Here is a 57,671-nt window from a genome sequence, read left to right as displayed (position 1 = left end):
TTAAATTGGCAGTCTTTTCTTGTTCAAACTTCCCTGCTGGTCACTTCAATGCCTACAACAGCGCGGCAAAAATTCAAGATCTTGACGCCGTTGTACACTTAGGTGACTACATTTACGAATACGGCAACGGTGAGTTCGGAACAGAAAATGCTGAGGCCATTGGCAGAACACTGCCTGCAGATAACAATACTGAGTGTTTAACGTTAACTGATTATCGTCGTCGTTACGCGTTATATCGCGGTGATGAAGATTTACAAAACTTACACCAAAACGTACCTTTTATTGTTGTATGGGATGATCACGAAGTTGCCAACGACGCTTGGCGCGAAGGCGCCGAAAACCACAACGAAGGCGAAGGTGATTTTGATACCCGCAAAGCAGCAGCCCTGCAAGCATACTTTGAATGGCTTCCTATCCGTCCGTTAACGGTAAGTGACAACGAGCGCATTTATCGCAGCTTTAGTTTCGGTAACTTAGTTAACCTACACATGCTTGACACCCGCCTTATCGCCCGTGACGAGCAACTCGATTACGCTGACTTTATTGACGCAACCACAGGACAATTTGACGCGCCCGGTTTTACTGCGGCAGTCACTGATCGCAACCGAACCTTGTTAGGCTCAGAGCAATTGAGCTGGTTACAGTCTAGCCTCAACGGTTCATCAGCAACTTGGCAAGTGTTAGGACAGCAAATACTCATGGGCAGAATGAATATTCCTGCTGAATTATTAAGCGGTTTATCTAACCCTTCTCCGGCTATTTTAGGCAGCTTTGCTGAACTTGCTCAAATCAAAGGCCGAATTAACGCCGGCGACCCAACCGTCACTGACGCTGAGCGTGCGCGGGTAGCAGTTGGTGTACCATATAATTTAGATGCATGGGACGGCTACGCGGTTGAGCGCGAAATTGTTATGGGCTCTTCGAGAATTTTAAATCACAACTTGGTTGTCTTAGCTGGTGATACTCACAATGCATGGGCTAATAACTTAAAAGACATCAACGGCAACAATGTTGGTGTTGAGTTCGCAACCGCTGGTGTTAGTTCACCCGGCCTTGAAAGCTTTTTAAGTATTCCTGCAGACTTTGTCCCACAAGCAGAGCAAGCGCTACAGGTTTTGGTTGATGACTTGCAGTACATGAATATCGCTGATCGCGGCTATATGGTAGTAACATTTACCCCGGAACAAGCAACATCTGAGTGGGTACATTTAAGTACTGTTGCTAGCAGCGAATACCAAGAAGTGGCTGAACGCGGTAATACCCTAACCGTGCGTGCAGGTGAAAACGTGATTGCCAGTTAAATAATCACCTTTCTCTGAAACATAAAAAACGCCAGCTATTTGCTGGCGTTTTTATTTTCAATTGTTTGTTGTTCGTATGATTTGACGTTTGACAACTACATGATAACTCTGAAAGCTTGAAAAACGTGAATTTATCTCTTTAGATAATTAAAACGTTGCCATCTTGCATGGTTATTTGCACGCCCCCATCGACTGTTTCATGGTCTAAATACATATCAGAGAAATCATATTTCTTCTCAATTACCATATGTTCAATCGAATATATAGTGCATGACAACTGTGAAATAAATATAAGATTTTCATTCAACACGAAAGCTTCTAAAAAAAAACTATGTTGTTTCTCGAGCAAATGAATTTCAAACACTTTTGTATTAACTACCGCTGCATAAAGGTCTATGCCTAAAAATAGCGTGTCATGATTAAGCTCAAGTAATTTAGGTTCAATTAAATCACTTTGCCAATTAAATTTATATTGGCAATCAGGAAACTTTAGTTTAGCAAATCGATGAGAGTATCGATCGTGACTAAAAAGTTCTTCACAATCATCAGTATAATAATTTGTTCTTGTTATTTCTTTTAATTGATAGTTCATTTCTATATTTTCAGAACAATACAACAGAATAATATTTATAAGTAACTTAACATTGATCAGGCTTTTTATTACCTACTTTCACTAGTTTCGGCGGAGCTATTTGTTAATTTTCTATAAATAATTAACAAAACCTGCCGATTCGCGGTTTGGTCTTATCGGCAGCTCTTTGGCGACGGAGCCGAGATAAAGAAAGCCAATAATTTCATCTTTTTCTGCAACCCCTAATGCTTGTTTAACATCAGCATTGTGGGCTAAATCGCCAGTTCGCCACATCGCGCCGTAACCTTGGGCAAATGCCGCCATTTGCATTGCATGTGCCGCGCAGCCAGCGGTAATAATTTGCTCAACTCTTGGTACTTTTGGATGTTCTTGAACATTTGAGCTGATGACAATGATCATCGGAGCGCGATAAGCCATTTTTTGCGCTTTGGTTACTTTGGCTTCATCAGCGCCACTTTTCTTGGTTGCTTCAACGAAAACGTCAGTTAATTTATCAAGGCCTTGCCCTTGGCAAATAGTAAAGCGGTAGGGACTTAGACAGGCGTGATCGGGGACCCTAGTTGCCGCTTTGAGAATCACCTCTAGAGCATCTTCATCGGGCGCTGGCGCTTGTAAAAATGGGTTTGACTGTCTTTCGGTAAGTATTTGAGTGGGGTAGGTATTTGGCATAAATAGCACAACTAAAAAAGGCAAATAAGCGCCAGTCTACCGCTTATTTGCCTTATTCTCAAACCACAATATTTATATGGTTTTTGTAATGTTACCAGCGAGTTATCTAGCTCAATTGACTACGCTTGCTTTTTTTCGATAAAACGATAAGCGTAGTGATCAATACTAGTATAACGACCCGCGCCGATGAAGAATAACGCCAGTAGCATAATAAAGTAGGTAGCACCAAATTCAATACCGTTGTTTAAGACAACAATGCCGCCATTCTCATACAACCACTCGGTATTACCGTTTTCATCTAAAATGCCGCGCATGCGTTCTAATTTTGTGCCAGTAGCGCTACTATTAGCCAAGCTTTCATCGGCTGCACTTGAACCTAACCAAGAAAATACTTTCGCAGGGCTAGTATCAGGGTTAGTTGGGGTAATCGCGAACCAACCGTTATCTGCGTGAACAGTTGTTACCGCAACAATCATAGTGAACATCAATGGAATAGAAACTAAACGGGTCAATAAACCAATTAATAACAACCAACCACCAGCAAATTCTGTCCAAGCAGCTAAGTTAGCCATTAATGTTGGTGCCGGTAACCCCAAGCCCCAATCAGCATTGCCAAACCAAGCAACGATATTAGGGTCGGCAGCAAGGCTCGCCAAGCCAGTGACGTCTGGATTACCCAATTGTAACTTGCTGTAACCCGCCATAATAAAAACAGGCGCGAGGTACAAGCGAATTAAAAATGACGGAATGCCATCAAACTTAGGTAACATCGACTTAAAGCATTGGTAATATTGTAATAATTTCATAAAGTTCACTTAATTGTTGCGTTCACATGGAGCTGGAGTAATAGAACATACTATGAAATAAAATCTTTCAAAAAACGAGATCTAATTATCAATTTTGTCGTTAAAATAGTTAACCAGTAAAAGAAAACATTGCATAATTGTATATAAATACAAAATCGCTCGCAGATATGAAAGGCAGCGCCTTAAGTCACTGTCTACTATCAAGTAAATTCTCATGTTAAGGATGTATATATGTTAAAACGCTTTGCCAGCATACTCTGGCGTGTTATTAACACCAGCCGTAAGGTTATCGTCAATCTGGTCTTTTTCACCGTTTTGATTATTTTTATCGTGGCATTGAACCAAGATGACGGCAAAGTGGTTGTTCCGCAAAAATCTGCATTGGTATTAAACCTCAGAGGCGACATCGTCGAGCAAAAATTTGAGATTGACCCGGTTGATGGCTTTATTAACGAAATGAGTGATCAGCAGCAATCTAATCCAGAAATTTTGCTTGCCAACTTAGTCAAGGTTATTAATAAAGCTGAGCGCGATGATCGCATTGAGATGATCGTATTAAAGCTAGATGCATTAGGGCGCGGTGGTTTAACTAAACTCAAAGACGTTGCTAAAGCACTTGAGCAATTCAAAAGCAGTGGTAAAAAAGTTATCGCGGTCGCTGACACCTACAGCCAAGACCAATATTATCTTGCCAGCACTGCAGACAAAATTTGGCTCAACCCGAAAGGCTGGTTTTTACTTGAAGGCTATGGCCGTTATCAACTTTACTTTAAAAGTGCATTAGAAAAGTTATCGATTAACCAACATATTTTCCGCGTTGGTACCTATAAGTCGGCAGTTGAACCTTATCTTCGCGATGATATGTCAGACGCCGCCAAAGAAGCGAATAAACTATGGCTTGATGACTTATGGCAACAATATAAGCAAGATGTTGCCAAGCAACGCGGTATCGATGTTGGCCAGTTTGATGAGAACATCGAGGCACTTCTCGCCAAATTAAGTGAATCTGACGGCAATGTCGCAGAATATGCGCTCAACAACAACTGGGTAGACGAGCTTAAAACTCGCGAGCAAATCCGCGACGAGCTTATTGCCATGGTTGGAAAAAACAAACGCGGCAACAGCTTTAACCAGATTAGCTACAAAGATTATCTACAAGCGATCACGCCACCGATTGAACAAGTTAACCCGCTAACCGACAAAGTTGCAGTGGTAGTCGCCAAGGGTACTATTCTCAACGGTACGCAAAAACCGGGCAACATTGGTGGTGATAGCACAGCCAAGTTACTGCGCAAAGCGCGCTTTAACCCAGACGTAAAAGCTGTGGTGCTTCGCGTTGACAGCCCAGGTGGCAGTGCCTATGCGTCTGAAATCATTCGTCAAGAAGTTGAATTGCTCAAACAAGCGGGCAAACCTGTGGTTGCTTCTATGGGCTCATTAGCAGCGTCTGGCGGCTACTGGATTTCAGCGTCAGCCAACAAAATCATCGCTAGTCCCTCTACTATTACTGGCTCTATTGGTATTTTTGGCTTGTTTATGACCTTTGAAGATTCACTTGGCAAACTGGGCGTATACAGTGATGGCGTTGGCACAACGGACTTATCTGGTTTTAGCCTTGCTAGACCGCTGAATGAAGGTGTTGGTCGTTTAATTCAAATGAATATCGACCGCGGTTATCAAGACTTCATTAGTTTAGTTGCACAAAGTCGCAATATGAGCTTAGAAGATGTCGATGCCGTTGCTCAAGGCCGTGTTTGGTCAGGTGCTAAAGCGCTTGAGTTAGGTTTGGTCGACGAGTTGGGTGACTTTGACAGTGCAGTAACTGCCGCAGCAGAATTAGCTGGATTAGAGCAATACGATACCCTGCTCGTTGAAAAAGAACTTTCTGCTCGTGATAAGTTCTTGCGCAACTTATTTGGTCAAGCAACCACTTATTTGGCGCCAGCACTCAACAGCGGAGGCCCTGTTACGACAGGCCCAGTTGATCAAGTCATCAAAACTATGCGTGCTGAAATTAACAAACTCAATAGCTTCAACGATCCTCAAGGTGTTTACTCATTTTGTTTGGCTTGTGAGCTTTAATCCAAAAACTACATAGGTGCAGTGAACGCTGCACCTACTCTCCCTTCTCTCCTTTGTAAAAATACCGCGACATACCCGCAATAACTTATTGAACAAAGCGTGATTTTAAATCACTGCCATCTTGCGTATACTTGCGCGATTACACGTTTGAATAACGCTTTGCGATGAAGAAAAAAATATACATAGCCTACACTGGCGGCACAATCGGTATGAAAGCGAGTGCCAATGGTTATATTCCGGTAAAAGGTCACTTAACTGAAGCGATTAATAACATGCCTGACTTTCACCGTCAGGAAATGCCGGATTTTACCATTCACGAGTATCAACCGCTGATTGACTCGTCAAACATGACACCCGCAGATTGGCAGCGCATTGCTGACGATATTACTAAACACTACGATAGTTATGATGGTTTTATCGTATTGCACGGCACAGATACCATGGCTTATACCAGCTCTGCTTTGTCGTTTATGTTTGACCGATTGAGCAAGCCCATTATTGTGACCGGGTCTCAAATTCCCTTCAGTCAATTGCGCTCAGACGGCCAAGTAAATTTGCTTAATGCGTTATATATTGCCGCAAACTATCCGATTAACGAAGTTGGTTTGTTTTTCAACAATAAACTATTTCGCGGCAACCGTTCGATTAAAGCGTATGCAGATGGCTTTGACGCGTTTGACTCACCAAACTTACAGCCTTTGCTTGAAGCTGGTATTAATATCAAAGTGTTAGCGGGACAATTGCAACCGAACAATGTCGAACACAGTATGGTAAAAGTGAGCAAAATCATTCAACAACCGATTGGCGTTGTTCATTTATATCCAGGTATTAGCAGCCAATTGATCGAAAACGTGATTCAACAGCCAGTAAAAGCACTGATTCTGCGAAGTTATGGTGTTGGTAATGCGCCGCAAGATCCAGCATTACTAGCGTGTTTAGCGCAAGCAAATGAACGCGGTATCATTATCGTCAATTGCAGTCAGTGCATTAAAGGCAAAGTTAATATGCAAGGTTACGCAACCGGTAATGCGCTAAGCCAAGTTGGTGTCATTAGCGGTCACGACATAACCTTAGAAGCAGCCCTAACTAAACTGCACTACCTATTTAGCCAAGATTACGACAACGCGCAAATAAAGCAGCTATTAAGCACGAGTTTACGCGGTGAACTTAGTGCTTAAACTTCGCTTGAGCTTGAGTTAACTAGTTGAACAAGAAAAAAGCTTAGGTACTAACTTAGTATCTAAGCTTGTTCAAACAGCGCTTCACCACTTTATTTAATAAAGATGGTTTTAACACGACTCAACAACGGCAAGTCTTGCTCTTTTAGCACACCAATCGCTAACCAATCTCGCAAAGCCTGTTCAATATCTGGCGAATTTGCCGATTGCATTTGAGTTTGCATTAGTTCAACTTGAATTTCCATTCGCTGTTGTTTGTACTCGTCTGGCGACGCTTGTCCGGCGAGAATCTCCAACACTAAGGTCTGTTTTTCTCGACTGTCGTTATTACTCGTAGCCGCGGGTATACTCTGGTGTTGCACGAGGCGTTTTTGCCAGCTAGACGGCAAACTATTAAACGCTGGTAAATCTGCTAACTTAAAGTTTTCTTCACCACTGTGTTGAGCAAGATGCTCTAAGGTTTCAAACAATTGTTGCCAAACTTGCTGTTGTCGCTGATGTTTGGCACTAACAACATTCTGTTCAATCGTTTTAATATAGTTTTCAAGCTTATTCGCTAGTGATTTAATCACTGGCTTGTGCACAAGTACCTGCTGATGCAAACCTTTAGCTTCTGTCAGTAATTTTTCCAATTCAGGAATGCTTGTATCGGCGACGTTGCGCGCTGCTAATTGTTCAACGCTTTGTTCAAATTCACTGCGCTGTGCTTGTTGCGCTTGTTTCACACTTGCTTGGTGCTCAGTACGCTTGGCAAAAATGATGTCGTTGGCTTGTCTAAATTGCTGCCAAAGCTTATTTTCAAAACGCTGGCCGGCATAACCAATCGCTTTCCAATCCTGTTGCAGTTGTTTAACTTGTTTGATCGCAGCAAAAACGTCATCATTATTAGCCAGCGCTTGTGCTTTACCAATTAGCGACTCTTTAAGCGCTTGATTAGCCTGATGGTAATTAGCAATGTTTTGCTTTACTGGCGCCAGTACTTGATTAAACTCAGCCTGCAATGTTTTGTATTCTTGGCGATCGACCTCACCTGCACTGCGCCATTGCTGATTGAGCTTATTCACGGCACCTTCTAGTACTTTAAAGTCTTGATCAGTGTCTAATTGCAACACAAGTTGTTTCGCTTGCTCAATAATCTGTTGTCGCGCTTTTTGGTTTTCTATTCGCTCGGCTTCACGCTCTGCGTAATACTCCCGACACGGCGCAAAAGCAAGCTCGCAGGCTTGGTTAAACGCTTGATTAAGCTCTTTTTCAAGTTCGTCGTCAGCATGGCCTAACGTCATCCATTGGCTACGATATGCCTTCACTTTGGATGCCTGTGCTTGTATGTCTTCAAGCGGTTTTTCGACAATTTGATTAATACTTGCCAGTAGTTCTTGCTTTTTAGGGGTTGCGACATAGTGTTCCCAATCAGCGAGTTCAGCAACCTGATTGGCAATAAAGTCATAATCTTTTTGCAGGCGTTGCTGTTGTTGACCAGATAACTCAACAAAGCCTTGCTCAACGCCCTTGAAGATGCCAAAAATACTATTAAATTTACCCTGATTAATCAGACGTTTAATATCAGCACACTTTCGTTGAACTTGGTTGAACAATTGTTTTTGCTCAGACCGCAATGGTACTAGTTGTTGCTGCCATTGCTGATTAATTTCATCTTGAGCACTAAGTAAAGACTGCGGGATAATACCATCGGCTTTACTAACAACATCGCGCCACTCTTGTTGCCATTGCTGAAATTGCGGTAGTAAATGATTTAATTCTGTTAAGTTCGTTGGCAAAGCCAATTGCGCCAAACGAGAGATCAAACTTGTTGCTCGCTGTGCCGATTCTATGATCAATGGCAGCTGTGCAAGCTTGGCTCGCACCTTGTCGATTTGTCTAAGCAATGATTGCTGTTCAGTATCAGATAATATCGACTGACCAAGTTGAGTGGCTAGACTATCTAATTGATTTAAATACTTATCTGCATCTAGTTCTTCACTGTTTAATACTGCGTTAGCTATCGTTTCATTAAGCTGCGCGAGTGCTTGACTGCAGTTTTCAATGAACAGCTGCTTTTGTTGCTCCGCCTGTTCAGCAATTTGGGCTTGCTCATAAGCCTCGCGCTTAGCAGCAAAAAGTTTACTCAACTGTTGGTCTATGTGGTGATATTTTTCAACGAACTGATCTTTTTCGGTCTGGGGCAAATACCCTAAATCAGGTTCAACAAGCTGCCACTCTCTATTTAGTGCTTCGCGTTTGGTAAACATCACTGGATAATCACGTGCTTCTTTTAGTGCAAGTAATTTTGCCAACAATAATTGAATTTGCTTTCGCAATTGCTCAGGCTTTTCCTTTGCTCGTTTAAGCCCAGTGATTTTGTCGTTAATTTGCTCGATGATGTCGGCTTGTTCGGACTTTTTAGCCAGCTTTTCCAAGCGATTAATATCATCGGTTTGGCTCACTAAAAAAGCTTGTATTTTGCTGTTTTGTTTAGCAGCGAAAACTGACGTCAACAATTGTGGCTTGGCTAGATACTGATAAAGCGCAATAACAGTGTCAGCATCTTGTTCGCTCTCAAGCCAAGATTCTACAATCGCCTTTGATAATTTAGCGTCAAGCAGTTGTTTTTTTTGTGCGCTTGATAGCGTCTGTTGATGCTGACTTTGCAATATCACTTGAATTTGCTTTTCTGCAAAGCTCTTAACCGTTTTACTGCTATTAGTCGCCATCTGAGCGAGATAAAGCTCTAAGTCATCAAACTTGAGTAACGCTGACTTTCTTACGTTATCACTTACGTCTTCGGCAAGTAATAACGACAACATTTTGCGATCTTCACTATTGCTAGGGTCCGCTTCTTCTATGGCTTGAATTCTGATATTGGCATCTTTGTGATGCCATTTGCTTCTAAATAACGTGGTAAATTTATCAAAAATCATATATTTGAAAACCTAGCTATATCCTTATCGTCGGCAGGTTTATCTGCTGGAGTAGCAAACTGCGACTTTAATTCACGCTTTGTTTTCGTGATAATTTCACCATCTGCGCCTATCGTCATATTTTCACTGTTGTTCATGTGCTTGGCTTGATAGGCCATAGTTATTTGTAGTGCCGAATCTCGTTGAGCTTGCTCTACAGGAGTGCCTTCTGGCCATTTGCCAGTTTCAGCGGCGCATTTTAATCTCAAATACATCTGCTCAGACATATTTTCTACAAGGGCGAGTATATCCATTATGATTTACGACTTTTCTTTAATAAAACGATGCGAAAACGGGTCACTATATACAAGATAAAGCCTGCTACGGTGGTACCAGCAGCGGCGTAATATTGCCAAGAGTTTTGTGTACCATCTTGCCACAACCAAAAAACACCACCACAAAATAGCAGCATGGCGATCATTGAATGAGTCATCAAACGTTCAGACGCCTTAATTAGGCTGACTTGCCTCATGGTGTGCAACTTTTCTTCGTCCATATTGCCAATGTCAAGCTGACAATGACTACAAGACTTGGCTTTATCAGATATTTTCTTTTTACAATTTGGGCAATTAATCAGTGCCATCAAGTTTCTCTATATACGGTTCAAGTTGAAGTTTGGTCTCACAAGACCTGTATTATTTATCGCATAGGTATTTTGATATTCTACAAAAAAAAACGCCCTAATGGGCGTTTTTCTCAAGATTTTTATCTCATTCAGAGACTATTGCTGGTCGTGCTTTTCCTGCCAAATATCTGCGTTTTTAATGCCGAGCTTTTCAGGATTAAAGGTGTAGTTTTCAACACCTTCTTTTTGCTGTTGCTCGTAGTCTTTTAACGCTTTAATCGCCGGCTTCGCCATGAAGAAGATGATAATAATACCAATGATGTTTAACCACGCCATCATACCAACACCTACGTCGCCTAGGCCCCATGCAATATCAGCCGCTTTTACTGTGCCGTAGAAAGTTGCAAACATAATAACCACTTTTAGCAGGAAATTAAGGATAGGCAGCTTAATGGTGCGGCGAATGTAGTAAACATTGTTTTCTGCAATGAAGTAATAAGCCAAGATAGTTGTGAAAGCAAAGAAGAATAACGCCAAGGCAATAAATGGTTTGCCTATTCCTGGCAACATGCTATCAACGGCAATTTGCGTAAATGCTGGGCTATTCGCAGCAATATCACCGGCGACGTTTTGAATAATAAATGCATCGCCTGCGCCGTGTACGTTGTAGGCACCGGTAATGATGATCATAAACGCCGTTGCCGAACAAACAAACAAGGTATCGATGTACACTGAAAACGCTTGTACCAAGCCCTGTTGCGCCGGATGTTGAACTTCAGCTGCCGCTGCCGCGTGTGGACCTGTGCCTTGTCCTGCTTCATTAGAGTAAACACCGCGCTTAACGCCCCAACCAATTGCCGCACCAACGCCTGCCATAGGTGTAAATGCATCACCAACGATCAATGCGAATACACCTGGGATTTTATCAGCGTTCAATACCAAAATAACACAGGCAATAATAATGTAGGCCAATGCCATAAATGGCACGACTACTTGCGTGAAGTTGGCGATACGCTTAACACCACCAAAAATGATAAAACCAAGTAGTAAAACAATAGCGACAGCAGTGTACAATTTCGCAGTACTGATTGGTCCTAATGCGCTATCAATAGTTGAGCCGGCACCAAATGCCATTTCTACGGCATTGCCAATACTGTTTGATTGCACCGTTGGCAACAACATTCCACAAGCGATAATTGTCGCAATGGCAAATAACCAAGCGTACCACTTTTGCCCCATCGCTTTTTCAATGTAGTAAGCTGGACCACCGCGATAAAGGCCGTCTTCTTTTTCTTTAAAAATTTGCGCATTAGTCGATTCGATATATGCGGTTGCTGCACCAAAAAATGCTACCACCCACATCCAGAAAATAGCACCTGGCCCGCCAAAGCCAATGGCTGCAGCAACACCTGCAATATTACCCGTACCCACTCGGCCCGAGAGTGACACTGCTAATGCTTGGAAAGACGAAATACCCTGACTTGAGCTTTTGCCGGACAAAAGTAAACGAACCATTTCGCGAAAATGACGCACTTGAGCAAAGCGGGTTAATACTGAGAAAAATAAACCTGCACCCAAGCACAAGTAGATGAGCGCGGGGCTCCAAATCACGCTATTAAGCGTATTGACTAACTCTTGCACTGACATACTCCTAAATTATTATTGTTTTTCATTTTTATACGTTAATTCTAAATCACTGCCAAACTGTAGCAATATCACCCCAGACATTACAATAATTTGCACAGCTAATAACACATTGCTTGAAAGCAACTGCTGTCGCCTCTGGATAAGTACATCCATGTATAAAAAAGCGTACGGTCAACGTACGCTTTTGTTTTATCTCAAATCGTCTACCACGTGATAAACGCTTGTTAGGACATCGCGACCGAATAAACTGCTGCGCGCGTCATTCCAACCAACGCTGTAATCAGGTAATAAGCAGTTGTCTTTGAATGGCATTTCAATGGTATACGCCAAACACTTAAATTGCTCGCCAACCCAACACGAAGCAACGGTTAAGTTAGCTTGACCCGGTTCGTCTTTCGGGTAACCTTTTTCATCTTGAAACTCAGGTGTTACTGCTAGCAAAATGTCTTTGAACTTTTGCTCCAAACCTGCAAGCCTTTGATCGTATGATGGAATACCTTCACTGCCAGCAACAAAGTTGTATGGCAAGGCTTCGTCGCCGTGAATGTCTAAGAATAGATCAACGCCGGTCTCAAGCATTTTTTCGCGTACTAGAAATACTTCAGGGCTTTTTTCCATTGACGGTGTTTGCCATTCTCGATTCAAGTTAACGCCAACCGCGTTAGTTCTCAAATGGCCACGAACACTACCGTCTGGATTCATATTCGGCACTAAATAAAATACCGCTTTATTGAGTAAACTGCGGGCGACGCCATCGTCATCATCGAGTAGTCGGTCAATAAAGCCCTCCATAAACCACTCCGCCATCGTTTCACCTGGATGCTGACGCGCAGTTAACCAAATAACTTTTTTACCTTCGCCCTCTTCACCCACTTTTAATACACTGATATCGCGACCATCTAGCGTTTGCCCTAACACTTGTAATTGACAATCAATGTGCAATTGAGCGTTGTGAAGTAAATCTTGATGACGCTCGTAGCTATACGGCGCAAAATAGGCAAAGTAAATAGAGTCGTGCTCTAAGGCGTGTTCAATAGTCAATTGTTGACCGTCAAAGCTAGTCTCAACTCTAAACCAATGCTCTCGATCATACGAAGCAACAGCTTGATAATCCTGCCAGCCTTCAACATAAGCTGAGCTGCCGGCATTGGTAATGTGTATAGTATGAGCGCCTTGTGCAGGGTTGTGCAGTTTAAAGTGGAACCACTGATAAAACTCAGATTGGTTATCATGGCATATTTCTAATTGAATGTTAGCGCTGTCGCTAGCATCAATTACGCGAATATTACCGCTGTCAAAAGCAGAGCTGATTTGCATGTTGTTAACCTAATGTGATCGTAAGATCATTTATTGACAAGTATTATCAGTTTACACAAAGCAAATGCTAAGCAGAAGAGAGCAAGCGCAGTTAATTTGGTGAAAAGAAGGATAAATTGGATATTTAAATTCACACAGTGTTGATAAAAACAACACTGTGTTTACAAAGCGTACAGAGACCTAATAATTTTAACGCGCGCTTTTATCGATTAATTTTTGATGCTGTTTATAACGTTCTTAGGTATAAACCTATTTCAGATGAGTAACCCATAGAGCGAGACTCAACCTCATTGTCTTCACCCAGTACGTAGTAGCTTGGGTAGCCTTTAATTTGAAACTCTTTTTTCAACGCTTCAGAGCCGAGTACTACTGGAAACGTTAGCATGTGCTTGGAGGTAAACTCTTCCACTTCGCGCTTACTAGCGTAGTCTAAAGCAACTGCGATAACTTCCATATCCATACTTTTTTGATAGATAGATTGCAGGTTACCAATACTGGCGTGGCAGATCTTACACCAAGGGGCAAAGAAATAAACAACGGTTTTCTTGCCCTGGGCTTCAATAGTCATGGTTTCACCCGCCAATGTGCTGTATTGCACAGGCGCTGTTGTTAATTGCTCGTTAGTCGGCAACATAGACATTTCTCTAAACCACGACAGCAGTTGAAATATCACAATAAAAACAATTAATTGAACAAAAATATTACGAAGCAAAGCCATTTACTTAAATTACTACCTATAAATGTGAAACAGTCGTCAACGAGAAAGTTAACAGGAATTGCTAATTAAGACCTGAAAAGCGAAATATTCATTCAAAATTAGCTAAAATAGTAAAAATACTGATATTTGAGCGTAAATATCAAACAACTTGCTCTAAAGCTTATTGGTAATTCGTTGTTACGACTAAAGCAAAAAAGCCAAATACCCCAAGGTATTTGGCTTTAGAAGTTCGCATTAGGTTAACAATTAACCGATGTGAGTTAAGCCTTTCATATAAGGTTGTAATGCCGCAGGAATTTCAATGCGACCGTCGGCTTGTTGGTAGTTTTCTAAAATCGCCACTAGGGTACGGCCAACTGCTAAACCTGAACCGTTAAGTGTATGTAACAACTCTGGTTTGTTGGTTTCACTGTTGCGATAGCGAGCTTGCATTCTGCGCGCTTGGAAATCACCCATGTTTGAACAAGAAGAAATCTCACGGTAAGTGTTTTGCGCTGGTAACCACACTTCAATATCAAAAGTCTTAGTAGCACTAAAACCTATATCACCAGTACAAAGCACTACGGTACGGTATGGTAAGCCCAATTTTTCCAAGATTTTTTCTGCGTGGCCAGTCAGTTCGTCTAAGGCGTTAAATGACTCTTCAGGCTTAACCAGTTGCACCATTTCAACCTTGTCAAACTGATGCTGACGAATTAATCCGCGAATATCTCGGCCCGATGAACCTGCCTCACTGCGAAAACACGGCGTGTGAGCAGTCATCTTAATCGGAAGCTCGGCTTCATCGACAATTTCGTCACGCACTAAGTTAGTCACAGGCACTTCGGCAGTTGGAATCAATGAAAATTGTTTGTGGCCCAAATCCGTGTGGAATAAATCTTCGCCGAATTTTGGCAATTGGCCAGTACCGTATAGAGATGCTTCGTTTACCAAGTATGGTACGTACATTTCTTGATAGCCGTGCTCTTCGGTGTGCACGTCTAACATGAACTGTGCTAACGCACGATGTAACTTTGCGATTTGACCACGCATGACAACAAATCGAGTACCCGCCAGTTTTGCACCGCTTTCAAAGTCTAAACCTTTGCCAATCGCAGTGCCTAAATCAACGTGATCTTTTACTTCAAAGTCGAACTCACGCGGTGTACCCCAACGCTTAATTTCAATGTTGTCGTCTTCACTGTCACCTGCTGGTACTGATTCGTGAACTAGGTTAGGAACCGTTAAGGCGATTTGTTCAATTTCTTTTAAAACTGCGTCTTGCTGGGCTTTAGCCGCTTCTAATTCGTCACCGAGTTGGCTCACTTCAGCAAGTAATGGCGCGATATCTTCACCACGTGCTTTGGCTTGACCGATCGACTTAGATCGCGTGTTGCGCTGACTCTGTAATTCTTGCGTTTTAACCTGAAAACTTTTGCGCTGCTCTTCAAGTTCAGCCAGTTTTTCAGTGTTTAAAGTGAAACCGCGCTTTGCAAGTGTAGCAGCAGTTTCTGTTAAGTCCGTTCTAAGCAATTTTGGATCAAGCATAAAATATCACTAATAAAGTTATTTACTAATTAGGTTTACCAAATACATGCCGGCCGCTGCAGCAAGTAAACAAAGACCGACATTTAATAAAACATTGGTAAACGCTTTTAACAATTCACCCTGCTGAAGCAACAGCAAGGTATCTAATGAAAACGTTGAAAAGGTGGTAAATGCGCCTAAAAAGCCAATACCAATTAAGGTTCTGCTAAGGTGAACCTCAATAATCCCCTGTTCAATTAAACTGTATAATAATCCCATAATTAGGGAGCCGGAAATATTAACCGTCAACGTCGCAAAAGGGAATCCTTTTCCGAGCCAATTTAGCATTAATTGTGAAATATAAAAGCGCAAGCTAGCACCAGAGGCGCCACCTAAGGCAACTAGACCATAAATTAACCACGGATTTAGCGTATTAATAGCGTTGGTCATCACTTTCCTTATTTTGCTTAGTGAGATACTCGGCTTTTGCCTTGAGTTGTTTTTCTAAACCGCGTTCAGTGGGATAGTAAAACTGACTTTGGGCTATAGCTTCTGGAAAATAGTTTTCACCGGCGGCAAATGCCCCTGCTTCGTCATGGGCATAGCGATAGCCATCTCCATGCCCCAATGACTTAGTTAGCTCACTCGTGGCATTTTTTAAATGGAACGGCACATCTAGATCACTGGTTTGCTGTGCTAACGCGCGTGCTGCTTTAAAGGCGACATAAACCGCATTACTCTTGGGCGCTAATGCCATGTAAACCGCCGCTTGAGCAATAGCGCGTTCGCCTTCAGCCGGCCCCACCCTAACAAAAGTATCCCAAGCATTTAGGCCAAGTTGTAAGGCTCTTGGATCAGCATTACCAATATCTTCAGAGGCTATCGCCAACAAACGACGGGCAACATAAAGCGGATCGCCACCGGCGGTTAGAATGCGAGCATACCAATAAAGCGCGGCATCTGGATCTGAGCCTCGTACCGACTTGTGAAAAGCGCTAATTAAATCGTAAAAAGCATCGCCGTTTTTATCATATAAGGCAATTTTATCCCCAGCCACTTGCGTAATTTGGCTAAGAGTTAACTTTTTGACAATATGTTTTTGGTCACTCGTGCTGGGTTCTTGCAAAGTAATATCGAGACTGGTTTCAAGCAAATTTAACAAGCGTCTAGCATCGCCATCAGCAAGTGATAACAATTGCTCTAATGCTTTATCTTCGATTTGAACTTCAAGTAAGTCTTGCTCACGCAAAAACTGACAGGCGCGCGTAAAAACGAGTTGCAGAGCATCGATATCGAGTTTTTGCAGAGTATAAACGCGAGCGCGAGAAAGAATCGCTTTATTTAATTCAAAAGCTGGATTTTCTGTGGTTGCGCCAATAAAGGTAATGGTGCCATCTTCTATGTGTGGCAAAAAGGCGTCTTGCTGGCTTTTGTTAAAGCGGTGTACTTCATCGACAAACATCACGGTTTTTTGCTGATGCAGTAATTGACGCTCTTTTGCTTGATCGATAGCTTGACGAATTTCCTTAATACCTGACGTAACCGCTGAAATTCGCTCAATTGCGGCGTCGGCGTGGCTGGCAATAATCTCTGCTAATGTGGTTTTGCCCGTTCCCGGTGGCCCCCAAAAAATTAACGAATGACATTTACCAGCGTTAATTGCCCGTGCTAATGGCATTTCTGGCGCTAATATATGTTGCTGACCAATGTACTGGTTTAGAGATTGCGGCCGTAAACGCGCAGCCAATGGTTGAAATTGACTGCTTTGCTCTTGTTCTAATTGACTAAATAAATCGCCTGAGCCACTACCTTTGATCATCGATATTTACCCCTTCAGGGACGATAAACTCAAAGGTGTTAACACTTGGTATTTTATCCAGAACAATCTCAGATAAAACAATCTCACTGGTTTGGCCGGTGGCGTCGGTAATGACAATATTTTCGAGGGCTATTTTACTTGCTGTACTTGATGCATTTTCACTATTGGAAAAACGCAACCGCAAACTTTTCACCTGCGCTTCACTACTTTTGCTGCTAACCAAATAAGTCTTTCCCGAGTTAAGATCTGGAAGCTGTTCGACGTTATAGTCTTGCCAAAGGCTGTCATCAGCGCTAGTAATCAATAAAATAGGCGTATTGGCAACCGCTTGCGCCAAACTAAATACGCTCACCTGCTCAATAAATGGCTCGTAAAACCACAACGCTTGACCATCAGAGACAATTTGTGACTCCTCAGGGCTCAGGGTTGTCCAGTTGATCAAATTTGGCTTACTCACCGCCAAGGTACCACTGCCTTGTTGCAGTAGTTGACCGTCGATGTCTTTAATCTCTTGGCTGAATTTAGCGCTAAAAAAATCGAGCTGAGCGAGCATCTTTTTTAACGACTGAGCAGCCTCGCTGTTATCCGCACTAGCCGAGCTGTCATTAATTGCTTGAGGATCGGGTTTAAAGCCACCTTTTTTAGGTGTTTCATTTACTAACGGTAGTGTTTGCTCTTGTGCTAACGTCTTATCAGCAAGCTCTGCTGTCAGGCTGTTTTCAGTGCTTTGGGCTGAAAAGGTCAATATCGAAGCGGCCAGCGCAGCGCTAACGGTAACATTTGCTTTGGTTTTGGGTTGCATTAACGCTTTCACAGCCTTGGTGATTAACCTTGGTAGCGCCTTAGCTGTATTTTTCGGCGATGTTGTCGCGATTGTTTTTGTAATTTGATTTAAGTTTGTTTTTTGCATCATAGTTTTACTGCGCTAGCCGTTTTAATCCAACTGGCTAGCTGTCACCTATTAGTTGATATCAGCCACTTTGGCTAAAACTCATTATTCTTTTACGGGCGGTGGCGCCAATACTTCGCGGGCACCATTGTGGCCCGGTGTGCTGACAACGCCTTGCATTTCCATTTGCTCAACAATGCGAGCGGCACGGTTATAGCCAATTCTAAATTTGCGCTGAACACTGGAAATAGACACTCGACGCGTTTCGGTAACAAATGCCAAAGCTTCGTCGTAAAGCGTATCAAGCTCTTCATCACCACCTTCTGGTTGTTCGCCCGGCAGCAAGATTTCTTGCTCCATCTCACCAGATAAGATTTCGTCAAGGTAATTTGGTTCCCCACGCGATTTCCAATCACTAACCACCGCATGTACTTCGTGATCGTCGACAAACGCGCCATGGACGCGAATTGGCACCGCTTCACCCGGTGGTAAATAGAACATATCACCCATGCCAAGTAACTGCTCTGCCCCCTGTTGGTCAAGAATGATACGAGATTCAATCCGCGACTGTACGCGCAACGCCATCCGAGTTGGAATATTCGCTTTAATCAAGCCAGTAATGACATCGGCTGAAGGACGTTGAGTTGCGAGAATTAAGTGAATACCAGCAGCACGTGCTTTTTGAGCAATACGGGCAATCAATTCTTCAACTTTTTTACCGACAATCATCATCATATCGGCAAATTCGTCGACAACAATGACAATAGACGGCAGTTTTTCTAATTTGGGCGGTGTTTGGCTAAATGCGTCGTTGGGCTGCCACAGCGGGTCAATTAACGGCTCCCCGTTATCAATCGCTTCTTTAACCTTGGCGTTAAACCCCTTTAAGTTGCGCACGCCAAGTTTAGACATGAGCTGATAACGACGTTCCATTTCGCCAACACACCAGCGCAGTGCGTTAGCCGCTTCTTTCATATCGGTAACCACTTCCGACAATAAATGTGGAATACCGTCATAAACCGATAATTCAACCTGCTTGGGATCAATCATAATCATGCGCACGTCTTCTGGCGAAGACTTGTACAAGATACTGACAATCATAGTATTAACGGCAACTGATTTACCTGAACCAGTCGTACCTGCAACCAACAAATGCGGCATTTTAGCTAAGTCGGCAATCACAGGGTTGCCAGAAATATCGCTACCAATTGCCATTGCCAAGTTAGATGGCGATGTGTCAAATTTTGCACATGAAATTACATCAGAAAACATCACGGTTTCGCGGTGCTTATTTGGCAATTCAATGCCAATGACTGACTTACCTTCGATTACTTCAACCACCCGCACGCTTTTTGCCGATAGTGAACGAGCTAAATCCTTAGACAAGCCAGTAATTTTACTGACCTTAACACCAGGAGCTAAGTCAAGTTCAAAGCGCGTGATAACCGGCCCTGGAAATACGGCAACAACACTGGCTTTAACGCCAAATTCAATCAACTTGGCTTCAACTAGGCGGCTGACTTGGTCAAGCTCCTCTTGGTCAATTGGATTAGTAGCCTTGTCTGGACGATCTAGTAAGTCAAGTGATGGCAAACCTTGATACTTGTCATCATTTTCTCCACTCTCGACAGCACCGCTATCATTATTGTGCTGACTTGATTCAGTGGCGGCTGGTAATTCAGGCTCTAGTTCAACAACCTTAGGTTTAGCGACCGTTTCAAAGGCAGCTGTAATTTCTTCTTCTCGCACTTCTGCTTGCACATTGGCGTGAATCGGGCCCTCGATTAAGTCGTCAATGGCGACAAATGGCTCTTTGCGTTCATTACTCATGCTTGATTCTTGTGTGTTGTGGCCAGTTTCATTAATTTCATTGACCTGTGCCAAAGCATGTTCAACTTCCGCTTCATCACTTGTTTTGTGCAGGTCACTGTCTGTCGAGTTAATTGAATCGATATCTTCATCTTTCGATTTTTTACCAAACGAGAAAAAACCTTTTTTGCTTTTTGAGTTGACTTTTTCAGACTCTTTTTCAACGCTGTCGGCCGATTCAAACATATTATCCGCTAAATCGTCTGCAGAGGCCAACGCTGGCGTCGCATCAACTTGTGTCGACGGTTCAATAGGTGAAGCAGCAAACTTCTCTTGTAACAGCTTTGGCAACCCAACTAAGGCAAGAGCACCTGCTATGGTGTAACGACCAAGATTATCAATACAGTCGAGCCAAGAAATACCAGTTAAAAACACTAAGCCTGAACAAACAAATAGCAAAAACAACAAGCTACTGCCGACAAATGACAAATACGGTAATAAGCTAGTACTTAAATAGTCGCCAACAATCCCGCCTGCTGAAAAATAATAAATGTCGTCAATATTCATGCTGGCAATGGCAGTCGCACCAATGTAAAACAAAATAAAGCCGAGAATTTTTAAGCCTAAGGTTAGATAATCAATCTGCATTAACTGATAAAAGCGTCGGAAGCTCAGCCAACCAATTAAGGCAATCACAAAGGGAATACTGTAGGCGAGCCAGCCAAAAATACTCAGTAGTAAATCAGACAAATAAGCACCAATAGCACCGCCTAAATTGCGAACAGGTACTTGATAACCGGTTTGAGACCAACCTGGGTCGGCAATATTAAAACTGTAGAGCGACAACATTAAATACATCGCCACTACGCACGTAACTAGCAAGCCGGCCTCTAGCAAGCGTTGCACACCCGATAACTTAGAAGAATCTTGAGACAAAATACAAACCTGAAACTCAATATGGGAAAATTTATACTTGAACTGTATAAAATAACAGACAATGGCGTGAGAGCAAACGATTATCTATGGATTGGCAACTGACTGGTTGCTTTTACTTCTTCCATGACGACGTAGGTTCTGCTTTCACTCACCGCCGGCAAGCGTAATAAGGTATCTCCTAGTAAGTCGCGATACGCTGCCATGTCAGCCACCCGTGTTTTTAACAAGAAATCAAAGTTGCCAGAAACAAGGTGACATTCCTGAATGACATCGAGTTCGTGCACTGCTTTTGAGAACTCATCAAACACGTCTGGACTCGTTTTGGTCAAAGTTATTTCAACTAACACTAATAAAGCAGCATCTAACTTTGCGGGGTTAAGCTTTGCTTGGTAGCCCAAAATATAATGTTCTTGCTCTAAGCGTTTAACCCGTTCAAGACAAGGGGTTGGGCTTAGCCCTACCCTACGCGCTAATTCGACATTCGATAATCGGCCATCTAGCTGTAACTGAGCTAAAATATTTCTATCGATGCGATCAAGAGGTTTATCTGACTTATTTTGCGATTGTTTTTGTTGCATTGCTTTGGCTCTTGCTTTTGTATTTCTAGTGTCACTCTCGCCTTAACGTGTTGAAGTAACAAAGCGCTTAACCAATCACGTCGTAGCAAATTTATTCACTATAAAAATAACCTTTTTAAGAATAATACACTAATAACAACTTAATTAAAGTCAGATAATCTAATAAAACCGCATTAGAATAGTCACATATTTTATCGAGCTGATTGCTCATTATTTACTACAGGATAACTGTTATGCTTATTGGCGTTCCAAAAGAAATAAAAAACCACGAATACCGCATTGGCTTAACACCAGCAGGCGTTAAAGAGCTCGTTGTAAACGGTCACAGCGTTGTTGTTGAAAATAATGGTGGTGCTGCCATTGGTTTTGACAATGAACAATACCTTGATGCCGGTGCAACAATTGCCGATACAGCTGCTGAAATTTTCGCTGCGGCAGATATGATAATCAAAGTAAAAGAGCCACAACCTGTTGAATGTAAAATGTTACGTCCGGGCCAAATTCTTTTCACTTACCTTCACTTAGCCCCAGATCCACAACAGACTGAATTACTCATTGCCTCTGGTGCAACCTGTATTGCCTACGAAACTGTGACCGCAGACAACGGCAGCTTGCCATTACTTGCACCTATGTCTGAAGTTGCAGGTCGCATGTCAATTCAAGCTGGTGCTCACGCATTAGAAAAAGCACAAGGCGGTTTAGGCGCTTTACTTGGTGGTGTACCAGGCGTTGCACCAGCAAAAGTCTTGATTATTGGCGGCGGTGTTGTCGGTACACAAGCTGCCCGCATGGCTGTTGGTATGGGTGCAGACGTCACTATTTTAGATCGTTCATTGCCGCGTTTACGTCAATTAGACACAGAATTTAACGGCCGCTTGAAAACGGTTTACTCAACGGCTGATGCCATGAACAAATTGGTTGTTGAAGCGGACTTAGTGATTGGTGCGGTACTAATCCCTGGCGCAGCAGCACCTAAGCTAGTGACCAAAGAGCACATCAAAATGATGAAAAAAGGCGCTGTTGTTGTTGATGTTGCCATTGACCAAGGCGGCTGTTTTGAAACATCAAAAGCAACCACTCACCAAGAGCCAACTTACGTCGTTGACGATGTTGTTCACTACTGTGTTGCTAACATGCCAGGCGGAGTCGCTCGCACTTCAACTATGGCATTAACCAACGCCACTATGCCATTTGCTGTAACTATCGCCAACAAAGGTGCTAAACAAGCACTACTTGACGACAAACACTTAATGGAAGGCTTAAACGTGCTAGGTGGTAAAGTTACTAATAAGCCTGTAGCTGACGTTTTAGGTTACGATTTTGTTGTGCCAGAGCAAGCACTAGCAACGTTATAATTGAGCGATTTTAACGACGTTAAGTTAGCTAAAATAACAAATAAAAACGGGCTTAAACTTTAGGTTTAAGCCCGTTTTTTCTTATTGTAACATTGGATAAATCTTAGCTTTGTTGCCTTGACTCTTGCTCGCTTTGCCATGCTTCAATCACTTCTTTAGCCGCGCGAAACGCTTCAATACCAGAAGGCATGCCGCAATAAACGGTAGAATGCAGCAATACTTCCTGAATTTCTTCTACGTTACAGCCATTTCGCAATGCGCCTCGAACATGACCTTTTAGTTCATTTGACGCTTTTAACGCCGCTAAAGTCGCAATCGTAATTAAACTTCTCGTTTGTTTGCTAAGGCCATCCCTAACCCAAGTTTCGCCCCAAGCATTAGCAGTTACTAGCTGTTGTAATGGCTCGGTAAACTCAGTGGCTGAGCCAAGCGCTTGTTCAACAAACTGCTCACCCATCACTTCTTTGCGCATAGCGAGTCCGCGTTGGTACTTTTGTGACGTGTCATTCATGGCAGTATTCTCCTAACATTAGACTTTATCGATAGTGATCACTGCCAGCATATCTTCGTCGTCATCATCCATACCGACTTCAACAAAGCCAAAGCCCGAATAAAACGCTTTAGCGACAGGATTGTTAGGGTTATAACAAATTTCTATCTCCGTAAGTCCATTTAACTGCTTAATATCAGCTATAGTCAGTTCTAATGCACGTCGGCCAATGCCAGCTCGCTGGTGATGTTGATCAACCATGAATCGCCAAATAGACACTTTTTGAGGTGACTCTTTCACCCACATAATAAACCCGACAATTTCACCCGCGCTCGAAATTGCGCGAGTTTCATAGCCTTCATTAAAGGAAGCTTCCACCAATGACCACATATTGCTAGCAACATAGTCTTGTTGTTCTTGTGTCACATCAAGATCGCAAACAGTTTCGTAGTTTTCTTTAGTTACTGGTATTAGAGATATTGTCATGAATTTAAAACATAGAGAAAGTTATAAGGGAGTTATATCAAGTAAAATTTTCAATATACGGCTTACCAATATTCTTTCACTAACGTAATTTTACCTTGCTTAAACTCAAACAAGCGCATTAAAGGTTGCTTGTCAGTTTCTTTTTTACCGTCAATAACTGTGGTCGATACAAAGGCAACTGCAACTGCATTAGAACCAATAATTTTGCTGGTTATAGTTGAATTCATCGCATCAGCACGTCCCATATACCGCACTAAACCTTCGATAAACTGCTGTTTCGTCAAGTCCGCATTATAGTTTGGGTGTTGATAATGCATTTCATCCGACAATAAATGAGCTACTGCGTCGATGTCTTTTTGAGTTGCCCCTTTTACTTTTGTGATATCTGTCAATTCAATAAATTTTTCAGCCAACTCAATATTGGATGCTAACGAGATAAAGGGTAAAAATATTAATAATGTTAGAAGTTTGCGCATATATATCCTTAAATTTTAACGGTTTACTATATCAAGTTTAAAAAATCGAACAGTCTCTGAAAGCTGCTTTGGTTGCCAGTTAAGCCCATTTACCACAGTGTTTTAGATCCTTAAGAATACGGGATAAATCAATACCGTGTTGCTAGTTGAATACAACGCTATCACCATTCTAAGTCTCTGTATAGAGTGAATTTCTAATATTTTTCATCAAATAAAAGGCTAGTTGAAGTAGCCAAAATCTAGAGTGTTTAGATCACACCAATAGTCCTGATGATGACAATCAACACGATTAAATTGCCCATGAGGCTATATGAGTAAGCCGTAAAAATTCCCGTGCAGTTTTGGGGTTTCTGGAATTATTTATAATGAATTGCTTATTGCCCTCTTGAGATATTCCCTTAGAATCCCAACTATTGGATTATTCATTTATCGTTGCTGACTAAAGTTGTTTCAGTAACGTTTTATTTATTTGGAGTTTCTTATGAGCGAAGCAAGACATTGCCCGTTACTAATTTTAGGTTCAGGTCCTGCTGGCTACACAGCTGCCGTATATGCGGCGCGTGCTAACTTAAACCCAGTACTTATTACTGGTATGCAACAAGGTGGCCAATTAACTACAACCACTGAAGTTGAAAACTGGCCTGGTGATGCAGATGACCTAACAGGCCCTGCATTAATGGAAAGAATGCAAAAGCACGCTGAAAAGTTTGATACAGAAATTATTTTTGATCACATTAACGAAGTCACATTAACTGATCGTCCATTTAGATTAAAAGGCGACAGCGGTGAGTACACGTGTGACGCGTTAATCATTTGTACTGGTGCGTCTGCACAATACTTAGGCTTAGAGTCTGAGCAAGCGTTTATGGGTAAAGGTGTGTCTGCTTGTGCAACATGCGATGGTTTCTTCTACCGCAATCAAAAAGTAGCCGTAGTTGGTGGTGGTAACACTGCCGTTGAAGAAGCGCTTTACCTATCAAACATTGCTTCAGAAGTTCACTTAATTCACCGTCGTGATACTTTCCGTTCAGAAAAGATCTTAACTGATCGTTTAATGGACAAAGTGGCTAATGGCAACATCGTACTTCACTTAGATCGTACGCTTGACGAAGTATTAGGCGACAACATGGGCGTTACTGGTGTTCGTATCAAAGATACTAATTCTGACGCTACTGAAGAATTGGATTTAGCCGGTGTCTTCATAGCAATTGGCCACAAGCCAAATACTGATATGTTTGTTGGTCAGTTAGACATGAAAGACGGCTACTTAAAAATTCAAAGTGGTACTGAAGGCAACGCGACTCAAACTAGCGTTGAAGGCGTATTTGCTGCTGGTGATGTTGCTGATCACATTTACCGCCAAGCAATTACCTCTGCTGGAGCTGGTTGTATGGCCGCCCTTGACGCTGAGCGTTACTTAGACGCAAAAAAATAATATCAGTGTTATCTAACGCCCAAATCCAAACAACATCTCTTAGTAATTTAATTAGCTAGGTAATTAGTTGTAAAATTTGGGCGTAATTCTCTATCATTAAGTCCCTTTTCGCCATAAACGGCAACAGTTTCGGTTATGAGCCAAACCATCACATTACTCGACGACGACAATATCGCATTTCCTGCTGTCGAACGCGCTTTAGTAGAGCCAAACGGCTTACTTGCTATTGGTGGTGATCTGAGTGTAAAGCGACTCATTAATGCCTACAAATCAGGAATTTTCCCGTGGTACAGTGAAAACGAGCCACTGATGTGGTGGTCACCTAACCCGAGAGCAATTATTCCCGTCGAGCACATTCGCATTAATCGCACCTTGAGAAAGTTTCTCAACAAAAATCTCTATCAAGTCACGGTTAATAAGGCGTTTAACCAAGTGGTTGCACTTTGTGCTGACGCGCCTTTTCGTCGAGAAAGCACCTGGATTTTGCCAGAAATGCAATACGCGTATCAGCAATTGCATCAGCTAGGTGTTGCCCATTCGATTGAAGTTTGGTGTAAAGACGAGTTGGTCGGTGGACTATACGGTGTTGCCATTAATGGCTTTTTCTCTGGCGAGTCGATGTTTTATAGCCAGCCCAACGGCTCCAAAGTTGCCTTGGTTTATCTGGCACATTTAATGAAACAACACGGCATTGAGTTTATTGACTGTCAAATGCTAAACCCGTTTCTTGAAGACATGGGCGCGGTAGAAATATCGCGAGAAAAGTTTATAAAAATCAAAGAACAAGCTATAAATAAGATAATAGCAGAAGATTTTTGGCAACCGAGAACACTCTCGTTAGCTTAAAAGTCATTTGCGTATTGGTCATATATTGTTAGTCACTGAAGGTTACTGAGTTGTCTGATTTAACGTTTGGCATTACCGACCTATTTACTTGTAACTATCTGCCAGAGCAGCAAGAAAAGTTGCTCGTCGCAACCGATCAACGCCTGCACAACAGCCAAGGTTACAATTGGTTAATGCAACAAGGTTTTCGTCGCAGTGGCAACCAAGTTTATCGACCTCATTGTCCAAATTGCCAAGCCTGTCAATCAATTAGAGTATTGGTCGAAGAATTCAAACCAAGTAAAAGTCATAAGCGCCTATTGAAAAAAGGCGAGAATTTTACAGTTAAAACATCAAAAGCATTGCGTCAAAGCTACTATGCGTTGTACGAGCACTATATCAATACTATTCATCGCGATGGTTCAATGTACCCGGCAAGCCCTGAGCAATATCAAGGGTTTTTAAGTACCGAAATCAGTGAACAACGCTTTGTTGAACTATGGCACAATGACAAACTTATCAGCGTTGCAGTAACCGACGAATTACCTGACGCACTTTCTGCGGTATATACCTTTTATCACCCAGACTATCGACAATATGGCTTAGGTGTTTTATCGATTCTTAAGCAAATTGAAACAGCAAAGTCATTGAACAAGCCATACCTATATCTAGGCTATCAAATTGATGATTGTCAGAAGATGAATTACAAAAATCGCTTTTTTCCACACCAGCGCTATATCAATAACCATTGGCAGGAAGTTATTCGCTAAATAACGGACAAATTGATGGCGAATGACAAATAAATCTCCGCTTTAGCTTTACATTAGCTGCTTATTTCGGCATGATCTGCCGAGTTTTTTAAGTACCTGCCAAACGCGCTGGTATTACACTAAATTTACACAGAGGTTGAGCGCCCAATGGCGAAAGAAGAAAATATTGAAATGCAAGGTACGGTATTAGATACCCTGCCAAATACTATGTTTAGAGTTGAACTTGAAAACGGTCACGTTGTTACGGCCCACATTTCAGGTAAAATGCGTAAAAACTACATTCGTATTTTGACTGGTGATAAAGTAACGGTTGAATTAACACCGTACGATTTATCAAAAGGTCGCATTATTTTCCGCGCTCGCTAATTTAAATCGCTTAATCTAGCAGTCTTTTATTTAAAGTTGCTACAAGTAAAAAAAGCCATAACACGATTATCGTATTATGGCTTTTTTAATGGCGCTTTATCTATATCGATAAAGCGTGATTAACCTCTGAAAATTAGCGCAATGTGCTAATTTCTTACGATTCAACCAACTCAGCCTTTTTCTCGCAGCTTACAACAAGCTTGTCTTTCTTAACAACAATCTTGGCAATACCACCTTGGGTAAGATCGCCAAATAGTAACTCGTTCGCCAATGGCTTTTTCACTTGCTCTTGAATCAAACGGGCCATCGGACGAGCGCCCATGGCTTTGTCGTAACCGTGCTCGGCTAACCAAGCTTTCGCATCTTTGGTCAACTCAAGTGACACGCCTTTCTCGTCAAGCTGAGCTTGTAGTTCAACAATAAATTTATCAACCACTTGCTGAATCACCTCATTAGACAAATGGTTAAACCAAACAATGTTGTCTAAGCGATTGCGAAATTCCGGTGAAAATACTCGGTTAATTTCATTCATTGCGTCATAGCTGTGATCTTGTTGTTTAAAGCCAATCGACTGTCGCGTAGTTTCTTGAACACCCGCGTTAGTCGTTAATACCAAGATGATATTTCTAAAGTCAGCCTTACGGCCGTTGTTATCGGTTAAGGTACCGTGGTCCATTACCTGCAATAAAATATTGAAAACATCTGGATGAGCTTTTTCGATCTCATCAAGTAAAACCACGGCATGCGGGTGTTTGATTACTGCATCAGTCAACAAACCGCCCTGCTCGTAACCAACATAACCAGGAGGCGCACCAATTAAACGGCTTACTGCGTGCTTTTCCATGTACTCAGACATGTCATAACGAAGCAGTTCTACTCCTAAGGTTTTTGACAGCTGTTGAGTGACTTCCGTTTTACCGACACCCGTTGGGCCGGCAAACAAAAATGAACCTACAGGTTTTTGCTCTGCACCTAAACCAGCGCGCGACAAACGCATCACAGCTGTTAATTCATCAATCGCTTGGTCTTGACCGAAAACAACTAACTTAAGATTGCGATCTAGATTTTTCAGACTGTCTTTTTCACTAGACGAAACCGACTTTTCAGGAATCCGTGCCATCTTGGCAACAATGTTTTCAATATCGTGATTATTGATCACTTTTTTGCGCTTAGACGGCGCCATTAATTGTTGCTTAGCGCCTGCTTCGTCAATAATGTCAATTGCTTTATCAGGTAAAAAACGCTCATTAATGTACTTAGCAGCGAGCTCTGCAGCGGCGTGCAATGCTTTGTTGGTATAGCGAATCTTGTGATGCGACTCGTATTTTTCCTTTAAGCCTTGCAAAATTTTAGTGGTATCGGCAATGCTCGGCTCAGCAATATCAATTTTTTGGAAACGTCTCGCTAAGGCGCGATCTTTTTCGAAAATGCTTTGATACTCCTGATACGTGGTCGAACCTAAACAGCGCAGCTTACCAGCCGATAGCAAAGGTTTAATTAAATTGGAAGCATCCATCATACCGCCAGATGCGGCACCAGCACCAATAATGGTATGAATTTCATCAATAAATAAAATCGCATTCTTGTCTTGCTCAAGCTCTTTGAGTAATGACTTAAAGCGTTTTTCAAAATCGCCGCGATATTTGGTACCCGCGAGCAACGCGCCCATATCTAATGAATAGATAGTCGCATCAGATAAAAACTCAGGCGCTTTTTCATCGACAATAAGACTAGCTAAGCCTTCTGCAATCGCAGTTTTACCAACGCCCGCTTCACCGACAAACAAAGGATTGTTTTTGCGGCGTCTACTCAATACTTGTAAGGTGCGTTCAAGCTCTGTTTCACGGCCAATCAGTGGATCAATATTGCCGTTTTTAGCTTCTTGGTTTAAATCAACGGCAAAGTTTTCAATAGTTCTTGGCTCTTCATCGCCAGACACTTCTTTGTCTTCTTGGTGTGAAGGTGCTTCGTGACCATCTACTTTAGCAATACCATGAGAAATATAATTAACAATGTCTAAACGAGTAATATCAGATTTCTTTAAAAAATAGGCTGCTTGTGACTCTTGTTCACTAAAAATAGCCACTAAGACGTTTGAACCATTAACCTCGTTTTTACCAGAAGACTGAACGTGAAATACTGCCCGTTGCAGCACTCGCTGGAAACCAAGGGTTGGTTGAGTCTCTCGGTCTTCTTCGCCAACCGGAATTACAGGGGTTGTTTCGCCAATAAAGGCGTCGAGCTCTTTGCGCAGCTTACTCATATCTGCGCCACAGGCTTTTAGTGCCTCAATAGCGGACGGGTTATCTAGCAAGGCTAATAAAAGATGCTCCACCGTCATAAATTCATGACGAGACTCTTTGGCTTGACGAAAAGCTAGATTCAACGAAATTTCAAGATCTTTATTCAGCATAGGCTACTCCGTTTTCAAACCACTTGGATTATGCTTTTTCCATCGCACATTTGAGAGGGTGCTGATGTTCTTGTGCATAATTACTCACTTGACTTACTTTAGTCTCTGCTACTTCTGCACTATACGTACCACAACGTCCTTTTCCTTCATAATGTATGGTTAACATCACATCCGTTGCTTGGTCACTATTCATATTAAAGAACTTACATAAGACTTCAACCACAAAATCCATCGGGGTATAGTCGTCGTTCAACAAGACCACGTTGTACATTGAAGGTGGTTGTATTTTGTTTTCAATCGCTTCTTTTAGCGCTTCATTATCTTCGGGAAATGAATTCCAATTACTCATAATTTTATATTAGTTGCTTAACTCAAGTTTACCACTGCCATTTTACGCGATTTTTGATCAAAAATATCTATTAAAAGCAGTTTAAATGCTTGACTAATTCTGCAAATTATCTAGGATTTGGTTAGTGGCGTTTTTTTCGTCACAATATCCGAACTAATCGCTTTATGGGGAAGCGTTAGTATCGTTTCTGGATATAGGAAGGAAGTAGAAGTATGGCTCACGGCACAGTTAAATGGTTTAACAACGCAAAAGGGTTTGGTTTTATCAGACCTGAAGATGGTGGCGAAGATATCTTTGCACACTATTCAACGATTGAAATGGATGGTTATCGCACCTTAAAAGCGGGACAAGATGTGAATTACGAGTTAAGCGAGGGGCCAAAAGGTCACCATGCAGCAAGTATCACTCCTGTTGATGTACAAGAAGATTAATCGTTAACTAACAGCTAATCGACTTGTAAAAAACACAGCATAAGCTGTGTTTTTTTATGCCCTTTCATTAGTAAAAAGCGCCGAGACTTGCAACAGTTGCCACAGTCTTGTGCCGTATCTTGGACAAAAAAATGGAGCGCCTAAGCGCCCCACTATTCATTTACTACCCAAATTATCTAATTATCATCGTTTGACAATTACATGTGGTCAATGATACAGTCACCAAATTCAGAACACGTTACCAAGGTAGCGTCTGTCATTAAGCGTTCAAAATCATAAGTCACAGTTTTTGCACCGATTGCACCAGACATACCTTTAAGTAGTAAATCCGCAGCTTCTAACCAACCCATGTGCCTTAACATCATTTCAGCGGATAAAATAACTGAACCTGGGTTCACTTTATTTTGGCCAGCATATTTAGGCGCCGTGCCGTGAGTTGCCTCAAAAATTGCAACCTCGTCATTTAAATTAGCACCCGGCGCAATACCAATACCACCTACTTGCGCAGCCAAAGCGTCAGACAAGTAATCGCCATTTAAGTTGAGTGTTGCAATAACACTGTACTCAGCAGGTCTTAACAAAATTTGTTGTAGCATTGCATCGGCAATAACGTCTTTAATAATAATCTCTTTACCGGTTTTTGGACTAACCAAAGAACACCAAGGACCGCCGTCTAATAAATCAGCGCCGAATTCTTCGCGCGCTAATTCATAGCCCCAGTCTTTAAACGCACCTTCGGTAAACTTCATGATGTTACCTTTGTGTACCAGTGTTACTGAGTCTTTATCGTGATCGATTGCGTACTGGATTGCTTGGCGTACTAAGCGTTGAGTACCTTCTTTTGATACTGGCTTAATCCCGATACCGCAGTCTTGTGGGAATCGAATATTAGTTACGCCCATTTGCTCTGTTAAAAAGTCGATAACTTGCTGTGCTTGGTCGGTTCCTGCTTGATACTCAATACCCGCGTAGATATCTTCTGAATTCTCACGGAAAATCACCATATCAACTGCGCCTGGGTTTAACACTGGGCTCGGTACACCAGTAAACCATTGCACTGGACGCTGACAGACATATAAATCTAACAATTGACGAATCGCCACATTAAGTGAGCGAATACCGCCACCTACTGGTGTTGTTAACGGGCCTTTAATACCAACTTTGTACTCTTTAAACGCTTCTAGTGTTTCTTCTGGCAACCAGGTTTCGCCGTCGTAAATCTGTGTTGCTTTTTCACCAGCATAAACTTCTAACCATTCAATCTTGCGCTCGTCACCGTATGCTTTGTTGACTGCTGCATTAACCACATTAATCATGGTTGGCGTGACATCAATACCAATACCGTCACCTTCGATATAAGGTACGATAGGATGATTAGGGACAACTAATTTGCCATTGTCTAAGGTAATTTTCTGACCTTGGCTTGGGGTTTCAATATGGCTCGACATCTGACTCTCCTAATTATTATTTCTGGCAACGCCAGCTAGGGTTAAGTTAACTGGGTAAGAGTAAATACGCTAATCACTTAACAGTGATAATGAAAATAAATAAAAACAATATCTTTTTAGACGAAAAAATAACGACTAACTAACCCGTTTTTACTGGGGCACTCACGTGCTCCCTTTTCATTTTTTAGCGGTAAATTTAAAAAATAGCAACACCTTTTCAAGTATTTAGAGAATATTCTTGATCTGCTTGAGATTGCGGTAAAAATCAGGCAAAAAAATCCGGCTAACGCCGGATTTTAAATTTTACGATAACAAGCTCGATAAGATAGTATTGAGCGTTTCACTTGGGCGCATCGCTTGCCCTGCTAGCTCAACATTTGGCGCATAGTAACCGCCAATTTCCATCGCAACACCTTGAGCGTTGTTTAGCTCATCGACAATCTTGTCTTCTTGATTAGCTAATGCTTGTGCAACTGGTGCAAATTGCGCTTGTAATTCACTGTCTTGATCTTGTCCAGCTAACGCTTGCGCCCAGTACATCGCCAAGTAGAAATGACTACCGCGGTTATCAAGTTCATTGACCTTGCGAGACGGTGATTTGTTGCTCTCTAAGAACTGACCCGTTGCGGCATCTAGCGTATCAGCAAGTACTTTTGCTTTAGCATTGCTTGAATGGTTGCTTAAGTGCTCAAGTGAAGCAGCAAGTGCCAAAAACTCACCTAATGAGTCCCAACGCAAGTGGTTTTCTTTCTCAAACTGCTGCACGTGCTTAGGAGCAGAACCACCAGCACCGGTTTCAAATAAACCGCCGCCGTTCATCAGTGGCACAATTGATAACATTTTAGCACTCGTACCAAGCTCTAAAATTGGGAATAAATCAGTTAAGTAATCACGTAAAACGTTACCCGTTACTGAAATAGTATCTTGACCCTTAGCAATGCGAGCTAACGAAAACTCAGTAGCTTTTACTGGTGACATAATGTGAATAGATAGGCCATCAGTATTGTGGTTTGGTAGGTATTGATTAACTTTCTTAATTAACTCAGCATCGTGAGCGCGGTTTTCGTCTAACCAAAATACCGCTGGTGTATCGGTAGCGCGAGCACGGTTCACAGCTAGCTTAACCCAATCTTGAATTGGTGCGTCTTTAACTTGACACATACGCCAGATATCACCTTCAGCAACTACGTGCTCAAGTAGCACTGTGCCGTCAGCATCTACCACGCGAACGGTACCGGCAGCAGGCAAAGCAAATGTTTTATCGTGTGAGCCGTATTCTTCAGCTTTTTGAGCCATCAAACCAACGTTAGGTACAGTACCCATAGTTGTTGGATCGAAAGCACCGTGCTCTTTACAGAAATCGATAACAGCTGCGTATACACCAGCGTAGTTGCGATCAGGAATCATGTACTTAGTGTCTTTTTGCTTGCCATCAGGACCCCACATTTGACCTGAGGCGCGGATAGCTGCTGGCATTGACGCATCAATAATCACGTCACTTGGTACGTGTAAGTTAGTAATGCCTTTGTCAGAGTCAACCATAGCTAACGGCGGTTGTTTTTCGTAAACCGCCGCTAGATCCGCTTCGATCTCAGCACGTTTTTCCGCCGGTAAACGAGCGATTTTAGTGTAAACATCACCAATACCGTTGTTAGCATCAACGCCAAGTTGTTCAAAAATATCTGCGTATTTAGCAAACACTTCTTTGTAGTACACTTTTACTGCATGACCAAAAATGATTGGGTCTGAAACCTTCATCATGGTCGCTTTCATGTGCAGTGACAACAATACGTCTTCTTCTTTTGCTTTGGCTGTTTCACGCTCAAAGAACTCGACTAATTTTGCTTTGTTCATCACAGAAGCGTCAATCACTTCACCAGCAAGCAAGGCGATGTGCTCTTTTAACAAGCTAACGTCGCCATTTTCAGCAACAAATTCAATGTTAACGCTAGTTTCTTGGCCTACAGTGGCTGATTTTTCACTGCCAAAGAAATCGCCTTCATCCATGCTGACAACATGAGATTTAGAGTCGCTTGACCACACGCCCATTGAATGAGGGTTGTTACGCGCGTATTGCTTAACCGAACCAGGTGCGCGGCGATCTGAGTTACCTTCGCGTAATACTGGGTTTACCGCACTGCCTTTAATTTTGTCATATGTATATTTGATTGACTTTTCAGCGTCGTTTTGCGGCTCTTCTGGATAATTTGGTAGCTGGTAACCTTGCTCTTGCAACTCTTTAATTGCTGCTTTCATTTGTGGGATTGATGCACTGATGTTTGGCAATTTAATAATGTTGGCATCAGGCGTTTTCGCCAATTCGCCTAGTTCTGCAAGCGCATCATCAATGCGTTGCTCTGCAGTTAAATATTTTGGAAAATTGGCTAATATGCGACCTGCCAAAGAAATATCACGGGTTTCTACTTCAACGCCAGAAGAAGCGGTATAAGCTTTGATGATAGGTAATAGCGAATGAGTCGCTAAAGCGGGAGCTTCGTCTGTAATGGTATAGATGATCTTTGATTTATCGGTTGTCATATTATTTCCTAACGTGTGTAATATTAAGCAGCCTGGCCGAATTTAATGCCTGTTGTATGCTAGCTTGATAACTCCATCAAAGGGATAAGATGGATAACGCCAAGCTATACGCTTAATAAAGAAAATTAATTTGCGCCGCGCATAGTATCGAAATTCAAAGCAGTTTAAAATAGTTGGTGCGATATATGGCCAAAAAATAACAGTCTAATGTCGCCAAACCTTATCAAAGCGACAGGATAAACAGTTAAATTGAAACCTTCTAATCCCAATAGAGGCCGCAACAAGCCTAAATATTCACGACAAAGAAAACCGCAAATCAGCCCTAGTGAGAGAATTACCGTCGTTTTTAACAAGCCGTTTGATGTTCTTTGCCAATTTACCGATGATGAGCACAGGTCAACGCTTGCCGATTATATCGATATAAAAAACATTTATGCCGCCGGTCGCCTAGACAAAGACAGCGAAGGTTTGCTGCTCTTAACCAATGACGGTAAATTGCAAAACCGTATCACTAGCCCTAAATACAAAGCACCCAAAACCTACTGGGTTCAGGTGGAAGGTACTCCGTCGGAGGCTGACTTAGACAAATTGCGCATTGGCGTGACCTTAAAAGATGGGCCAACCTTGCCAGCAAAGGTTAAAATCATCGCTGAACCTGATATATGGCCACGAACACCTCCAATTAGAGAGCGAGCTAATATTCCAACGACTTGGCTTGAAATAGTCATCACAGAAGGCCGCAATCGGCAAGTTAGGCGAATGACTGCACATATCGGTTTTCCCACCTTGCGTTTAATTCGCTATGCAATTGGCGACTGGCACCTAGATAACTTACCTGTAGGAGAATATCGTCGATGCTAACTGCGACCCCATCAGATCACGGCAGCGACCAGTTTAAACCCAATACCACGCTGGCTTGGGTGGTGGTCTTTCGAGACAAATTTTTGTTGGTTGAGGAAATAGACCAAGGCAATACGGTTTTTAATCAGCCCGCCGGCCATTTAGAAGCAGACGAAAACCTGATTGATGGTGCCAAACGAGAGCTTATCGAAGAAACCGGGCTCAATTTTAATCCAGATTACGCCTCGGGCATTTATTACTTTCACCGACCAGAGCTATCGCTGTATTTTTTGCGTTTTTGCTTCGTTCTCGACCTCAGCGAACAATTTGACCAAGCGCCAATCTGTATGCCTAACGATGAAGAGATTATTAGCTGTCAATGGCTCACCTTATCTGAAATTCAATCGCGTAAGAATCAGCTGCGCAGTCCAATGGTATTGCAATGTATCGAAGATTACCTGAGCAACTTAAAAAGCGGCGAAAAAATTCCACTCAGTCAACTGAAAAGTAACCTGTAATTGCAACCACATAACACCTGTATTTTGCGCTCGAATGAGTATATAATTCAGCGCCATTAATACAGCGAGCAAGGTATTACTTGCTGTTTAGATCAACGTACACGAGTAATCGAAGAAATAAATGACCGTTAATATCCCAGTTTCTGCAAACCTGACAACTGAAACCCAAAATCAACTGAATAAAACGCCTGAGCAAACCCGAGTTATTGTCGGTATGTCTGGCGGTGTAGACTCTTCTGTTTCAGCGTATTTGTTACAACAGCAAGGTTATCAGGTTGAAGGCCTGTTTATGAAAAACTGGGAAGAAGACGACACCGACGAATACTGCGCTGCTGCTGAAGATCTAAAAGATGCACAAGCAGTTTGCGACAAACTTGGTATTAAGTTGCACACCATTAACTTTGCCACTGAATATTGGGACAACGTCTTTGAATACTTTTTGCAAGAGTACAAGGCTGGCCGCACGCCAAATCCTGACATCATGTGTAACAAAGAGATCAAATTCAAAGCGTTTTTAGAATTTGCTTGTGAAGATCTCGGTGCTGATTACATTGCCACAGGCCACTATGTCCGTCGTCAGTTAATTAATGATCAGTGGGCAATGATTCGCGGTTTAGATGACAACAAAGATCAAAGCTATTTTTTATATACGCTATCAGACCAGCAAGTGGGACAAACCTTGTTCCCAGTCGGTAACATCGAAAAGCCTGAAGTAAGAGCCATTGCTGAACACGCTGGCTTAATTACTCACAACAAAAAAGACAGCACTGGTATTTGTTTTATCGGTGAGCGCAAGTTTAAAGACTTTTTGGCGAAATACCTGCCTGCTCAGCCGGGTAATATTGAAAACCCTGAAGGCGAAGTAATTGGCCAACACGACGGCTTAATGTATCACACCTTGGGTCAACGCAAAGGCTTGCGCATTGGTGGCTTATCTAATGCTGGCGATGCGCCATGGTATGTGGTTGAAAAAGATCTCAAACGCAACGTGTTAATTGTTGGGCAAGGCCATGATCACCCTCGCCTATTCTCAAAAGGCTTGATTGCCAATCAGTTGCATTTAGTTAATCGTCAACCCGTTACTAGTGATGTCAAATGCACCGCTAAAACCCGTTATCGTCAACAGGATGTTAGCTGTACATTATCTGCTATTGGCGACGACCAATATCAAGTTCTGTTTGACCAAGCCCAAAGCTCAGTGACACCGGGACAGTCAGTCGTTTTTTACCAAGGCGATGTCTGCTTAGGCGGCGCCATTATAGACCAACTCATTCGCTAATCAGTTGTTTAAGTAAGAAAACAGCGCAAGAAAGACAAGGTCAAAAACGTAATAAAAATCTATGAACGAACAAATATTAGCGTTGGCGGCAATTTGCCAAGCCGCCTACACAGTTCAACAAATTGCTCGCAAAGGCGAACTTGACGACAGTGCATTAACAGTAATGTTAAGTAGCATTACTAATACATCACCTGAGCGCGCTATCGACGTTTACGGCGGTGATATTAGCGCATTAAAACCCGGCTTACAGACCATTGTCGATCAGTTGGGCAACGACGCAAAAATTAAAGATCCAGAAATCACTCGCTATATCGTCAGCCTAATCGCACTCGAACGTCAATTGGCTAAACGCAGTAAGCAATTAAACTTACTTGGTGAACGCATTGAGCAGGCCAAACGCCAGCTCGGCCATTACGAGTTACTCAGCGACACCTTACTCAACAGTTTCGCCAGTATCTATTCTGACATCATCAGCCCAATTGGCTCGCGCATTCAAGTCGCTGGTGAACCGGAAGTATTAAAACAGCCTACTAATCAGCACAAAATCAGAGCAGTATTGCTCGCCGGTATTCGCGCCGCTGTGCTTTGGCGTCAAGTAGGTGGAAAACGTAGAACTATTTTGTTTAGTCGCGGTAAAATTGTCGACGCAGCTAAACAACAACTAAATCGCATATAACTTAACTACACAGCATTGGGAACCCGTTATGGAACTTTCAGCGTTAACTGCAATTTCACCTGTAGACGGCCGCTACGGCAGTAAAACAGTTGAACTACGTTCGATTTTTAGTGAATTTGGCTTAATTAAATACCGCGTAACTGTTGAAGTACGCTGGTTACAAAAGCTTGCACAAGCGCCTGAGATAGCAGAAGTTCCAGCTTTTTCAGCTCAAGCAAACGCACTACTAGACGAGATAGTGGCTAATTTTAGCGAAGCAGACGCAGCGCGCGTTAAAGAGATCGAGCGCACCACTAATCACGACGTTAAAGCCGTTGAGTACTTTTTAAAAGAAAAAGTCGCAGATAACGTTGAACTAAACGCCGTTAACGAATTCATTCACTTCGCCTGTACTTCTGAAGACATCAATAACACCTCACATGGTTTAATGCTAACTGAAGCGCGTGACCAAGTCATTTTGCCATACCTAGACAAAATTCTCGCTGAATTAAAGCGAATGGCGGGTGATTACCAGCACGTTGCTATGATGGCGCGTACCCATGGTCAACCGGCATCACCAACGACAATGGGCAAAGAAATGGCAAACGTATATATGCGTTTAAAGCGTCAACGTGATCAAATTGCCAACGTCGAAATTTTAGCGAAAATTAATGGTGCCGTCGGTAACTACAACGCCCACTTATCTGCCTACCCTGAGTTTAACTGGCATCAGTTTAGCGAAGAGTTTGTTACGCAAAGTTTGGGCCTAGTTTGGAATCCTTACACCACTCAGATTGAGCCACATGATTACATTGCAGAACTATTTGATGCGATTGCACGCGCAAACACGATCATTTTAGATTTCGACCGTGACGTCTGGGGTTATATTGCGCTTGGCCACTTCAAGCAAAAAACGGTTGCCGGTGAAATTGGTTCATCAACCATGCCACACAAAGTTAACCCAATTGATTTTGAAAACTCAGAAGGTAACTTGGGCCTAGCGAATACTATTTTTGGTCACTTAGCGCAAAAATTACCTGTTTCTCGCTGGCAACGTGACTTAACGGATTCAACTGTACTGCGCAACTTAGGTGTTGGTGCCGGTTATGCCATTATCGCTTACCAAGCAACATTAAAAGGTATTAGTAAGTTAGAAGTTAATGAGCAAAGCTTTTTAAATGAACTTGATCAAAACTGGGAATTACTTGCTGAGCCAATTCAAACGGTCATGCGCCGTTACGGTATTGAAAAGCCATACGAGAAATTAAAAGAGTTAACTCGTGGTAAGCGCGTTAACCGTGAAATTATGGCGGACTTCATCGACGGCTTAGCGCTTCCCGATGCTGAAAAAGCCCGTTTAAAGCAGATGACACCGGCCAATTACCTCGGTCAAGCGGTTGATTTGGTCGCTGAATTAGACAAACACTAATCACCCTATTCAACCAACACGTTTTCAATGGGCACGTTATGTGCCCTTTTGTTTTTAAAACTAACCACAGGCACAAGCATGATTATCAACTGGGGCGAATTGACACCACAACGCTTTCTTAGCGAATACTGGCAAAAAAAACCACTACTTATAAAAAAAGGTATGGTTGACGAATTTGAACACCAGTTTATTGATCCGCTTGATGCTAACGAGCTTGCTGGCTTGGCGATGGAAGAAGAAATTCAATCTCGCATTATTAGCCACAAAAACGAATCAGACTGGTCAGTAGAGCACGGTCCGTTTGAACACTTTGACCAATACGGCGAACAAGACTGGACCTTGCTGGTGCAAGCCACTAATAATTGGTCGGCCGAAACTAATGAGCTACTCAAACCATTCAATTTTATTCCGAGCTGGCGACTAGACGATGTTATGGTGAGTTTTTCGACGCCTGGTGGTGGTGTAGGTGCACACCTTGATCAATATGACGTGTTTATCATTCAAGGTGAAGGAAAGCGCCACTGGCAAGTTGCTTTACCCGACGATAGTTTAGTCAACTTGCTGCCACATCCAGATCTTAAGCAAGTCAGTGAAATAACACCTGTTATCGATGTCATTACCGAGTCGGGCGATATTTTGTATATCCCGCCAAATCACGCGCACAAGGGCACAGCAATCGAAAACTCGCTCAATTATTCAGTGGGCTTTCAGGCGCCTAGTGCTCAAGAACTTTGGTCTGCGTTTGCCGATAAACTGCTCGACCAAGACTTGGCAACAGCAAGGTTTGCTGACCCCAATCGTCAGCCAACTAAAAACCCGAATGTAATGTCTGATGCTGACAAACAAGCCCTCAAGCAATTTATGCTCAAGGAACTTGATAACGAAGCTGTATTTAACGATTTTGTCAGCAGTTATTTAACCAAAAACCATCATCAGCTCGACATTGTTGAACCAGAAGATGAAATCACACCTCAGCAGCTCTCCAAGCTGGTTGAACAACAGTTAGTCAGTATTGAACCTGTGCTTGGTTTAAAGTCTCACTTAAATCAAGACAAAACCAAGGTTTACATTAATGGCGATAGTTTTGAACTGTGCCCAAAGACGCAATTTTTAGCAATTCACTTAGCCAACAATGAACCGCTCCATCCGGAAATTTTACCAAGTTTGACAGCGTGCTTGAAAAACAACCAGTTGTTAACTAGGGTTATCAATATGGGTTATTGGTATATCTTGGATTAATCATGTCTTACAGCGTATCGCGCGTTGCTTGGCAACAAGCAGCGCCATTGCTTAAAGATTTACGAGAAAAAGTATTTGTCTGCGAGTGGCGAATTCCAAAAGCTGTTGAGTTCGATCGCCATGATAAACAAGCCATTCACTTATTAGTCTGCGATGACAAAACCAAAGAGCCAGTGGCAACGGGTCGCTTGCGCCACGTCGGTGAAATCAGTCGCATCGCAGTCTTGCCCAACTACCGAAAAAAACGCGTCGATCACATCGTACTAAAACGCTTAGTGAAAATCGCTCAAGAGTTGGGCCTTGATGAAGTATTTTTACACTGTCCGTTGAGTTCAGTTCAGCACTATCAAGAGCACAATTTCAAGCCTGCGGGGCAGGTTTTTATGGAAGCAGGTATTGCTCGCCAAAAAATGGCAGGCAATGTCAACAAAATAAGTATGGCAAAATACTACCTCACCCATTAGTGAATCCAGCGACAAGAAGAACGCCATCTTAGCGCTCATGCGGTAATAATCCAAGCTATTGTATATACACTTATTGCTAATACAACACTGTATTCAATAGTGAACAAGTCCGACTAAATTAATATTTATTAGCACTAGCTTGCGTGATATCGAAGTGCTAAGGTCTGCGTCAACTAAATCATCTCAATTCAACCTATTGGTTGATTTTCATTGGAGAATTTATTGTGGCAGTTTTTGACCAATTAGATTTTGATAACCACGAACAAGTCGTTTTTTGTAGTGACAAAGAGACTGGCCTAAAAGCCATTATTGCCGTTCATAGTACAAAGCTCGGACCTGCTGTTGGTGGTTGTCGAATGTGGGATTACGCCACTGAAGGTGAAGCGATTACCGATGTTTTGCGACTTTCTAAAGGTATGACCTACAAAAACGCGATGGCAGGCTTAGCCATGGGTGGTGGTAAATCAGTCATTATCGGCGACGCCAAAACCATCAAGTCTGAAGCACTTTTTAAGGCCTTTGGCGACGCACTTAACCGTTTAAACGGCCATTACATCAGCGCTGAAGACGTTAACATTACCACTGATGATATCGCCATCGCTAACACTGTCACTCCTTTTGTCACAGGTACTGAAGGTAAAAGTGGTAACCCTGCACCGTTTACAGCGTTAGGTACATTTGTTGGTATTAAAGCAGCGGTAAAACACAAGTTTCAGCGCGATGACTTAACTGGGCTTACTGTCGCCATTCAAGGCTTGGGTAGTGTCGGTTATTATTTGTGCGAGCATCTTCACAAAGCAGGCGCTAATTTAGTGGTCACTGATTTAAATCAAACCGCACTTGATAAAGTTGCCGCGCAGTTTGATGCCAAAATTGTCGGACTAAATGAAATTTATGACCAAGACGTTGATATCTATTGCCCTTGTGCCTTAGGCGCAACGGTTAACGACAGCACAATTGATCGCATTAAAGCAAAAATTATCGCCGGTTGTGCAAACAATCAATTGGCACAAGAAAAACACGATTTAATGCTCAAAGAGCGCGGTATTTTGTACGCACCCGACTATGTGATTAACGCCGGTGGCATCATCAACATTTCGTTTGAAGATGATTACAATGCCGACAAAGCAACCGCCAAAGTTGAAGAAATTTATCAGACATTACTTGATGTATTTACTCAAGCGCAGTTAAGAAATTTACCGACGGGAGCCGTTGCTGACGAAATCGCACGAGAAATTATCGCTAATGGCGGCAAAAACAAATAAAACTATAACACCTTGTTTTTAATGAACTATCTTAGTTACGCGTTACAAAATGGTTTTATTAGTCATTAATGAAAATGTCTATTTGGTGTCATTTGTTGATTAGTTTAGTATGGCAAACACTTTTAACGAAACTATTAACGAAACTACTAATTTAAGCTGTAATGACAAAAAATAGAGGGCTTTTGCCCTCTATTTTTTATGGTCAAAGACATCAAGCTGAACTCAATGAGTCGCGCTTAATCAACCTTATTACTTGTATTGCTCAGCTAGATATAACCAAGTTGGCAAAACTGTATCAGGGTTTAACGAAACGCTGTCGATGCCCTCGCTGACTAACCAAGCAGCAAAATCGGCGTGATCTGAAGGCCCTTGACCACAGATACCAACATACTTGCCACGCGCTTTACAGGCTTGAATCGCCATCGATAGCAATTTTTTAATAGCAGGGTTGCGCTCGTCAAACAGGTGAGCAATCAAACCTGAATCTCGGTCAAGGCCAAGCGTTAGTTGCGTTAAGTCATTTGAACCGATAGAAAAACCGTCAAAGTAATCTAAGAACTGGTCGGCGAGTAAAGCATTTGACGGTAGTTCACACATCATAATGACTTTTAAGCCGTTTTCACCGCGTTTTAAACCATTTTCAGCAAGGATATCAATCACAGCTTCAGCTTCTTCCAAGGTACGAACAAACGGAATCATGACTTCAACATTGGTTAAATCCATCTCGTTGCGCACGCGCTTAATCGCTTCACATTCAAGTGCGAAACAATCTCTAAAGTCTTCAGAGATATAACGAGAGGCTCCGCGATAACCAATCATAGGGTTTTCTTCGTCTGGTTCAAACTCTTCACCACCAACAAGGTTGGCGTACTCGTTTGATTTAAAGTCAGACATACGAACAATTACACGCTCTGGTGCATAAGCGGCAGCAAGCGTTGATATCCCTTCAGTTAATTTAGCGATGTAAAATTCTACAGGGCTGTCATAACCAGCGATAATATCATCAATTTCTTCGCGCAAATCCGCCGATTGCTCAGCGTAGTTCAATAGCGCTTTCGGGTGAATACCGATCATTTTGTTAATGATGAATTCTAAACGGGCTAAACCAATACCGGCATGTGGCAAGCGAGCAAAAGCAAACGCGCGGTCAGGGTTGCCAACATTCATCATTATTTTAAGTGGTAACTCTGGCATTTTGTCGACTTCAGACGTATTTACCGTGTACTCAAGTTCACCTTGATAAATAAAGCCAGTATCACCTTCTGCGCAGGAAACGGTAACACTATCGCCATTAGCAATTTTATCTGTGGCATTGCCACAACCTACTACCGCAGGGATGCCCATCTCACGTGCAATAATTGCCGCGTGACAAGTTCTACCACCGCGATTGGTCACAATGGCAGATGCGCGCTTCATGATCGGTTCCCAATCGGGATCTGTCATGTCAGTCACTAGTACATCACCCTGCTCGATTTTATCCATTTCTTCTAATGAACTGAGCACTTTCGCTTTACCGCTACCGATTTTGTGACCAATTGAGCGGCCTTCACAAATCACCGGCGCCGTCGCTTGTAATTGGAACTGTTCCATTACATTAGCGTTTTCACGGCTGCGAACAGTTTCAGGGCGGGCTTGAACAATGTATAACTTGCCGTCCAAACCGTCTTTAGCCCATTCGATATCCATTGGACGACCGTAGTGACGTTCAATAATTACCGCTTGTTTGGCGAGTTCCTGCACTTCTTGGTCAGTGAGTGAAAACTGATTAGACTGAGCTGGCTCGATATCAACAATTTCAACTTGCTTGCCGTGCTCTTGGGTATCGCTATAAACCATTTTAATCGCTTTACTGCCAATATTACGGCGAACAACCGCTGGTTTATCTTTTGCTAAGGTTGGTTTGTGGACGTAAAATTCATCAGGGTTAACCGCGCCCTGCACCACCATTTCACCTAAACCATAGCTCGAGGTCACAAAAACGACATCTTCAAAGCCTGATTCAGTATCAATTGAGAACATTACGCCACTTGATGCGATATCACTGCGCACCATACGCTGAATGCCGGCAGATAAAGCGACACCGCGGTGGTCGTAGCCTTGGTGAACGCGATACGAAATAGCTCGGTCGTTAAATAGTGAGGCAAATACGTGTTTAATGGCCACCATTACGGCGTCTAAACCGCGCACGTTGAGGAAAGTTTCTTGTTGACCGGCAAATGATGCGTCTGGCATGTCTTCTGCAGTTGCCGACGAGCGTACAGCAAATGAAGCATCTTCGGTAAATTCACCAGCCAATTGCTGATAGGCTTGTTCAATATCCGCCTGCATTTGTGGTAAAAATGGCGTGTCGATAATCCATTGTCTAATGGTCGCACCACATTGCGCTAGCGCGTTGACGTCGCTGACGTCTAATTGGTCTAACAACTGATAAATCTTGTCGTTTAGACCACTTTGTTCAAGAAACTCATTAAACGCGTAAGCCGTGGTCGCAAAGCCGCCAGGGACTTGCACACCAACGTTCGCTAAATTAGAAATCATTTCACCGAGAGAAGCGTTTTTGCCCCCTACTCGTTCAACGTCGTTCATTCCAAGTTCTTGATACCAAAGCACGTTTTCTTGCACTGGTGTTCTCCTCAAATTACAAAATTCAAAAAATCACTTCTCTCATTTATCGCAACATCTTACACTGGTCATTGTTAAACTGAAATAATCTTTGCAACTTTTCATTATTAAACCGCAGCTCGGGGTAAGAGATGTGGTAGTTTTTAGGTTTAACACTTATTGTGTCGTTTGAACTTTTTAGTTAGATATTTTCTTCGATAACAAGGCAAATTTGCGCGTCAATAGCTTGTCTATTGCAAGTAAATTTAACGACGTTAGCGTTGAAAAGAGCAACTAGAAAGCCATTTATTATCCCGAGATGGGGTTTGTAATTCAGGTCTAATATATGCGTACTGCCTTTTATGTTTCCGATGGTACCGCCATCACCTCAGAAGTCTTTGGCCATGCTTTACTGTCGTTATTTCCCGCAGAGTTTAAACACCAGACAATTGCCTTTGTTGAAAGCGTTGAAAAGGCAGAAGAAGCAAAGCGAAAGATTAACAAAGAGTATCAACGCTCAGGCGAGAAACCGTTAGTTTTCCAAACCTTTGTCAATCCAGAAATCGGTAAAATCATCGAAAACAGTGACGGTGTTATCTACAACTTTCTCGAGCGTTTTGTCATCCCAATGGAGCAACAGTTAGGCATTCAAGCCACGCCGAAAGCCCATCGCACCCACAGTATTCACGAAAATAGCTACAACTATCGAATTGATGCGGTTAACTACGCATTGGCCAATGACGACGGTGGCAATATCAGTAACTATGAACACGCTGACGTTATTTTGGTTGGTGTTTCTCGGTCAGGAAAAACGCCAACATCTTTGTATCTCGCCTTACAATACGGTATTAAAGCGGCTAATTATCCATTTACCGAGGAAGATATGGATGAACTAAAGATTCCCGCCTGCTTAAAAGATCACAAAAAGAAATTGTTTGGTTTAACGATTGATGCCCAACGGTTAATGGACATTCGCGATGGCCGCATGGCGAACAGCCGTTACTCGTCAGCTCGTCAATGTCGGATGGAAGTGCGCGAAGTAGAGAAACTCTACAAAAAGGAAAAAATACCTTACCTGAATACGACTAAGCTGTCAGTGGAGGAAATTACCGCAAAAATATTATCAATTACCGGCTTGCAGCGATATAAATATTAATATTTTGCGGTCTGCACTTGAAAACTCGTTCAAAATGCCCATTTCTATAGGCTTACAATGATAAAAAGTAGTGCCAAATTGAGTCATTTGGTTAGAAAGAAATTATGTCGATAAAAACAGATGAAATACGCACGAGTCTGATAGAGCACCTTGTCTCACCAGATCAACTCGCCCAACAAATTCCGTTAGATCAGCAAACCGCTAACTTTATTCTCGATGCACGTTCGCAAATAGAAGCGATTATCGAAGGTAAAGACCCTCGTACCCTTGTCATTATTGGCCCGTGTTCGATTCACGATGTCGATGCAGCAATTGATTACGCCAAAAAACTAAAAGTACTGCACGAAAAATATAAAGACACACTTTATATCGTCATGCGCGTTTACTTTGAAAAACCAAGAACCACCGTCGGTTGGAAAGGCTTGATTAGCGATCCTGATTTAGATAAATCATTCCACGTTGCCAAAGGCTTAAAGCTTGCACGTACCCTATTAATGGATATTAATAAGCTTGGTTTACCCGCTGGTACTGAATTCTTGGATATGGTGACAGGTCAATACATTTCTGATCTTATTTCTTGGGGCGCGATTGGTGCTCGTACCACAGAAAGTCAGGTTCATCGTGAACTTGCTTCCGCATTATCTTGCCCAGTAGGTTTTAAAAACGGTACCGATGGCAATGTCCAAATAGCCGCTGACGCAATCAAAGCCGCTAGCGTACCTCACGTGTTATATTCACCAGACAAAAAAGGCCAAATGTGTATTTACCAAACTCATGGTAACCCACATGCCCACATTATTTTGCGCGGTGGTAAAGCGCCAAACTACCACCCTCAAAATATCAGTGATGCCTGTGGGATTTTAGCTAAAGGTCAACTGCGTGAAAAAGTGATGATCGATTGCAGCCACGGTAACAGTTGTAAAGATCATACTAAACAAATTGATGTCGCTAAATCATTGGCTGACCAGATTAAAAACGGTGATGACAGTATTTTTGGCGTTATGATTGAAAGTTTCTTGGTCGAAGGTAATCAAAAAGTAGAACCAGGCAAAGACCTAACTTACGGCCAAAGCATTACTGATGCTTGTATCAATCTCGACACTAGTGAAGAAATTCTCGACATTCTTGCACAAGCGAAAAACCGCTAGTTCAAGCTAAACCCCACAGAAAAGCAAAAAGCCAGATAATAGCCTTATCTGGCGTTTTTTTTTGATTTTTAAGTAATTTAACTCTTTAGCTGTTTTAATAAGCCGTCGCTGGCGTCTTCCACCAAGTCTAATACGTATTGAAAGCCGCGGGCACCGCCGTAGTATGGGTCTGGAACCTCAGTATCACTGAAATTCTCAGCAAAATTAAGAAATAACTGTGGTTTTTCAACAAGAGCTGCTGGCGCGACTTGTTGCAGATCTTTTAGATTTTGCTCGTCCATCGCTAAAATCAAATCAAAATCGTAAAAATCTTGTTTGGTCACTTTGCGAGCTTTTATACCATCAAAAGAATAACCACGAGCAATCCCAGCTTTTTGTGAACGAGGATCCGGCTTTTGCTTAGCATGGGCGCCTAAAGTACCGGCAGAATCAATTGATAGCTTTATGCCCTGAGTAGCGGCTTTGTGTCTAAACACCGCTTCCGCGGTCGGAGAGCGACAAATATTGCCCATACAAACAAACAGAATACTTTCGACGTGGTTTAATGACATAGACGACATTAGTGTGCGGACCTCAATGTTCTCAGTGCGCATCCTACAACTAATAAGATCAAAAACTTAAAGATGAGCATGGTAGATAAATTAACGAGTTCAAATGCTACGGTGTTCAGTCATTGAAAGCAAGTGCTTAGCATGCTATTTGTTTACAAAATGATAACAAAAAGCCACTTCGACTATTTTAATCAAAGTGGCTTTTAGAATTGCCAATTGCAGATGACTAATTTCGCTTTAGCCTGCCTTGGCTTCTCGGTTAATATTATTAAAGAATATCACCCAAATTAATTAGCTGAGTTTCACCGCTATTGTCGTCAACACCATCGTTGTCATTAACCAATAAAACATCGCCGTTTGCCATCACTGCTAGACCTTCAACTTTTTCAAAGCTCAAATGCTCTCGAGTAACGTCTGGTAAAATATCGCGTACCAGAGTTTTAGTCACTGTCGCACCATTGGCTAGGCCTGTGGTATCAATGCGGTACAAACGCTTAATCGCGGCATCAGGCCCACCTTGGTTGTCTCGCTCCAAGACTAAAAACTGACCATTGCCAAGCGAGGTTAAGTCTGACAAACCAACCCAACCGCCGTTTTGTGAGGCTGGTGCATCAAGTGGATAGAACAAAAAGCTCCACGTGCTGTTGGCAACATCATAGATACCAATACGTGCGTTGGTATCACCAGGCCACACGCGCTGGAATGCAACGTAAGCAGCACCAGCATATTCAGCAATACCTTCAAAGCCAAAACGCAATTGAACATTGTTTAACGCATCAGGTAGGCTAATAACATTTTCAATCACGCCGTTTTCGTCGGTTTTAAAAATAAAGTTTAAGCTGTTGACTGGACGGTTACTGTCACCAACCGTTCCTGAACCTTCAGAGGCGACCCAAAAGCCACCGTCGCTAGCTTTGGCAATACCTTCGGGGTCAATATTGACGGTTTTATCAGCATTGATCATTGCCGCTAAATCAGCTTGGTCAAAAACATTAACGCGAGTTGCATCATCGTCATCGACTGAAGCATCGGCTAATGACACTGTACTGATATTGGCGAAAACATCATTAGTATCAGAAATACGAATTTCATCGACCAAGCGCGCTGGCGTTTGCTTAGTATCAATGGCAAAAATGCGGTTGCTTTTGAAAAAGCTATCTTCAATCGAATAAACCAAGCCATTGTCGACGGTATCTGCCGATAAACCTGAAAGCGCCGCAAAAGGTATTGGTGTGCCATTTTCACGGTTTACAGACGCTATGGTTGGATAATTGGACTCAACGCTGTTGTAGCGATAGATGTTAACGGCAGAACGCAACTTATCACCGCGATCGTCTTCTTCACTGGCAACCACTAATAAATTGCGCTCTGGAATCGCTAACGCACCTTCAGGTCCAGCTGCCGCAGGCAATACTTGTTTAAATGCGGGTTTAGTTAAGTCTGCAACATCATAAACAAACACTAGGCTTGAACGCTCAGAGTTAATAAACAAGAAGCGATTGTCGCCAAAAACGCCAAACTCAGCATTTTCAGGCTCATTACCTTTGTTTTCTGAGCGATCATCTGGATAGTGACCAATACCTGCGGTTAATTGATCCATAGTATTGCCCGAGTCATATACGACATTGCCACGGGTATCAAAGACCGAAAAACCGCGGCTGCCGCCGTTCCAGTCACCTTCATTGGCAGTAGCAAAGTAGTCGTTGTTAAGCCATGTAACGCCATCGGGTTCACGAACGACACCGCTGAGGCTCTCAACTTGATTGATAAAGGCATCTTCTTCGGTGGCATCAATGTTAGTTAAGTCAACACTGCCCGCTGAAAAGTGATTAGTGACCTGACCCGTTGATAGATCAACCAAAACAATATGGTTGTTTTCTTGTAACGTGATAACTGCAATATTATTGTCGTTGATATCAACGTACTCTGGTTCAGGATCAGTTGCTTCTATAGTCGCCAAACCAGTTAATGCGACGTTAGAAGTGGTCCAATCGGCAACTGCCCCCGTCATATTAACAACCACTAAACCGCCTGCGGGCAACTGAGGTAATCCGCCATCACCGAGATCTTCATCACGCTCGTTTTCAATCACGATAGCGGCATAGTTACCATCTTTACTTACAGCCACAGAATCAGGCTGTCCGCCAATATCAATACTGCGCACAATTGCTTGGCTATCGACATCAATAATTTCAAGCGAACCGGCCACGTTAATAAAATCTTGAGAGTGGTTCACAGCCACTAGCGCATAATCACCTCGGACTGCCACTGAAGTTGGCTCACCAGGTAAGGATAAAGTACCCGCTGGCATAGGATTCTCAGCGTCATTAATATTGATAAAACCAACCATATTTTGTGGGCTATCAGTATAAATGAGTTTATTGTTATCTGAGCTGACACTGACAATTTCAGCCGCGGTTTCCGTGTCATTATCACAATTAGCATCAATTTGAGAACAAACCGGGAATGTTGCAACGCGCACAAAGTTTTGGCTGTTATCAACCACAGTCGGTGTACAGGTAAAACTCGTTGAGGTCACTTCGCTGCTCTCGAGCATACCATTAGCATTTGCATCAAGGCCGGAATCAAATCGAACACCGCCGTTAAAGCAAGCGTCATTTTTTGGCGCAAGTATTGTTTGATTAATTAAGCTGTTAACACCTGCACTACCAGTAGTACCGATAGGTCCTTGAGCACCCGCAGGGCCTCGATTACCATCATCACCGTCACAAGCGCTGATACCGGCAACTACTGCCACAGCTAACAACGTATGTTTAAAATTATTGTGTTTCATTGATTTGTTTCCATGTTTAAGTTTTATCTGAAGCTAAAATCCAAACTAGGAGAAAAACGTGACGAAGTAATGACGAGACAGTGACAGGCAAATGACGTTACGATTAAGCAAAAATGACTAAAGTATTAAAGGCATGAGCTCATGTAATACGAGTAAACAGATGAAAATTTCACTTATCGCGATTGCATTTTAGGGCAAATTGTTTCAACATCTTGAGCCGGTCGGCACGTTGGAATGAATCAACTAATGCGCTGATCGTTGAATTTTCATGATCACGAGCTAATATGCTGCCAAATAAAAATAACAACAAATTATCTGCGCTCTACGCAAGCGTGCTTTTTTTAATCGTCGTTGCGATTGGTTATCAGACGTTCGATTTATTATCGACACATACGCAAGACACCCCAGCGCTATCATCGTCTGATCTCAAAATTACATACAACGTTCAATATCGGACGGACAGCAAAGATGCCGACTCAATATCCGCGCAAAAATTATTAGATAATAAGTGGCAAGGTCAAACGTTTAACGATATTCCAGCAAGCGCTGACCGCCCAGTTTATTGGCTAAAATTAACCGTTAAAAGTAGTCAATTAACAAGGCAAGTGCTAGTTGCAGATAACCCGTTATTAAAACAATTCGAGCTATACCGAGTCGTTGGGTTATCGGAAAATCAACAACAAGACCAAATAAGCTTAAATTATCAAGGCAATGCGCTTTCGTTACCGACACCACTACCACATTTTGCCATTGCTCTAACTGCAAACCAAAACCACACATTTTTGGTCAAAATACAGTCCGCCGGGCCGCCAAAAATACCGATTCAATTGATTGCGGAATCGAACTTTAACCGTCAGCAAAATGCTAATGTATTGCTAGCAACCGTTTTCGTTACCATCGTTGTGGTGATGGCATTATACAATCTGGTACTGTTTAGAGCGGTAAAGGATCCCATCTATTTAATCTATGTCAGCTATCTATTAACCGCATTTGCATTACTGGCCTCAGTCAACGGCTTTGGTTACTATTTTTTCAGCACTGAAGTTCAAGCACAACTGATTGAATTTGCCATTCAATTCCATTACTTATTTGCCATTTTAATGCTGGTATTTGCCTATTACTTTCTCGCGTATCACCAACAACAAGGCAAACTGCAAAAACTTACTTGGCTGATGGTAATTGTGCTGGGTGTCATGCTATTGGTTAGCTTTACATTGCCCCCACAACTGAAACTACAAGCCTTTTTCGCCTTACAACCGTTTTGTTATTTACTCGCCATTGCCATGGTATTGAGGAAACTGAGAAATAGTTTTAGCTGGACCAAGTACTATGCCGTAAGCTGGTTGCCGCTGCTCGCCGGAGGAGTCATACAACCCTTGGCTGCTTTTGATTTAATTGAATACAACTTTATTACCAGAAATGCTTTTTTATTTGGTGTCATTGCAGAAATAATTTTAATGTCATTTGCCCTCGCCGAGCGAATGCGACGCTATGAACAAGCTCAGTTGCACGACATGTTATTCCATCGAGATACTCAACTGCCTCGCAGAATAACCGTAGAGAGTACAATTGAGTCGCGCCAGCATGAAAATGATAAACTCGCGGTATTAGTGGTAAAGCCAGAACAAATTGAGCGCGTTAGTCTTTATCTCTCGCACGATGATAAACGCCAACTATTGAAACGCTTTTGTCAGGTCATCAACGATAAGTTCTATCACGATGACAATATTTTAGCACTGACTAGTGATCGTCAAAAAGTGGCAACTCTCGATAATAGCTGCTTAGCACTTTTGGTTAATTATCATCAATTATCTGGCGAGTTAGAGCGCTATATCTCAGAACTACAAGAGCTGATTAAAGAACAATATTACCTCGATAATTTAGCGCTGCCATTGTCAGCATTCGTTGGTGTTGCTTTATATCCCGAGCACAGTAGCCAAGCCAAAGAGTTAGTTAACCAAGCAAATCTCGCCTTGGAGCAAGCGGCTACCAAAGCCAGTAAATGGCAATATTATCAAAGCACCGCGGTGAAAAAGAACAATCAGGTGATGGCGCTTATCGCTGGTATGCATGAAGCATTAAATCGAGGTGATTTTGAGCTATACCATCAGCCTCAAATCGATTTAAAAACCCTACGAGTGTGTGGTAGTGAATGCTTGATCAGATGGCGTCACCCTGAGCAAGGGGAAATATCACCGGCGGTGTTTATGCCCATCGCCGAAGACACAGGTTTGATCAAAGACATTACCCGCTGGGTAATAAAAACCGCAATAAAGCAACACAAAACCATTATTGAAAAAGGTCATCACAAGCATTTTATTGCTGTTAATATCAGTGGCAAAGACGTTTGTGACCCCGACTTCTTCAACTTTATTACCGACTTAGTCATTGCCAACCAAGTTGCGCCCGAAACCATCGCGCTTGAGATTACAGAGTCAGTGGCGATTTTGGACAATTGTGACGCCAGAGCACAGTTGGCTAGCTTGATAGAATTTGGCTTTATCTTGGGTATTGACGATTTTGGTACTGGCTATTCATCGATTGCCTATATGAGTGAAATCCCCTGTCACGAGCTAAAAATTGATCGACAGTTTGTTGAAAAAATAGCAAGTAGTGACAAGCATTATGAAATTACCAAAGCCAGTATTCAAATGGCAAAAGGACTAGGACTAGAAGTTGTTGCCGAAGGCGTTAACAGCGAACGCACTCAAGAAATGTTGCGAGACTTGGGTTGTGACATTGGTCAAGGTCATTATTACGCGACCGCCATGCCATTATCAACCTACTTAATTTGGTTAGATGAGCAAATCAACGGGCAGTTGCCAAAAGAAGTCATTATTGCCGATAGTGGAAATACTCGCGAAAACTAGTCAGTGGCTGTAATTCATATTGAATTACAGCCAAAACTAAAAAGCCAATGCTAACGTGAAGCTGTTAGCTTGTAGCGGTTGTTGCTCTCGTTTTCACTCTTGTTATTGCTAAAGTAAAACCGTGTAGACATGGCTTTCAACCACTTCGCCGTTAGCCAACAGAGCTTTTGTTTGCACACGCTGATAGCCCTCGCCTTCAAAGGCGTCAAGCTCAGGCCAAAAATTGTCTAGATCAGTAGAACTAAATAGTTGGCCACCAATAGTTTCACCATTTTGATTAAGCACTAGGCCAGGGTAGCCCATAGCAGCCCCCCAACCTTCAGCTTTTAAATGGCCTTTAACGGTTGCACTCTGCCAAGTACCATTGAGGTCAGCCAGTATGTGTTGATTAGGCTGACCCGGCGCCAATGTGCCATAAACGAATAGATGCATAAATAAACTTAACTATTGGCTGTACGGCGTTGAGCTACCGCTTGGTTTAACTCAGCAAGCAGTGTTTCTGTGTCTTGCCAGCCGATACAAGCGTCAGTGATACTCTGTCCGTACTTAGGTGCAACACCATCAACTAAATCTTGTCGACCTTGCTCAAGATGACTTTCAACCATAACACCAAAAATCGACTGGTTGCCCTCTGCAATTTGTTGACAAACATCTTTACAAACCAGCATTTGGTTTTCAAATTTCTTCTGGCTATTGGCATGACTAAAATCAATCATGACCTTGTCATTTAAACCTATATTATTTAGCTGATCGGTCACCGCTTTAACACTGTCCGCATCAAAATTCGTACTTTTGTTACCGCCGCGCAGAATAATATGGCAATCTTTGTTACCGGTAGTTTCAACAATCGCTGAATGGCCGTACTTAGTGACTGATAAAAAGTGATGTGGTGCACTGGCGGCACCAATAGCATCAATCGCAATTTTGATTGTACCGTCAGTACCGTTTTTAAAGCCAACCGGACAAGACAAACCTGAGGCTAATTCGCGGTGAACTTGGCTCTCTGTAGTACGGGCGCCAATTGCGCCCCAACACATAAAATCGCCCATGTATTGAGGGGTGATCATATCGAGAAACTCACCCGCAGTTGGCAAACCTAAATCGTTTAAATCTAATAGTAACTTACGACCAATGCGCAAACCGTCGTTCAACTTAAAGCTGTTGTCTAAATAAGGGTCATTAATTAAGCCTTTCCAACCAACCGTTGTTCTTGGCTTTTCAAAGTAAACTCGCATCACCACTTCGAGGTTATCGCGATATTTCTCGCGTAATTCGACTAGGCGCTGCCCATACTCAATTGCCGCTTTTGGATCGTGAATCGAGCAAGGGCCAATTACGACGAGGAGTCTGTCGTCTTGGTCATTCATGATGTTATGGATCGCTTCACGACCTTGATAGACCGACGCAGACGCCTTCTCTGTTGCCGGAAACCTTTCTAATAAGGCAATGGGTGGCAATAATTCCTTGATTTTACTAATTCGAACATCGTCGGTTTGATGTAACATACTCTTCTCTTGACTCTCTATTGATTGTTTTCTATTTGATAGTTTTCTTATATAAATTATTTACGTCTAGACACCTAAACAGCTAACTAGGACTAATTTAACAAGCTTGATACGGTATTAGCAATACAAAATCACTAAAAACAGATATAATTGTCGATTAATTTTAATTAGCGATTTCATCTTGGAGTATTATGCCTAGTTCCCAATTACCTTTAGTTGATTTGCATCGTCATTTAGATGGCAACATTAGACCCAATACTATTTGGCAGCTGGCCAATCAACACGGAATTGAGTTACCGGCAAAAACTTTCGAGGCGTTAATCCCATACGTACAAATCCAAAACAGTGAACCGGATTTAGTCAGTTTTTTAAAGAAGCTCGACTGGGGTGTTGCGGTATTAAAAACACTTGATGACTGTAAGCGCATTGCTTATGAAAACGTTGAAGATGCACATAATGCCGGTTTAGATTACGCCGAGCTGCGCTTTTCTCCGTTTTACATGGCAATGAAGCACAAGCTCAACGTTACCGACGTTGTTGCTGCCGTGATTGACGGGGTTGCTCAAGGCTGTCGCGAATTTGATACTAAAATCAATTTGATTGGCATTTTGAGTCGCAGTTTTGGTGTCGACAACTGTCAACTCGAGTTGGACGCTCTACTCCACCACAAAGACAAACTCGTCGCAATGGACTTAGCTGGTGACGAAAAAGGTTTTGCCGGCGAACTGTTTTTATCACACTTCAATCAAGTAAAGGCCGCTGATTTACAAGTCACTGTTCACGCAGGCGAAGCATGCGGACCAGAAAGCGTGTGGCAAGCGATACGCGATCTCGGCGCTACCCGAATTGGTCATGGTGTCGCCTGCGCACAAGACCCAAAATTACTTGACTATATGGTCAAAAACAATATCATTATCGAGTCTTGCTTAACGTCGAATTTTCAAACTGGTACCGTTACTGATCTCTCAAAACACCCATTAAAGCTGTTTTTACAGCATGGCGTTGTTGCCTGTTTGAATACCGATGATCCCGCCGTTGAAGGCATCGAGATTAAGCATGAATACCAAGTTGCCCGAGAGCAACTCGGCTTGAATCAAGCCCAGCTCGATCAACTACAATTAAATGGCGTAACTGCTAGCTTTTTATCTGATAGTGAAAAGCAACAACTTAAGCAAAAAGCATTGACGTGAATTAATACGACTGTGCCTCGATAATCTTTGGAGAAAAAATGACTGAAATATTACTTGCCCTAGTTACTGGTGCACTTGTTGGTATTATTTTTTCGTTGTTAAAATTACCATTGCCAGCGCCGCCTGTCATTTCAGGTATTGCTGGTATTGTTGGTATTTATTTAGGTGGCCAAGCCTACAGCTGGATCATTGAAAGATTTTTTAGCTAGGCTGTCACAAAAAACAAAATCAATCATTTAATAAATCTTCTCAGTAAAAAACCCTTGATAGCAGTGTTAAAAATTGTCTAGCTGGCTTGAAACTTACTGATAAACAATAAATAGGGTAAAAATTAATGGCTACTCCTCATATTGAAGCTAAACCTGGTGATTTCGCCGAAACGGTATTAATGCCGGGCGATCCACTTCGTGCAAAATTTATTGCCGAGAACTTTTTAGATGATGCCAAATGTGTCACTCGTGTTCGCAACATGTACGGCTACACGGGCACATATAAAGGTAAACGCGTGTCTGTCATGGGTTCAGGCATGGGGATCCCATCTATTTCAATCTACGCAACCGAGCTATACAAAGAGTATGGCGTGCAAAATATTATCCGCATTGGTTCTTGTGGTGCTGTGCGCGATGACATCAAAGTTCGCGACGTTATCATCGGTATGGCAGCAAGCACTGATTCAAATGTCAATCGCCAACGTTTTAACAACTTTGACTTTGCCGCTTGTGCTGACTTTGGTTTATTGCAAAAAGTCGTCAATACTGCTGAGAAAATTAACAAGCCGGTACGCGTTGGTAACGTCTTTACCGCGGACTTGTTTTATGGTCCAAACCCTGAAATGTTTGCGGTAATGGAAAAACACGGTATTTTAGCCGTAGAAATGGAAGCAGCTGGTTTATACGGCGTTGCTGCAGAGCTTGGCAAAAATGCACTCGCGGTATTTACGGTAAGTGACCATATCAAAACAGGTGAAGTAACGACTGCTGATGAGCGTGAAAATACCTTTAAAGACATGATGGAATTAACGCTAGAGAGCGTTTTATAACATTTACTAAAAGTATTGGTTAGGAAATTGCGAACGAGATAAGACTATCTAAGTCGCAAAATAAAAAAGGCTGCATGTGCAGCCTTTTTTATTTTTATTGACCCGTCCTAAATAAGGTTGACACTTTTCAATCAATGAATTGGAGAGTGCCATGAAATCAACCACTAAACGAACTCAAAAGGATTACTCACTCGCTTTTAAATTGTCGGTTGTCGAGCAAGTTGAAAAAGGCGAGATGACTTACAAACAAGCTCAAGATAAATACGGTATTCAAGGTTGCTCTACGGTATTAGTTTGGCTTCGCAAGCATGGTCGACTAGATTGGAGTAAGGGAACACCTAACTATGTCATCAGGACAAGCCACATGTCCAAACCTA

Annotated in this window: 50 protein-coding genes and 1 pseudogene (1 of these 51 running past the window's edge); 24 read left to right on the top strand and 27 right to left on the bottom strand. The window is 42.4% G+C overall.

The window, feature by feature from the left end:
• A protein-coding gene (locus J7384_RS09260; protein WP_209113312.1) for an alkaline phosphatase D family protein crosses the window boundary here: on the top strand, positions 1–1,301 show its 3' portion. It extends 436 nt beyond the left edge of the window; 1,301 of the gene's 1,737 nt are visible here — the last part of the coding sequence; its start codon lies off the left edge, out of view; the stop codon is at positions 1,299–1,301.
• A gap of 139 nt (positions 1,302–1,440) precedes the next feature.
• Here J7384_RS09260 and J7384_RS09255 read toward each other — a convergent pair whose 3' ends face one another.
• The 3 genes from J7384_RS09255 to J7384_RS09245 all read right to left on the bottom strand — a co-directional run bounded on the left by J7384_RS09255 (position 1,441) and on the right by J7384_RS09245 (position 3,368).
• Positions 1,441–1,893, bottom strand: coding sequence for a hypothetical protein (locus tag J7384_RS09255; RefSeq protein WP_209113311.1), 453 nt, complete (start codon positions 1,891–1,893; stop codon positions 1,441–1,443).
• Between the two features lie 111 nt (positions 1,894–2,004).
• Positions 2,005–2,562, bottom strand: a complete 558-nt coding sequence (locus tag J7384_RS09250) for an NAD(P)H nitroreductase (RefSeq protein ID WP_209113309.1) — start codon at positions 2,560–2,562, stop codon at positions 2,005–2,007.
• A 119-nt stretch (positions 2,563–2,681) separates the two neighbouring features.
• Positions 2,682–3,368: a DoxX family protein gene (locus tag J7384_RS09245; protein WP_247741719.1), complete on the bottom strand. Its 687-nt coding sequence runs from the start codon at positions 3,366–3,368 to the stop codon at positions 2,682–2,684.
• A 231-nt stretch (positions 3,369–3,599) separates the two neighbouring features.
• On the opposite strand from J7384_RS09245, the gene sppA reads away from it, so the two are divergent.
• Together sppA and ansA are read left to right on the top strand one after the other, a co-directional pair.
• Positions 3,600–5,450 carry a signal peptide peptidase SppA gene (sppA, locus tag J7384_RS09240; RefSeq protein WP_209113307.1) on the top strand — a complete coding sequence of 617 codons (1,851 nt, stop codon included), beginning with the start codon at positions 3,600–3,602 and terminating at the stop codon, positions 5,448–5,450.
• Positions 5,451–5,614: 164 nt separating this feature from the next.
• A complete protein-coding gene (gene ansA / locus J7384_RS09235) occupies positions 5,615–6,628 on the top strand; it encodes an asparaginase (RefSeq protein ID WP_209113305.1) in 1,014 nt (337 codons plus the stop codon).
• Positions 6,629–6,720: 92 nt separating this feature from the next.
• On the opposite strand, the gene J7384_RS09230 is transcribed toward ansA, so the two are convergent.
• The 12 genes from J7384_RS09230 to lrp form a co-directional block, all read right to left on the bottom strand.
• Positions 6,721–9,546 carry a DUF349 domain-containing protein gene (locus J7384_RS09230; RefSeq protein WP_209113304.1) on the bottom strand — a complete coding sequence of 942 codons (2,826 nt, stop codon included), beginning with the start codon at positions 9,544–9,546 and terminating at the stop codon, positions 6,721–6,723.
• Complete coding sequence (locus J7384_RS09225; protein WP_209113302.1) at positions 9,543–9,839, bottom strand: DUF1315 family protein; 297 nt, start codon at positions 9,837–9,839, stop codon at positions 9,543–9,545. The genes J7384_RS09230 and J7384_RS09225 overlap by 4 nt, the downstream gene beginning before the upstream one ends.
• Positions 9,839–10,168: a hypothetical protein gene (locus tag J7384_RS09220; protein WP_209113300.1), complete on the bottom strand. Its 330-nt coding sequence runs from the start codon at positions 10,166–10,168 to the stop codon at positions 9,839–9,841. Before J7384_RS09220 ends, J7384_RS09225 begins: the two co-directional genes overlap by 1 nt.
• 138 nt (positions 10,169–10,306) lie before the next feature.
• Positions 10,307–11,797, bottom strand: a complete 1,491-nt coding sequence (locus tag J7384_RS09215) for an alanine/glycine:cation symporter family protein (RefSeq protein WP_247741718.1) — start codon at positions 11,795–11,797, stop codon at positions 10,307–10,309.
• A 189-nt stretch (positions 11,798–11,986) separates the two neighbouring features.
• Positions 11,987–13,114 carry a M14-type cytosolic carboxypeptidase gene (locus J7384_RS09210; protein WP_209113298.1) on the bottom strand — a complete coding sequence of 376 codons (1,128 nt, stop codon included), beginning with the start codon at positions 13,112–13,114 and terminating at the stop codon, positions 11,987–11,989.
• A 226-nt stretch (positions 13,115–13,340) separates the two neighbouring features.
• Complete coding sequence (locus J7384_RS09205; protein WP_209113296.1) at positions 13,341–13,832, bottom strand: thioredoxin-like domain-containing protein; 492 nt, start codon at positions 13,830–13,832, stop codon at positions 13,341–13,343.
• Positions 13,833–14,078: 246 nt separating this feature from the next.
• Positions 14,079–15,359, bottom strand: a complete 1,281-nt coding sequence (gene serS / locus J7384_RS09200; protein WP_209113294.1) for a serine--tRNA ligase — start codon at positions 15,357–15,359, stop codon at positions 14,079–14,081.
• An 18-nt stretch (positions 15,360–15,377) separates the two neighbouring features.
• On the bottom strand, positions 15,378–15,788 hold the full coding sequence (gene crcB / locus J7384_RS09195; protein ID WP_209113292.1) for a fluoride efflux transporter CrcB: 411 nt from the start codon (positions 15,786–15,788) through the stop codon (positions 15,378–15,380).
• Positions 15,772–17,157: a replication-associated recombination protein A gene (locus tag J7384_RS09190; RefSeq protein ID WP_209113290.1), complete on the bottom strand. Its 1,386-nt coding sequence runs from the start codon at positions 17,155–17,157 to the stop codon at positions 15,772–15,774. The genes crcB and J7384_RS09190 overlap by 17 nt, the downstream gene beginning before the upstream one ends.
• On the bottom strand, positions 17,144–18,070 hold the full coding sequence (gene lolA, locus J7384_RS09185; protein WP_209113288.1) for an outer membrane lipoprotein chaperone LolA: 927 nt from the start codon (positions 18,068–18,070) through the stop codon (positions 17,144–17,146). Before lolA ends, J7384_RS09190 begins: the two co-directional genes overlap by 14 nt.
• 81 nt (positions 18,071–18,151) lie before the next feature.
• Positions 18,152–20,791 (bottom strand): DNA translocase FtsK 4TM domain-containing protein, encoded by a 2,640-nt coding sequence (locus J7384_RS19555; protein WP_209113286.1) that lies wholly within the window; start codon positions 20,789–20,791, stop codon positions 18,152–18,154.
• An 80-nt stretch (positions 20,792–20,871) separates the two neighbouring features.
• Positions 20,872–21,369, bottom strand: a complete 498-nt coding sequence (lrp, locus tag J7384_RS09175) for a leucine-responsive transcriptional regulator Lrp (RefSeq protein WP_209113284.1) — start codon at positions 21,367–21,369, stop codon at positions 20,872–20,874.
• Between the two features lie 233 nt (positions 21,370–21,602).
• On the opposite strand from lrp, the gene ald reads away from it, so the two are divergent.
• Positions 21,603–22,724 carry an alanine dehydrogenase gene (ald, locus tag J7384_RS09170; RefSeq protein WP_209113282.1) on the top strand — a complete coding sequence of 374 codons (1,122 nt, stop codon included), beginning with the start codon at positions 21,603–21,605 and terminating at the stop codon, positions 22,722–22,724.
• Between the two features lie 103 nt (positions 22,725–22,827).
• Here ald and J7384_RS09165 read toward each other — a convergent pair whose 3' ends face one another.
• From J7384_RS09165 to J7384_RS09155, 3 genes are all read right to left on the bottom strand, one after another.
• Complete coding sequence (locus tag J7384_RS09165; protein ID WP_209113280.1) at positions 22,828–23,235, bottom strand: carboxymuconolactone decarboxylase family protein; 408 nt, start codon at positions 23,233–23,235, stop codon at positions 22,828–22,830.
• 18 nt (positions 23,236–23,253) lie between these two features.
• The gene (locus J7384_RS09160) at positions 23,254–23,700 is read right to left on the bottom strand and encodes a GNAT family N-acetyltransferase (protein WP_209113278.1); all 447 of its coding nucleotides are present in this window, start codon (positions 23,698–23,700) and stop codon (positions 23,254–23,256) included.
• A gap of 62 nt (positions 23,701–23,762) precedes the next feature.
• Positions 23,763–24,176 (bottom strand): nuclear transport factor 2 family protein, encoded by a 414-nt coding sequence (locus tag J7384_RS09155; RefSeq protein WP_209113277.1) that lies wholly within the window; start codon positions 24,174–24,176, stop codon positions 23,763–23,765.
• A gap of 481 nt (positions 24,177–24,657) precedes the next feature.
• Here J7384_RS09155 and trxB point away from each other — a divergent pair, with 481 nt between their 5' ends.
• From trxB to infA, 4 genes are all read left to right on the top strand, one after another.
• Entirely contained in the window at positions 24,658–25,611 is a 954-nt protein-coding gene (gene trxB, locus J7384_RS09150; RefSeq protein ID WP_209113275.1) for a thioredoxin-disulfide reductase, read from the top strand.
• A gap of 135 nt (positions 25,612–25,746) precedes the next feature.
• A complete protein-coding gene (gene aat, locus J7384_RS09145) occupies positions 25,747–26,457 on the top strand; it encodes a leucyl/phenylalanyl-tRNA--protein transferase (RefSeq protein ID WP_209113273.1) in 711 nt (236 codons plus the stop codon).
• Positions 26,458–26,492: 35 nt separating this feature from the next.
• A complete protein-coding gene (locus J7384_RS09140; RefSeq protein ID WP_348523861.1) occupies positions 26,493–27,206 on the top strand; it encodes an arginyltransferase in 714 nt (237 codons plus the stop codon).
• Between the two features lie 147 nt (positions 27,207–27,353).
• Positions 27,354–27,572 (top strand): translation initiation factor IF-1, encoded by a 219-nt coding sequence (gene infA / locus J7384_RS09135; RefSeq protein WP_011043571.1) that lies wholly within the window; start codon positions 27,354–27,356, stop codon positions 27,570–27,572.
• A gap of 154 nt (positions 27,573–27,726) precedes the next feature.
• On the opposite strand, the gene clpA is transcribed toward infA, so the two are convergent.
• Complete coding sequence (gene clpA, locus J7384_RS09130) at positions 27,727–29,985, bottom strand: ATP-dependent Clp protease ATP-binding subunit ClpA (RefSeq protein ID WP_209113269.1); 2,259 nt, start codon at positions 29,983–29,985, stop codon at positions 27,727–27,729.
• 28 nt (positions 29,986–30,013) lie between these two features.
• Complete coding sequence (clpS, locus tag J7384_RS09125; protein ID WP_209113267.1) at positions 30,014–30,334, bottom strand: ATP-dependent Clp protease adapter ClpS; 321 nt, start codon at positions 30,332–30,334, stop codon at positions 30,014–30,016.
• Positions 30,335–30,546: 212 nt separating this feature from the next.
• On the opposite strand from clpS, the gene cspD reads away from it, so the two are divergent.
• Entirely contained in the window at positions 30,547–30,765 is a 219-nt protein-coding gene (gene cspD / locus J7384_RS09120; RefSeq protein WP_209113265.1) for a cold shock domain-containing protein CspD, read from the top strand.
• 197 nt (positions 30,766–30,962) lie between these two features.
• Here the strand turns inward: cspD and icd are convergent, their stop codons facing one another.
• Together icd and J7384_RS09110 are read right to left on the bottom strand one after the other, a co-directional pair.
• Positions 30,963–32,213, bottom strand: coding sequence for an NADP-dependent isocitrate dehydrogenase (icd, locus tag J7384_RS09115; protein WP_209113263.1), 1,251 nt, complete (start codon positions 32,211–32,213; stop codon positions 30,963–30,965).
• A gap of 303 nt (positions 32,214–32,516) precedes the next feature.
• Complete coding sequence (locus J7384_RS09110; protein ID WP_209113261.1) at positions 32,517–34,751, bottom strand: NADP-dependent isocitrate dehydrogenase; 2,235 nt, start codon at positions 34,749–34,751, stop codon at positions 32,517–32,519.
• A gap of 315 nt (positions 34,752–35,066) precedes the next feature.
• Here J7384_RS09110 and J7384_RS09105 point away from each other — a divergent pair, with 315 nt between their 5' ends.
• From J7384_RS09105 to J7384_RS09070, 8 genes are all read left to right on the top strand, one after another.
• Positions 35,067–35,612 (top strand): pseudouridine synthase, encoded by a 546-nt coding sequence (locus J7384_RS09105; protein WP_209113589.1) that lies wholly within the window; start codon positions 35,067–35,069, stop codon positions 35,610–35,612.
• Positions 35,606–36,109, top strand: a complete 504-nt coding sequence (locus tag J7384_RS09100; RefSeq protein ID WP_209113259.1) for an NUDIX hydrolase — start codon at positions 35,606–35,608, stop codon at positions 36,107–36,109. The genes J7384_RS09105 and J7384_RS09100 overlap by 7 nt, the downstream gene beginning before the upstream one ends.
• Positions 36,110–36,230: 121 nt before the next feature.
• Positions 36,231–37,388, top strand: coding sequence for a tRNA 2-thiouridine(34) synthase MnmA (gene mnmA / locus J7384_RS09095; protein ID WP_280636345.1), 1,158 nt, complete (start codon positions 36,231–36,233; stop codon positions 37,386–37,388).
• Between the two features lie 61 nt (positions 37,389–37,449).
• Positions 37,450–38,064, top strand: a complete 615-nt coding sequence (gene hflD / locus J7384_RS09090) for a high frequency lysogenization protein HflD (protein WP_209113257.1) — start codon at positions 37,450–37,452, stop codon at positions 38,062–38,064.
• Between the two features lie 28 nt (positions 38,065–38,092).
• Positions 38,093–39,472 (top strand): adenylosuccinate lyase, encoded by a 1,380-nt coding sequence (gene purB, locus J7384_RS09085; RefSeq protein ID WP_209113255.1) that lies wholly within the window; start codon positions 38,093–38,095, stop codon positions 39,470–39,472.
• Positions 39,473–39,550: 78 nt separating this feature from the next.
• Entirely contained in the window at positions 39,551–40,711 is a 1,161-nt protein-coding gene (locus J7384_RS09080) for a cupin domain-containing protein (RefSeq protein ID WP_209113253.1), read from the top strand.
• A 2-nt stretch (positions 40,712–40,713) separates the two neighbouring features.
• Positions 40,714–41,175, top strand: a complete 462-nt coding sequence (locus tag J7384_RS09075) for a GNAT family N-acetyltransferase (protein WP_209113251.1) — start codon at positions 40,714–40,716, stop codon at positions 41,173–41,175.
• A gap of 224 nt (positions 41,176–41,399) precedes the next feature.
• Positions 41,400–42,440, top strand: coding sequence for a Glu/Leu/Phe/Val dehydrogenase (locus J7384_RS09070; RefSeq protein WP_209113249.1), 1,041 nt, complete (start codon positions 41,400–41,402; stop codon positions 42,438–42,440).
• A gap of 249 nt (positions 42,441–42,689) precedes the next feature.
• Here the strand turns inward: J7384_RS09070 and ppsA are convergent, their stop codons facing one another.
• Entirely contained in the window at positions 42,690–45,062 is a 2,373-nt protein-coding gene (gene ppsA, locus J7384_RS09065) for a phosphoenolpyruvate synthase (RefSeq protein WP_209113247.1), read from the bottom strand.
• A 325-nt stretch (positions 45,063–45,387) separates the two neighbouring features.
• Between ppsA and J7384_RS09060 the strand changes: the two genes are divergently transcribed.
• Together J7384_RS09060 and J7384_RS09055 are read left to right on the top strand one after the other, a co-directional pair.
• Positions 45,388–46,197 (top strand): pyruvate, water dikinase regulatory protein, encoded by an 810-nt coding sequence (locus J7384_RS09060; protein ID WP_209113245.1) that lies wholly within the window; start codon positions 45,388–45,390, stop codon positions 46,195–46,197.
• A 104-nt stretch (positions 46,198–46,301) separates the two neighbouring features.
• Positions 46,302–47,345 (top strand): 3-deoxy-7-phosphoheptulonate synthase, encoded by a 1,044-nt coding sequence (locus J7384_RS09055; protein ID WP_209113242.1) that lies wholly within the window; start codon positions 46,302–46,304, stop codon positions 47,343–47,345.
• 77 nt (positions 47,346–47,422) lie between these two features.
• Here the strand turns inward: J7384_RS09055 and J7384_RS09050 are convergent, their stop codons facing one another.
• Positions 47,423–47,905, bottom strand: coding sequence for a low molecular weight protein-tyrosine-phosphatase (locus tag J7384_RS09050; protein ID WP_247741716.1), 483 nt, complete (start codon positions 47,903–47,905; stop codon positions 47,423–47,425).
• A gap of 259 nt (positions 47,906–48,164) precedes the next feature.
• Positions 48,165–50,690 carry an esterase-like activity of phytase family protein gene (locus tag J7384_RS09045; protein ID WP_209113240.1) on the bottom strand — a complete coding sequence of 842 codons (2,526 nt, stop codon included), beginning with the start codon at positions 50,688–50,690 and terminating at the stop codon, positions 48,165–48,167.
• Between the two features lie 284 nt (positions 50,691–50,974).
• On the opposite strand from J7384_RS09045, the gene J7384_RS09040 reads away from it, so the two are divergent.
• Complete coding sequence (locus tag J7384_RS09040) at positions 50,975–53,560, top strand: EAL domain-containing protein (protein ID WP_209113238.1); 2,586 nt, start codon at positions 50,975–50,977, stop codon at positions 53,558–53,560.
• A gap of 108 nt (positions 53,561–53,668) precedes the next feature.
• Here J7384_RS09040 and J7384_RS09035 read toward each other — a convergent pair whose 3' ends face one another.
• Complete coding sequence (locus J7384_RS09035; RefSeq protein ID WP_209113237.1) at positions 53,669–53,992, bottom strand: gamma-glutamylcyclotransferase family protein; 324 nt, start codon at positions 53,990–53,992, stop codon at positions 53,669–53,671.
• Positions 53,993–54,000: 8 nt separating this feature from the next.
• A complete protein-coding gene (gene aroG / locus J7384_RS09030) occupies positions 54,001–55,065 on the bottom strand; it encodes a 3-deoxy-7-phosphoheptulonate synthase AroG (RefSeq protein WP_209113235.1) in 1,065 nt (354 codons plus the stop codon).
• A gap of 191 nt (positions 55,066–55,256) precedes the next feature.
• On the opposite strand from aroG, the gene add reads away from it, so the two are divergent.
• The 4 genes and pseudogenes from add to J7384_RS09010 form a co-directional block, all read left to right on the top strand.
• Positions 55,257–56,255: an adenosine deaminase gene (gene add, locus J7384_RS09025; protein ID WP_209113233.1), complete on the top strand. Its 999-nt coding sequence runs from the start codon at positions 55,257–55,259 to the stop codon at positions 56,253–56,255.
• A gap of 38 nt (positions 56,256–56,293) precedes the next feature.
• The gene (locus J7384_RS09020; protein WP_209113231.1) at positions 56,294–56,464 is read left to right on the top strand and encodes a DUF1427 family protein; all 171 of its coding nucleotides are present in this window, start codon (positions 56,294–56,296) and stop codon (positions 56,462–56,464) included.
• A gap of 125 nt (positions 56,465–56,589) precedes the next feature.
• Positions 56,590–57,294 (top strand): purine-nucleoside phosphorylase, encoded by a 705-nt coding sequence (gene deoD, locus J7384_RS09015; protein WP_209113229.1) that lies wholly within the window; start codon positions 56,590–56,592, stop codon positions 57,292–57,294.
• Positions 57,295–57,445: 151 nt separating this feature from the next.
• Positions 57,446–57,671, top strand: a pseudogene (locus J7384_RS09010) (IS3 family transposase); the annotation flags it as partial.

It is taken from the genome of Endozoicomonas sp. G2_1, assembly GCF_017744155.1.
Taxonomy (GTDB): domain Bacteria; phylum Pseudomonadota; class Gammaproteobacteria; order Enterobacterales; family Alteromonadaceae; genus JAGHQT01.
The sequence above is the reverse complement of the archived record's forward strand: the minus strand, read 5'-3'. Positions and strand labels throughout refer to the sequence as shown.

Bases quoted from the DNA above. Each gene is read 5' to 3' on its own strand.
- J7384_RS09255 (WP_209113311.1), bottom strand. From the start codon at position 1,893: ATGAACTATCAATTAAAAGAAATAACAAGAACAAATTATTATACTGAT.
- J7384_RS09250 (WP_209113309.1), bottom strand. From the start codon at position 2,562: ATGCCAAATACCTACCCCACTCAAATACTTACCGAAAGACAGTCAAAC.
- J7384_RS09245 (WP_247741719.1), bottom strand. From the start codon at position 3,368: ATGAAATTATTACAATATTACCAATGCTTTAAGTCGATGTTACCTAAG.
- sppA (WP_209113307.1), top strand. From the start codon at position 3,600: ATGTTAAAACGCTTTGCCAGCATACTCTGGCGTGTTATTAACACCAGC.
- ansA (WP_209113305.1), top strand. From the start codon at position 5,615: ATGAAGAAAAAAATATACATAGCCTACACTGGCGGCACAATCGGTATG.
- J7384_RS09230 (WP_209113304.1), bottom strand. From the start codon at position 9,546: ATGATTTTTGATAAATTTACCACGTTATTTAGAAGCAAATGGCATCAC.
- J7384_RS09225 (WP_209113302.1), bottom strand. From the start codon at position 9,839: ATGGATATACTCGCCCTTGTAGAAAATATGTCTGAGCAGATGTATTTG.
- J7384_RS09220 (WP_209113300.1), bottom strand. From the start codon at position 10,168: ATGGCACTGATTAATTGCCCAAATTGTAAAAAGAAAATATCTGATAAA.
- J7384_RS09215 (WP_247741718.1), bottom strand. From the start codon at position 11,797: ATGTCAGTGCAAGAGTTAGTCAATACGCTTAATAGCGTGATTTGGAGC.
- J7384_RS09210 (WP_209113298.1), bottom strand. From the start codon at position 13,114: ATGCAAATCAGCTCTGCTTTTGACAGCGGTAATATTCGCGTAATTGAT.
- J7384_RS09205 (WP_209113296.1), bottom strand. From the start codon at position 13,832: ATGGCTTTGCTTCGTAATATTTTTGTTCAATTAATTGTTTTTATTGTG.
- serS (WP_209113294.1), bottom strand. From the start codon at position 15,359: ATGCTTGATCCAAAATTGCTTAGAACGGACTTAACAGAAACTGCTGCT.
- crcB (WP_209113292.1), bottom strand. From the start codon at position 15,788: ATGACCAACGCTATTAATACGCTAAATCCGTGGTTAATTTATGGTCTA.
- J7384_RS09190 (WP_209113290.1), bottom strand. From the start codon at position 17,157: ATGATCAAAGGTAGTGGCTCAGGCGATTTATTTAGTCAATTAGAACAA.
- lolA (WP_209113288.1), bottom strand. From the start codon at position 18,070: ATGATGCAAAAAACAAACTTAAATCAAATTACAAAAACAATCGCGACA.
- lrp (WP_209113284.1), bottom strand. From the start codon at position 21,369: ATGCAACAAAAACAATCGCAAAATAAGTCAGATAAACCTCTTGATCGC.
- ald (WP_209113282.1), top strand. From the start codon at position 21,603: ATGCTTATTGGCGTTCCAAAAGAAATAAAAAACCACGAATACCGCATT.
- J7384_RS09165 (WP_209113280.1), bottom strand. From the start codon at position 23,235: ATGAATGACACGTCACAAAAGTACCAACGCGGACTCGCTATGCGCAAA.
- J7384_RS09160 (WP_209113278.1), bottom strand. From the start codon at position 23,700: ATGACAATATCTCTAATACCAGTAACTAAAGAAAACTACGAAACTGTT.
- J7384_RS09155 (WP_209113277.1), bottom strand. From the start codon at position 24,176: ATGCGCAAACTTCTAACATTATTAATATTTTTACCCTTTATCTCGTTA.
- trxB (WP_209113275.1), top strand. From the start codon at position 24,658: ATGAGCGAAGCAAGACATTGCCCGTTACTAATTTTAGGTTCAGGTCCT.
- aat (WP_209113273.1), top strand. From the start codon at position 25,747: ATGAGCCAAACCATCACATTACTCGACGACGACAATATCGCATTTCCT.
- infA (WP_011043571.1), top strand. From the start codon at position 27,354: ATGGCGAAAGAAGAAAATATTGAAATGCAAGGTACGGTATTAGATACC.
- clpA (WP_209113269.1), bottom strand. From the start codon at position 29,985: ATGCTGAATAAAGATCTTGAAATTTCGTTGAATCTAGCTTTTCGTCAA.
- clpS (WP_209113267.1), bottom strand. From the start codon at position 30,334: ATGAGTAATTGGAATTCATTTCCCGAAGATAATGAAGCGCTAAAAGAA.
- cspD (WP_209113265.1), top strand. From the start codon at position 30,547: ATGGCTCACGGCACAGTTAAATGGTTTAACAACGCAAAAGGGTTTGGT.
- icd (WP_209113263.1), bottom strand. From the start codon at position 32,213: ATGTCGAGCCATATTGAAACCCCAAGCCAAGGTCAGAAAATTACCTTA.
- J7384_RS09110 (WP_209113261.1), bottom strand. From the start codon at position 34,751: ATGACAACCGATAAATCAAAGATCATCTATACCATTACAGACGAAGCT.
- J7384_RS09100 (WP_209113259.1), top strand. From the start codon at position 35,606: ATGCTAACTGCGACCCCATCAGATCACGGCAGCGACCAGTTTAAACCC.
- mnmA (WP_280636345.1), top strand. From the start codon at position 36,231: ATGACCGTTAATATCCCAGTTTCTGCAAACCTGACAACTGAAACCCAA.
- hflD (WP_209113257.1), top strand. From the start codon at position 37,450: ATGAACGAACAAATATTAGCGTTGGCGGCAATTTGCCAAGCCGCCTAC.
- purB (WP_209113255.1), top strand. From the start codon at position 38,093: ATGGAACTTTCAGCGTTAACTGCAATTTCACCTGTAGACGGCCGCTAC.
- J7384_RS09080 (WP_209113253.1), top strand. From the start codon at position 39,551: ATGATTATCAACTGGGGCGAATTGACACCACAACGCTTTCTTAGCGAA.
- J7384_RS09075 (WP_209113251.1), top strand. From the start codon at position 40,714: ATGTCTTACAGCGTATCGCGCGTTGCTTGGCAACAAGCAGCGCCATTG.
- J7384_RS09060 (WP_209113245.1), top strand. From the start codon at position 45,388: ATGCGTACTGCCTTTTATGTTTCCGATGGTACCGCCATCACCTCAGAA.
- J7384_RS09055 (WP_209113242.1), top strand. From the start codon at position 46,302: ATGTCGATAAAAACAGATGAAATACGCACGAGTCTGATAGAGCACCTT.
- J7384_RS09050 (WP_247741716.1), bottom strand. From the start codon at position 47,905: ATGTCGTCTATGTCATTAAACCACGTCGAAAGTATTCTGTTTGTTTGT.
- J7384_RS09045 (WP_209113240.1), bottom strand. From the start codon at position 50,690: ATGAAACACAATAATTTTAAACATACGTTGTTAGCTGTGGCAGTAGTT.
- J7384_RS09040 (WP_209113238.1), top strand. From the start codon at position 50,975: ATGCTGCCAAATAAAAATAACAACAAATTATCTGCGCTCTACGCAAGC.
- J7384_RS09035 (WP_209113237.1), bottom strand. From the start codon at position 53,992: ATGCATCTATTCGTTTATGGCACATTGGCGCCGGGTCAGCCTAATCAA.
- aroG (WP_209113235.1), bottom strand. From the start codon at position 55,065: ATGTTACATCAAACCGACGATGTTCGAATTAGTAAAATCAAGGAATTA.
- add (WP_209113233.1), top strand. From the start codon at position 55,257: ATGCCTAGTTCCCAATTACCTTTAGTTGATTTGCATCGTCATTTAGAT.
- J7384_RS09020 (WP_209113231.1), top strand. From the start codon at position 56,294: ATGACTGAAATATTACTTGCCCTAGTTACTGGTGCACTTGTTGGTATT.
- deoD (WP_209113229.1), top strand. From the start codon at position 56,590: ATGGCTACTCCTCATATTGAAGCTAAACCTGGTGATTTCGCCGAAACG.